We start from the raw sequence: 56035 nt of genomic DNA on the forward strand, positions 1-56035 counted from the left end.
GGCGGCAATAGCGCGGTGGTCCCACCTGACCCCATGCCGAACTCAGAAGTGAAACGCCGTAGCGCCGATGGTAGTGTGGGGTCTCCCCATGCGAGAGTAGGACACTGCCAGGCATCAAACAAAGCCGAAAGCCCTGAACTGACGTTCAGGGCTTTTTGCTGTGCGTGAAACGTAAAAAAGCGCAGCTACGCTGCGCCTTTCAACCACTCGACAATAAAGTCGGCGATGCTTTCCGGTTGATTGAGATCCAACTGCTTAGCCGAAATGGATAGCGGTCGATCGCTGGCTACCGCGACGACAAACTGATCCAGCATGTCTTCCAACGGCCTGCCGATCTCGGCCCGATAAAGCAGGATCTTGCTGACCGGCTCATGTTTGAACCCTTCCACCAGAATCAAGTCGACCTTATCGGCGTCAAAGCGCCCAGCCAGATAGCGCAGATCCAAAGGTTGTTGCTCCGGCGTTTCGGTCATTAATGCCCAGCGACGATCGCTGGCGACCAGCGTTTGCTCGGCGCCTGCTTTACGCAGCTCATAGCTGTCTTTACCAGGCGTATCCACATCCATGTCGTGATGCGTATGTTTGATCAGTCCAATCCTTACATGGCGTTGTTTCAGCAACGGGATCAGCTGCTTGAGCAGGGTCGTTTTCCCCGTTCCGCTGTAGGCGCCGATGGCCAGCAAGGGAGGCAATGAACGATTCATTTTTTGAGCTCTCGCGTTTGTTGCCAATTCAGGCTGTCAGCCGGCGTATTCAGGTTATGAAATGCCGCTTGCTGCCCGCTGAACACTACGCGTTGTGCGCCAATTTGATGCAAGAACAGCATCAGCTTGCGTTCACCGCGCGCCAGATAGTCGGCCAGCTGCGGCGCTATTTGGCTATGCAGTAACGCCAGCGTAGGGTGATCTCGTTCACCATCGCTGGCAAAGGCCGCCTGCGCCGCGCCTTTTTGCTGCCATAGCTGAGCGACTAAGTCGGCGGGAAAGTCGGGGACATCACAAGGGACGAAGACCACCCATTCGCTGGGAGCCTGTTTGAGCCCGGCCAGCATGCCGGCCAGCGGCCCGGCGAAATCGGGCGTCAGATCGCCAATCACCGGCAAACCGCTCGCCTGGTAACGTGCCTGATTGCGATTGGCGCTGATGGCGACGGAAGCCACCTGCGGGCGTAACCGAGCCAATACGTGTTGATAGAGTGCGATCCCGCCAATCGACACCAGGCCTTTGTCTTCACCGCCCATGCGCGTGGCCCGTCCGCCGGCCAAAATGACGCCGCTGATTTCTTTATGCATCTCGTTTATCCCGCCTTGTCGATGCGCTGATTGTAGCGCTAAAGCCGGCGCGACATCAGGATTTACCTTTATTGACAAGCCGGTTCTTTCACTGCGTGGGTAAGCCTGTTACTTTGTGAGTTTATTCATGCTATTGGACGATATTGAGATGAAAACGCATCGCGTAAACGAGTTGATCGAGCTGTTGCACCCGGCCTGGCAGGAAGAGCCCGATCTCAATTTGATGCAGTTTTTGCAAAAGCTGGCGAAGGAAGCGGGTTTCCAGGGCGAGTTGTCCGAGTTGAGCGACGATATTCTTATTTACCATCTGAAAATGCGCGGCAGCGCCGGCACGGATCAGATCCCGGGCCTGAAGAAAGATTACGAAGAAGATTTTAAAACGGCGTTGCTGCGTGCTCGCGGCGTTATCAAGGATTGATCCTCGTGCGGTGCGAGAAAGCATAGCGCGTGAAATGCGCCATTAATGCTACTATTTCTCATTCCCGGCACCGTGCTGTCAGCGATCAAACGAACGTTATGAATAACTCAGCTTTTAATTTCGACACCCTGTCGCCCGATTTGATCATGGACGCGCTAGAAGGGATTGGCCTGCGCGTCGATTCCGGCCTGACGGCGCTGAACAGCTATGAGAACCGCGTCTATCAGTTTATGGACGAAGATCGTCGACGCTACGTGGTGAAGTTTTACCGCCCGGAGCGCTGGAGCGCCGCACAAATCGGTGAGGAACATCAGTTCGCTCTGGATCTGGCCGGCGCGGAGATCCCGGCGGTGGCGCCGCTGGCGCTGCAAGGCGCTACGCTGCATACGCACGGCGGTTTTTTCTTTGCCCTGTTCCCCAGCGTGGGGGGCCGGCAATACGAGATAGACAATCTGGATCAGTTGGAATGGGTAGGCCGTTTTCTGGGGCGTATCCATCAGGTCGGCGGCGAGCGTTTGTTTGCCGAGCGTCCAACCATGGGGATTGAAGAGTATCTTGTTGCCCCGCGTCAGGCGCTGGCCGATTGCGAGCTGTTGCCGGCGGCTCAGCGTGATGCCTTTCTGCAGGCGACGGATAACCTGATTGCGGCGATCAAGCCACACTGGAATCTGAACTGGCAGCCGCGGCGTTTGCACGGCGATTGCCATCCGGGCAATATTCTGTGGCGCGATGGCCCGCTGTTCGTCGATCTTGATGACGCGCGCAACGGCCCGGCAGTGCAGGATCTGTGGATGTTGCTGCACGGCGAACGTCGCGATCAACTGATGCAGCTGGATGTCTTGCTGGAGGCGTATAGCGAATTTGCCGAGTTCGATCAGCGCGAGCTGGCGTTAATTGAACCACTGCGGGCGATGCGTATGGTGTATTACCTGGCCTGGGTCGCTCGCCGTTGGCAGGATCCGGCCTTCCCTAAGAGTTTTCCGTGGATGGCGGAGTCTGATTTCTGGTTATCTCAGACTGCGGCGTTTAATGAACAGGTTAAGCTGTTGCAGGAGCCTCCTCTGCAGCTGACGCCAATGTATTGAAGCTTTAACACAATGGAGAGTTTAGTCTTATGAAAAAAATATGGTTGGCGCTCGTTGGCATGGTGATGGCATTCAGCGCCTCGGCGGCACAGTTTAGCGATGGCACTCAGTACGTGACCCTGGACAAGCCGGTGACCGGTGAGCCGCAGGTGTTGGAGTTCTTTTCCTTTTACTGCCCACACTGCTACCAGTTTGAGCAGGTCTATCACGTGTCCGAGAACGTGAAAAAAGCGTTGCCTGCCGGCACCAAAATGACCAAGTACCACGTGGAGTTTCTGGGGCCGTTGGGCAAACAGCTGACTCAGGCATGGGCGGTCGCGATGGCGCTGGGCGTGGAAGACAAAGTAAGCCCGCTGATGTTCGAAGCGGTGCAGAAAACCCAGACCGTGCAAACGCCGGACGATATCCGTAACGTCTTCGTGAAAGCGGGCGTAACCGCCGCAGATTATGACGCGGCCTGGAACAGCTTCGTGGTGAAATCTCTGGTGGTTCAACAGGAGAAAGCCGCAGAAGATCTGCAGCTGCGCGGCGTGCCGGCGGTATTCGTCAACGGCAAATACATGGTTAAAAACGATGGCCTGGACACCAGCTCGATGGACGCTTACGTGAAGCAGTTCGCCGATGTGGTTAAATTCCTCAGCCAGCAGAAATAAGCCTGATTCAACATGAAAAACGCCGGCATCGCCGGCGTTTTTTTATCCGTATTGCCGCTTCAATTTATCCAGCAACCGGTCTTTTTCCTGCCACAGCGTATTCAGCCACAGCTGGAAGCGCCGCTTGAACTGTTTATCGTTGAAATAATCACCGTGCAGGGTTTCATCGATCGGTAGCGTCTCTATTCTCACCACGATACGCGTCAGGCGGCCGCACAGCATATCCAGAAAGGGCCGCTGGTTATTTTCCGGATAAAGCAGGGTGACGTTCAACACTTTGTCGAACTGATTGCCCAGCGCGCTAAGGGTAAACGCGATGCCGGCGGCTTTGGGTGCCAGCAAATTGCGATAAGGTGAATTGCTTTTAATTTTCTTGGCTTCGGTGAAGCGTGAACCTTCGACGAAATTGACGATGGTGGTTGGGCGCTGGCGGAATTTTTCGCAGGAACGGCGCGTCGTTTCGATATCCTTGCCGCGTTTTTCCGGGTGCTTGAGCAAATAGGCGCGGGAGTAACGCTTCATAAATGGCATGTCCAGCGCCCAGCAGGCCAGGCCGACAAACGGCACCCAGGCGAGCTGCTGTTTGAGGAAATACTTATTCATTGGAATATGATTTCTGAACAGCACGCATAACACGACAATGTCTGACCAACTTTCGTGGTTGCTGATCAGCAGATACCAGTTTTTGCGATCCAACCCTTCCAGCCCTTCAATATCCCAACGCAATTGCCCGTTAATGCGCAATAACAGCGCCAGCCCTTGGCACCAACACCACATCATGAAATCGGCGAAAGCCGAGATATATCGCCAAACGGCGGGAATGGGCACCACGAGTTTCACGATGCCGGCCAGCGTGATGGGGATGGAGCATAACACCGTCACCAGAATGGTAAGTATGACGGAAATGATAAAGATAACAGGCGTTAACAATCTTGGCATGATTATGGGCTGACGGTTGGTGGGAACATCGTTGCATGCCAAAGCGCATGAACAAAAACGCATTTTAACAGAAATCGCCGGGGTAAAGCGCCGCTTAAAATCACTGTTTTTCGTCTCATCGGATAACCATTTGCTGAGTTTTCGTGCAACTTGTCCAGCTTGTGCTATGGTAATTGAGGCGCCGAATTTGATTAATAGTGCGATTAAAATCCGGCGAAAGTTATATCCACAAATCCAATAAAAGCCAATAATTAAGCGTCGCCGGAATTCGTTCTTTTAACGCGGTGATTTAAATAGGAATTTTATTCGCCGTTATAACGATAATCGCAGCGTTATAATTCGGTCTCTTTTCTATGCACAAAGTTATCCACAGGTAAGATCTTGCGGATCCTCGCGCACAATCACATCATTTTCGTCCGCAATGCACGCTAAGGTTCGTCTCCGGCGGCTAGCTATGGCATGCTTACCCCTATGTCCGATCACGATAAAGAAACGCTATGGCCCAGATTGCAGAAAACCCACTAATCCTGGTTGACGGTTCCTCTTACCTCTACCGCGCTTATCACGCCTTCCCGCCGCTGACCAATTCGGCGGGCGAGCCGACCGGCGCGATGTACGGCGTGCTGAATATGCTGCGCAGTCTGCTGTTGCAGTATCAACCGAGCCACGTTGCCGTGGTGTTTGATGCCAAAGGGAAGACCTTCCGCGATGATCTGTTCGCTGAATACAAGTCGCACCGGCCGCCGATGCCGGACGATCTGCGCGCGCAGATCGAGCCGCTGCACAATATGGTCAAGGCGATGGGCCTGCCGCTGTTGGTGACGCCCGGCGTAGAGGCGGATGACGTCATCGGTACGCTGGCGCTGGAGGCCGAAAAGGCCGGCCACGCGGTGCTGATCAGCACCGGCGACAAAGACATGGCGCAGCTGGTGACGCCGAACGTCACCCTGATCAACACCATGAACAACGCGATCCTCGGCCCGCAGGAAGTGTGCGACAAATACGGCATTCCGCCGGAGCTGATCATCGACTTCCTGGCGCTGATGGGCGATTCATCGGACAACATTCCCGGCGTGCCGGGCGTGGGCGAGAAAACCGCCCAGGCGTTGCTGCAGGGTATCGGCGGGCTGGATGCGCTGTACGGCAATCTGGAGAACATCGCCACGCTGAGCTTCCGCGGCGCCAAAACCATGGCGGCCAAGCTGGAACAGAATAAAGAGGTCGCGTACCTCTCCTATAAGCTGGCGACGATCAAAACCGACGTCGAGCTGGATCTGACCTGTGCGGACCTGACGGTCTCCGCGCCGGATGTCGACACGCTGCAACAGCTGTTCAAACAGTACGAGTTCAAACGCTGGCTGGCGGACGTAGAAGCCGGCGTCTGGTTGGAAAACAAGAAAGGCGCGGGCGCGAAAGCTGCCGGCGCCGCCAAACCAGCCGTAGCCGCGGAAGCGCCGAAAGCGCTGGCGGAGGCCAAGCTGTCTCAGGACGGTTATGTCACCATCCTGGACGAAGCGACCTTTACCGACTGGCTGGCGCGGTTGAAAAAGGCCGACGTCTTTGCCTTCGATACCGAAACCGACGGCCTGGATACCCTGACCGCCAATCTGATCGGTCTGTCCTTTGCGATCGCGCCGGGCGAAGCGGCTTATTTGCCGGTGGCGCACGATTATCTGGATGCGCCGGCGCAGCTGGATCGCGCTTACGTGCTGGAGGCGCTCAAGCCGCTGCTGGAAGACGAGAAAGCGCTCAAGGTCGGGCAAAATCTGAAGTTCGATATGAGCCTGCTGGCGCGTTACGGCATTGAGATGCGCGGCATCGCCTACGACACCATGCTGGAGTCCTATGTGCTGGACAGCGTCGGCGGCCGTCATGATATGGACAGCTTGGCCGATCGTTATCTTGGCCACAAAACCATCACTTTCGAAGAGATCGCCGGCAAGGGCAAGAACCAGCTGACGTTCAATCAGATCGCGCTTGAGCAGGCGGCGCCATACGCTGCCGAAGACGCCGATGTCACGCTGCAGCTGCATCTGGCGATGTGGCCGCAGCTGAAACAGAGCGCGGAACTGCTGACGGTGTTCAACGAGATTGAAATGCCGCTGCTGCCGGTGCTGTCGCATATCGAACGCACCGGGGTGCTGATCGATCCGGCCATTTTATCGGCCCACTCCCAGGAGCTGGCCAAGCGTCTGGCTGAGCTGGAGGCGCAGGCCCACGAGCTGGCGGAAGAGCCGTTCAACCTGGCGTCGACCAAGCAGCTGCAGGCTATCTTGTACGAAAAACAAAAGCTGCCGGTGCTGAAGAAAACCCCGGGCGGGGCGCCATCCACCAACGAAGAGGTGCTGGCCGAGCTGGCGCTCGACTACCCGCTGCCGAAGGTGATTCTGGAATACCGCGGTTTGGCGAAGCTGAAGACCACCTATACCGACAAGCTGCCGCTGATGATCAATCCGGTCAGCGGGCGGGTGCATACCTCGTATCATCAGGCGGTGACCGCCACCGGCCGCCTCTCCTCGAGCGATCCGAACCTGCAGAACATCCCGGTGCGCAATGAAGAAGGGCGGCGCATTCGCCAGGCCTTTATTGCGCCGGAAGGCTACCGCATTGTCGCGGCCGACTACTCGCAGATCGAGCTGCGCATCATGGCGCATCTGTCTCAGGATGAAGGGCTGCTGAAGGCCTTCGCCGAAGGGAAAGACATTCACCGCGCCACGGCGTCGGAAGTTTTCGGCGTGCCGTTGGATAAAGTGACCGGCGAGCAGCGCCGCAGCGCCAAGGCGATTAACTTTGGTTTGATTTACGGCATGAGCGCCTTCGGCCTGGCGCGTCAGCTGGGGATCCCGCGTGGGGAAGCCCAGCGCTATATGGATCTCTACTTCGAACGTTACCCGGGCGTGCTGGATTACATGGAGCGCACCCGTCAGCAGGCTTCCGAGCAGGGCTATGTCAGCACGCTGGACGGCCGCCGTCTGTATCTGCCGGACGTCCGCTCCAGCAATGCCATGCGCCGCAAGGCGGCCGAGCGCGCCGCCATCAACGCCCCGATGCAGGGCACGGCGGCCGATATCATCAAGCGTGCGATGATCGAGGTCGACGCCTGGCTGCAGGGGCAGGAGAAGCCGTTGGTGCGCGCGATCATGCAGGTGCACGATGAATTGGTGTTCGAGGTGCACGAGTCGGTGATCGATGAAGCCAGCCAACGTATCCGCCAACTGATGGAAGGCAGCATGACGCTGGCGGTGCCGCTGAAGGTCGATGTGGGCGTCGGCATGAACTGGGATGAGGCGCACTGATCGCCGGGTTATCGCCGTATGCGCTAACTGGCGAGAAGCTAAGCACTTTTCGTAATTAAGCTACAAGATGCGGCGATAGTTTCCCCAACTTCGCCGTTCTTGCGTCTCAAATTGTGTAAGTAAACTACAAAAAATTCTTTTGCCCTGCGAAAAAATGATGTAGAGTTACAGGCGTAGGGTACAGAGGTAAGATGTTCTATCTTTCAGACCTTTTACTTCACGTAATCGGATTTGGCTGAATATTTAGCCGCCCCAGTCAGTATTGACTGGGGCGTTTTTTATTGTAAAAACAGCAGTAAACCATACGTTTTTCCTATCGCTCAGCCCCGACTTTCATTTCAACTTCCGCTCCCTCAATCCGCGTAATTCGGCGAAACAAGCCCGTTTTGGCGATAAGTCTTTATGATGGCTTTATTTCAAAAATGTAATTAGATAACGAAAAATCCCGCCTGCGTCCGATCTGCGGGCATAAAAAAGCCGATGCGGCGGGGCATCGGCTCAAACGTGCGATCTGGGCTTATTCGCCGATGTCCTCTTCCGGCAGCACTTCCGGCGGGATCTCGTTAAACCAGGTGTCCAGCTTCTGGCGCAGCTTGTCGACGCCGATCTTTTTCAGCGATGAGAAGGCTTCGACCTGGATATCCCCCATAAACGGCAGCACCGCTTCACGCACCATGTTGAGCTGCGCCTTGCGTGCGCCGGAGGCCAGCTTGTCGGCCTTGGTCAGCAACACCAGTACCGGCGTGCCGACGTCGACCGCCCACTGGATCATCTGTTGGTCGAGATCTTTCAGCGGATGGCGGATATCCATCAGCACCACCAGCCCTTTCAGGCTGTTGCGCATCTGCAGGTATTCGCCCAGCGCGCGTTGCCATTTGCGCTTCATTTCTTCCGGCACTTCGGCGTAGCCATAACCCGGCAGGTCGACCAGACGAATGCCGTCTTCCACTTCGAAGAGGTTAATCAGCTGGGTGCGCCCCGGCGTCTTACTGGTGCGCGCCAGGCTTTTTTGGTTGGTCAGCGTATTCAGAGCGCTGGATTTACCGGCGTTGGAACGGCCGGCAAAGGCGACTTCAATTCCTGCATCCCCCGGAAGATGGCGAATATCGGGTGCGCTGGTGACGAAATGGGTCACATGATAGTTGTAGTTCTTGCTGGTCAAAATTTTTCGTCTCCGTGAGGATGGCTAACTGGTTGGCGATTATAACTGCATCAGCGGTAAAAATGGCGTGTTTCTCCGTTTTTAAGCGGCGGGGCGCGATAAAACGACGGTTAAGCTGCTCGTACGTTGTGAGACATTTGCCATTCAAATCGCGGGTAATGTCGCTTTATTCGAAAGTGATATTTCTATTTCTTTTTTAAAAACAATGTGTTGTTTTTTCGTTGTGTGGAAATGTCAGTCAAATCGGCCTCCGGTGCCTTGAGCCTTCGCAACAATAACGTAAAGTACTCGTTAACGCAGGGTTGCGCAGGATTAGGGAACATCCGGGAAGGATGACAAATCTCAGGGAATGCACAGGGCGTGCAATGAGTGCCAGGATGAACGCAAAAGGAAGTGACCCTTTCGCACCGGAATAGGCGGCAGGCACATCGGATGGTGAAGTATCGGCAGTTTGGATGCCCGCAGGAAGCGCGCTCGGGAAGAGCGGATGCGAATGGATTGCGCCACGGACGATTTTCCTTTCAGGATGAAGGACGTAGTGGCAGGGAATGCGGTTATAGCAGAAGGAAAAACCGGGATGTTGCATGTACGCAAGGAGCGCGTAACAGGAATACCCTTCGCAAGAAGGTGCGAAATAGGCGGCAGGTTTAACCTGCCGCCTTTTTTCTTTGTCCGCTTTCTGCTAGATTCCGCCGCAATTCTATACTGAATCTACATACCTAAGAGCACACGCTATGAACCAGCCATCAAAAGCACCTCGCGGCAGCGCGGCGAAGTCAAAAACGAAAAAGAAAAGCCGTATGGAGCTCGATCAGGAAGCGCGTGAGCGCAAACGCCTGAAAAAACGCCGCGGTCACGCTTCCGGTTCACGCACTCAGGTCGAGTCCGGCAGCCAGAAAAACAAATCGGCGACGGAAGCCAAAGATCCGCGTATCGGCAGTAAAGTGCCAGTTGCGCTGGTGGTCGACGAAACCAAAGTGAAGGCCAAACCGCAGCCGAAGCCAAAGGCTGAAGCAAAACCGCGCCTGTCGCCGGAAGAAGAGCTGGCGAAGCTGGAAAATGACGAACGTCTGAACGCGCTGCTGGATCGCATCGACGATGGCGAAACGCTGAACGCGCAAGAGCAGGCGTATGTCGACAAGACGCTGGATCGCATCGATGTGCTGATGGACGTGCTGGGCATCGAGCTGGGCGATGAAGACGACGAGGAAGAAGAAGAGAAGCAGGAAGATATTCTGAAGCTGCTGAAAGGCGGCAACCCGAAGGACGCTTTTTAACGCGCCATGTGGCTGATCCCGACAATAGCCCTACTCTTGATGTGTTATCTGCTGTGGTTATTCGGTAAACTATGGCGGCTGTCTAAGCGCAAAGCGCGTTTTCGCAGCGCTTCCGTGGCCAGACAGCGCAGACAACCGCCTCTCTCCCGGCCCGGTAGAAAAAGATATCGGAAGGAGTGAGCATGTCAGAGCAGACGATTGTCTGGGATTTGGCCCTGATCCAAAAATATAACTACTCAGGGCCGCGTTATACCTCATACCCCACGGCGCTGGAGTTTAACCAGCGCTACGACGAAGCGGCGTTTCAACGCGCCGCGGCGCGCTACCCTGAGCGCCCGCTGTCGCTGTACGTGCATATCCCTTTCTGCCATAAGCTGTGCTACTTCTGCGGCTGCAACAAACTGGTGACGCGTCAGACGCACAAGGCCGATGAATACCTGAATGTCCTGGCGCAAGAGATCGCCAGCCGTGCGCCACTGTTCGCCGGCCGCAAGGTCGGTCAGATGCATTGGGGCGGCGGTACGCCAACCTATCTGGACAAAGCGCAAATCAGCCGGCTGGTGGCGCTGCTGCGCGAACATTTTGATTTTCTGCCCGATGCGGAGATGTCGATCGAAGTCGATCCGCGCGAGATAGCGCTGGATGTGCTCGATCATTTACGCGCCGAAGGCTTTAACCGCCTGAGCATGGGGGTGCAGGATTTCAACAAGCAGGTGCAGGCGTTGGTCAACCGCGAGCAGGATGAAGCCTTTATCTTCGCCCTGATCGAGCGGGCCAAAGTGTTGGGCTTTCGCTCGACCAATATCGATCTGATCTACGGCCTGCCGAAACAGACGCCGGAAAGCTTCGCCTTCACGCTGCAGCGGGTGGCTGAACTGAATCCCGATCGCCTCAGCGTGTTCAACTACGCGCATATGCCGAATTTATTCGCCGCCCAGCGCAAAATCAAAGACGCCGATCTGCCCAGCGCGCAGCAGAAGCTGGATATCCTGCAGCAGAGCATCGCGTTCCTGACTGACGCCGGCTATCAGTTTATCGGCATGGATCACTTTGCACGCCCGGACGATGAGCTGGCGATTGCGCAACGCGAAGGCAAACTGCACCGCAATTTCCAGGGCTACACCACCCAGGGCGACAGCGATCTGCTGGGGTTGGGGGTGTCGGCCATCAGCATGCTCGGCGACAGCTATGCGCAGAACCAGAAAGAGCTGAAGCGTTACTATGAGAGCGTACCGGCGCAGGGCAACGCCCTGTGGCGCGGGTTGGCGCTGACGGACGACGATTGCCTGCGGCGCGATCTGATCAAAACGTTGATCTGCAACTTCCGGTTGGCGTATCAGCCACTTGAACGGCAATACGGCATCGATTTCACCGCTTACTTCGCCGAAGACCTGCAGCTGCTGGCGCCGTTTGAACGTGATGGGCTGGTGGAGCGCGACGAGCAAGGCATTCGCGTCACGCCGCGCGGGCGCTTGCTGATCCGCAATATCTGCATGTGCTTCGACCGCTATCTGCGGCAACAGGCGCGCAGCCAGCAGTTCTCTCGGGTGATCTGAGGATGAAAAAACAGCCGCTGATGCGGCTGTTTTTTTAACTGAAGAAGTTAATCAGCGCGGCACACAACACCGCGGCGACCGCCGCCTGCGGGGTGTGGCTGGCGGCGGAGCCCAGCTCCGCGCCCTGAGAAATGAACACGATGAATGAGTCCAGCATCGTCAACCTCCAGAGTGTGCGACACGATCATACTGCGCCCGCACCGGCTGTAAAGTCTGCGGTTGGCGTTTTTTTGTGCGCTGGGCTGCGTTTTTTATCATCAACCTCAGCGCCTATTCCATGCCCAGTTCTTTGAGCTTGCGGGTCAGGGTATTGCGGCCCCAGCCCAGCAGGCGTGCGGCTTCCTGTTTGTGCCCCTGGGTGTGACGCAAGGCGGTGGTGAGCAGTGTGCGCTCCATCTCCGGCTGGGCTTCCGACAGCAGATTTTGATGACCGGAACGCAGCGCGCGATCGGCCCACTGCGCCAGCAGCGTGGCCCAGCTGTCCGGCAGGCTGTGGCTGGGGCTCTCCGGCGCGGCGGTTTCGAACAGTTCGCTCGGCAGATCCTGAATCAGCACCTCTTGTCCGGCGGCCATCACCGTCAGCCAGCGGCAGGTATTCTCCAGCTGGCGCACGTTGCCCGGCCAGGGCAGGCGGGTCAGCGCGGTTTCGGTTTCCGGATGCAGGTTCTTGGCCTCTACGCCCAGCTCCTTGGCGGCGATCTGCAGGAAGTGGCGCGCCAGCCGCGGGATGTCTTCCCGACGCTCGCGCAGCGGCGGCAGGTGTACGCGGATCACGTTCAGGCGGTGGAACAGATCCTCGCGGAACTTGCCTTCCTGTACCCGTAATTCCAGGTTCTGGTGCGTGGCGGCGATGATGCGCACGTCGACCTTCACCGGCGCATAGCCGCCGACCCGGTAGAACTGGCCGTCCGCCAGCACCCGCAGCAGGCGCGTTTGTACGTCGAGCGGCATATCGCCGATCTCGTCGAGGAACAGCGTGCCGCCGTCGGCCTGTTCAAAGCGCCCCTGACGGATTTGGTTCGCGCCGGTGAAGGCGCCTTTCTCGTGGCCGAACAGCTCGGACTCGATCAGATCCTTGGGAATAGCGGCCATGTTCAGGGCGATGAACGGCGACTTGGCGCGCGGGCTGTGGCGGTGCAGCGCATGCGCCACCAGCTCTTTGCCGGTGCCGGATTCGCCGTTGATCAGCACGCTGATCGACGAACGCGACAGCCGGCCGATGATGCGAAACACGTCCTGCATCGCCGGCGCTTCGCCGATGATGTCCGCCGCCGGATCGCTGGCCGGCTGGCTGCGCACCGGCTGCTGCTGCTCTTGATAATGGCTGATGGCGCGTTCGACCAGCGCCACCGCTTCGTCGATGTCGAACGGTTTCGGCAGGTAGTCGAAGGCCCCTTGCTGATAGGCGCTGACGGCCGCGTCCAAATCCGAATGCGCGGTCATGATGATCACCGGCAGCATCGGATGGCGCTGTTTGATCTGCTTGAGCAGCGCCAGACCATCGATACCCGGCATACGGATATCGGACAGCAACACGTCGGGAGTTTGCGTGGCCAAGGCTTCCAGCACGTCATTGCCGCCTTCGAAGGTGGCGCAGCTCATGCCCGCGCCGGTGAGCGCGCGCTCAAGCACCCAGCGGATGGAGCTATCGTCATCGACGATCCAGACTATCCCTCGTTGCATTGCAAACCTCACTGACGAATGGGCAGGTAGACCGAGAATTCGGTATGACCTGGCCAACTGTTGAACTCAATTTTTCCGCAATGCTGATCGATCAGATTGCGGGCGATGGATAATCCCAGGCCGGTACCGCCTTCACGGCCGCTGACCATCGGGTAGAACAGCGTGTCCTGCAGCTGCGCCGGCACGCCGGGGCCGTCGTCTTCGACATCGATACGCGCCGCCAGGCGATAGCGGGTGCCGTGCAACGTTATCTGAAACGCGGTGCGGGTGCGCAGCGTAATGGTGCCGCCCGCCTCGCCCAAGGCCTGCAGCGCATTGCGGGTGATGTTCAGCAGCACCTGTTCTATCTGATCCGGGTCGTGGGCCATTTCCGGCAGGCTGGGATCGTAGTCGCGCACCAGCGTGACGTTATCCGGCATTTCCAGCGACACCAGCTGGCAGACGCGCTCCGCGACCTGATGGATGCTCTGGGTGATGTGCTGACCGGGGCGCTGCGGCCCGAGCAGACGATCCACCAGATTGCGCAGCCGATCGGCCTGTTCAATGATCACCTTGGTGTATTCGGTCAGCGCCGGATCGGGCAGCGCTTTGGCCAGCAGCTGCGCTGCGCCGCGCAGGCCGCCCAGCGGGTTTTTAATCTCGTGCGCCAAACCGCGTACCAGATCGCGGGCGGCCACCTGTTGGGCATGCTGCAGCTGTTCCTGGCTCAGGCGGCGCTGATTGTCCATCGGCGCCAGCTCGACCAGGATATAGCCTTCCGGCAGCGCCTGAGCGGTCAGGGAAAGAATATGCGCGCGGCCATCGACCACCAGGGTCACTTCGTTGTCGGTGAAGCCCTGACCGGCGCGCAGGCTTTCACGCATCAGAGAGACGTTCAGCGAAAAATAGCCGAGCAGATCGGGCAGCGGCGTGCCGAACAGCTTGCGGGAGCTTTGCGCCAGCAGCTGCTGTGCCGCAGGGTTGGCGTAGTGAACCGCCAGTGAGTCATCCAACAGCAGGATGCTGTTGATGAGTGAATTGAGGATCTGCCCAGCATCGGGCAGCTTGCCAGTTGCCATACAGCAGACTCCTGCACCTTTTTAGTGCATCTATCCTACTCCATCCGGGATCGGCGCGGTATGGAATAGTTTTGCAGAAAATACGGTGGAGAAAAAAACCCATCCGAAGATGGGCTGAAAGTTTCCACGGCAACAAAAAAGCGATAACAAAAATTGTGGGCGCCGTCCGCCTTTGCAGACGGCGCGGGTAGGGCTTAGACGCTGTAGTACAGTTCGAACTCGACCGGGTGTGGCGTCATGCGAACGCGGTCCATTTCTTCTTTGCGCAGTTCGATGTAGGCATCGATCGCATCGTCGGTGAATACGCCGCCGCGGGTCAGGAACTCGCGGTCTTCGTTCAGCGCGGCCATCGCTTCGTCCAGCGAGCCGGCCACTTTTGGGATCTCGGCTTCTTCTTCCGGCGGCAGGTCGTACAGGTTTTTGTCCATGGCGTCGCCAGGGTGGATCTTGTTGATGATGCCGTCCAGGCCGGCCATCAGCAGTGCGGCGAAGCACAGGTATGGGTTAGCCGCCGGATCCGGGAAGCGGGCTTCGATGCGGCGCGCTTTCGGGCTGGCGACCACCGGGATACGGATGGACGCAGAGCGGTTACGGGCGGAGTAGGCCAGCATCACCGGCGCTTCGTAGCCCGGCACCAGACGTTTGTACGAGTTGGTGGTCGGGTTTGCCAACGCGTTGATCGCCTTGGCGTGCTTGATGATGCCGCCGATGTAGAACAGCGCGGTTTCAGACAGGCCGCCGTATTTGTCGCCGGCGAACAGGTTGGTGCCGTTCTTGGACAGCGACATGTGGCAGTGCATGCCGGAACCGTTGTCGCCGAACATAGGCTTCGGCATGAAGGTCGCGGTTTTGCCGAAGGCGTGCGCCACGTTGTGCACCACGTATTTGTAGATCTGAATTTCGTCGGCTTTCTTGGTCATGGTGTTGAAGCGGGTTGCCACTTCGTTCTGACCGGCGGTTGCCACTTCGTGGTGGTGCGCTTCAACTACCAGGCCCATCTCTTCCATGGTCAGACACATGGTGGAACGCAGATCCTGCGAAGAGTCGACCGGTGGAACCGGGAAGTAACCGCCTTTCACTGCCGGACGGTGGCCTTTGTTGCCGCCGTCGTATTTTGTGCCGGAGTTCCAGGCGCCTTCGATGTCGTCGATGGCCACGTGGGAACCACGGATGCTGCTGCCGAAGCGGATGTCGTCGAACAGGAAGAACTCAGGCTCTGGCCCGAACAGGACGGTGTCCGCGATGCCGGAGGAGCGCAGGAAGTCTTCGGCGCGTTTGGAGATGGAGCGCGGGTCGCGATCGTAGCCTTGCATTGTGCCCGGCTCGAGAATGTCGCAGCGAATGATCAGCGTAGGTTCTTCGAAGAACGGATCCAGAACCGCCGTGCTGGCATCCGGCATCAGTACCATGTCAGATTCGTTGATGCCCTTCCAACCACCGATAGAGGAGCCGTCAAACATTTTGCCTTCTTCGAAGAAGTCGGCGTTTACCTGATGAGCCGGGATAGTCACGTGCTGTTCCTTACCCTTGGTGTCAGTGAAACGCAGGTCTACGAATTTCACTTCATGCTCATTCAGCATCGTCAAAACGTGTTCAGCGGACATACTTAACTCTCCCGGTTTATCATTGTCGTCGTCGTGGAACGAATCTGTGGAACTGGCTTTTTTTCGCCTTGAAAAGACTAAAGCGAAAAGCGTGCCAACTTTTTAAAAAGGCTTTCATCGCCTTTCTGTGCGGGTTTTACCCAGACACAGTATGCACCATCAGTGATAATTTGCACTGTTATGGTGCAATGAGGGTGGGGGTGGGCACTGAAATGGTGCAAAAGTGCAACGATTGCGGCTTTTTGCACCGTGAAAGGGATCACAAACTGACCGGTACGCGGTTGTTTATAGGAGATGGTTGTGATCTTGTTTAGTCCCTCGCTTAATACGTGTACAATAGCGCGCTATTTCTAATGCCCGAGGCAAAGCTGTGATCGAAAATTTGCGTAACATCGCCATTATTGCCCACGTTGACCATGGTAAAACCACCCTGGTTGACAAGCTGCTGCAACAATCCGGTACTTTCGGAGAGCGTGCGGAAGCCACCGAACGCGTAATGGACTCCAACGATTTGGAGAAAGAGCGTGGGATTACCATCCTCGCAAAAAACACCGCCATTAATTGGAATGGTTACCGCATCAACATCGTGGATACCCCAGGACACGCCGACTTCGGCGGTGAGGTAGAGCGCGTGATGTCGATGGTTGACTCGGTGCTGCTGGTTGTGGATGCAATGGATGGCCCTATGCCGCAAACCCGCTTCGTGACCAAAAAGGCGTTCGCCAACGGTCTGAAGCCGATCGTGGTAATCAACAAGGTTGACCGCCCTGGCGCGCGCCCTGACTGGGTTGTGGATCAGGTGTTCGACCTGTTCGTGAACCTCGACGCGACCGACGAGCAGCTCGACTTCCCGATCATCTACGCTTCTGCGCTGAACGGCATCGCCGGCGTCGACCACACCGACATGGCGGAAGACATGACCCCGCTGTATCAGGCGATCGTCGACCACGTGTCTGCGCCGCAGGTTGAGCTGGAAGCGCCATTCCAGATGCAGATCTCCCAGTTGGACTACAACAACTACCTGGGCGTTATCGGCATCGGCCGCATCAAGCGCGGTAAAGTGAAGCCGAACCAGCAGGTCACCATCATCGACAGCGAAGGTAAAACTCGCAACGGTAAAGTGGGTAAAGTGCTGGGTCACCTGGGTCTGGAGCGTATCGACAGCACCCTGGCGGAAGCGGGCGACATCATCGCCATCACCGGCCTGGGCGAGCTGAACATCTCCGACACCATCTGCGACACCAACGCCGTAGAAGCGCTGCCGGCGCTGTCCGTCGACGAACCGACCGTAACCATGTTCTTCAACGTCAACACCTCGCCGTTCTGCGGTAAAGAAGGTAAGTACGTGACGTCGCGTCAGATCCTTGACCGTCTGAACAAAGAGCTGGTGCACAACGTGGCGCTGCGCGTTGAAGAAACCGACGATGCGGACGCCTTCCGCGTATCCGGTCGTGGCGAGCTGCACCTGTCGGTACTGATCGAAAACATGCGCCGTGAAGGTTTCGAGCTGGCGGTTTCCCGTCCGAAAGTTATCTTCCGCGAAATCGATGGCCGTAAGCAGGAGCCATTCGAGAACGTGACGCTGGATATCGAAGAACAGCATCAGGGTTCCGTGATGCAGGCGATGGGTGAGCGTAAAGCCGACCTGAAAAACATGGATCCGGACGGTAAGGGCCGCGTGCGTCTCGACTACGTGATCCCAAGCCGCGGTCTGATCGGCTTCCGTAACGAATTCATGACCATGACTTCGGGTACCGGTCTGCTGTACTCCACCTTCAGCCACTACGACGACGTGCGTCCGGGCGAAGTGGGCCAGCGTCAGAACGGCGTGCTGATCTCCAACGGCCAGGGCAAAGCGGTCGCGTTCGCGCTGTTCGGCCTGCAGGATCGCGGCAAGCTGTTCCTGGGCCACGGTGCGGAAGTGTATGAAGGCCAGATCATCGGTATTCACTCACGTTCCAACGACCTGACCGTAAACTGCCTGACCGGTAAGAAGCTGACCAACATGCGTGCTTCCGGTACCGATGAAGCGACTACCCTGGTTCCGGCCATCAAAATGACCCTGGAGCAAGCTCTGGAGTTCATCGATGACGACGAACTGGTAGAAGTGACGCCAACCTCGATCCGTATCCGTAAGCGTCACCTGACGGAAAACGATCGTAAGCGTGCCAGCCGCGGTCCAAAAGACGCTTAATCGCTGATTGAGTGTCTCATGCTTAGGGCGCGGCTCTCGCGCCCTGAGTTTTTTCCTCTGTTGTTCCCCGTTTGTGCGGCGCGCTATGCGCTTTTCCGTTCGCTCCCTGTTCAGCTGTTCCTTTTCCCGCTACAGTGAAATCTCACCGGCCCATCAGGAGAGGACTATGCTGTATATCTTTGATTTAGGTAATGTGATCGTCGATATCGATTTCAAGCGTGTGCTGGGCGTGTGGAGCAATTTGAGCGGCACGCCGTTGGCGGTGTTGTCCGATCGTTTCACCATGGGTGAGGTGTTCCAGCAGCATGAGCGCGGTGAAATCAGCGATGAAGACTTCGTCGGCAAACTGTGCGATGAAATGGGCATCGCGCTCAGCTTTGAGCAGTTCGCCACCGGTTGGCAGGCGGTATTCGTCGCGCTGCGCCCGGAGGTGATCGACATCATGCAGCGCCTGCGCAACGAAGGTCACCGGGTGGTGGTGCTGTCGAACACCAACCGTCTGCACTGCAATTACTGGCCGCAGCACTATCCTGAAGTGGCCGCCGCCGCCGATCATCTCTATTTGTCGCAAGATCTCGGCATGCGCAAACCTGAAGCTGACATCTACCGGCATGTGCTGGCTGCGGAAAACACCGCCGCCGCCGACGCGGTGTTCTTTGACGATCACCCGGCGAACGTCCTCGCCGCGCAGGCGCTGGGGATCAAGACGGTGCACGTCACCGATCGCGACGTGGTGCCGGCCTATTTTGCTCAATGAGCGCAGGGCGCGTTAAGCTTAAGGCGTATCAACGGACATCAAGGAGTGACCATGTCGTTTTTCCGCCGCAAGAAGCTGCCTTCTGCGATTAAGCCAAGCGTCACCTTCGGACGGCTGCTGTACCAACGCATCGACCACGATGGCCTGACGATGTTGGCGGGCCATCTCGCCTACGTTTCCCTGCTGTCGCTGGTGCCGCTGGTCACTGTGGTGTTCGCGCTGTTCGCCGCTTTCCCGATGTTTTCCGACATCAGCGAACAGCTGAAGAGCTTCATCTTTTCCAATTTCGTGCCGGCCGCCGGCAACGTCATCCAGAACTACCTGGAACAGTTCGTCGCCAATTCCAACAAGATGACCGCCGTCGGCACCTGCGGGCTGATCGTTACCGCGTTGCTGTTGATCTCCTCTGTGGACAGCGTGCTGAACACCATCTGGCGCAGCAAGAACAAACGGCCGATCGTCTTCTCCTTCGCCGTGTACTGGATGGTGCTGACGCTGGGGCCGCTGCTGGTGGGCGCCAGCATGGCCATCAGTTCCTACCTGCTGTCGCTCAACTGGCTGGCGCAGACCGGCGTCAACGGCCTGGTGGATCAGGTGCTGCGCATCTTTCCGCTGATTTTGTCGTGCACCTCCTTCTGGCTGCTGTATTGCATCGTGCCGACGGTGCGCGTGCCGCCCAAAGACGCGCTGATTGGCGCGGTGGTGGCCGGATTGCTGTTCGAGCTGGGTAAGAAGGGATTCGCGCTGTACGTCACCATGTTCCCCTCCTATCAGCTGATTTACGGCGTGCTGGCGGTGATCCCGATTTTATTCCTGTGGGTCTACTGGAGCTGGTGTATCGTGTTACTCGGCGCGGAAATCACCGTGACCATCGGCGAATACCGTGACTACCGCCGGCAGAAGGCGGAGCAACAGGAACAAAAACCAGAAGGGCAGCAGGAATGATTGCGTTGATTCAACGGGTGTTAAACGCCAGCGTCACGGTAGGTGGCGAGACGGTAGGCAAGATTGGCCCCGGTTTGTTAGTGTTATTGGGCGTGGAGCAGGGCGATAACGAGCAAAAAGCGCAGCGCCTGTGCGAACGCGTGTTGGGATACCGCATTTTCGGCGACGAGAACGACAAGATGAACCTCAACGTCCAGCAGGCCGGGGGCAGCGTGCTGGTCGTCTCGCAGTTCACCCTGGTGGCGGACACCCAGAAGGGCATGCGGCCCAGCTTCTCGCGCGGCGCCGCGCCTTTGGTCGCCGATCGGTTGTATCAATATTTTGTTGGCCAATGCCGCGAACGCGGCGTAGAGACCCAGACCGGCGAGTTCGCCGCCGACATGCAGGTGGCGCTGGTCAACGATGGTCCGGTGACATTCTGGCTACAGGTCTAAGCATTCGGAGAACAGGCGTCTATGTATCACCTACGAGTACCCGTAACAGAGCAAGAACTGAAGGAGTATTACCAGTTTCGCTGGGAAATGCTGCGCAAGCCGCTGCACCAGCCGGTGGGTTCGGAAAAGGATGCCTATGACGCCATGGCCCATCACCAAATGGTGGTGGACGAGGCCGGTAAAATCGTCGCCATCGGGCGGCTGTACATCAATGCCGACAACGAGGCGGCGATCCGTTTTCTGGCGGTAGATCCGACGCTGCAGGATAAAGGGCTGGGGACGCTGGTGGCGATGACGCTGGAGTCGGTCGCGCGGCAGGAAGGCGTGAAGCGGGTGGTGTGCAGCGCCCGTGAAGACGCGGTGGATTTCTTCGCCAAACTGGGCTTCGTCAATCAGGGCGAGATCACCGCGCCGCAGACCACCCCGATCCGTCATTTTTTGATGATCAAACCGGTGGCGACGCTGGACGATATCCTGCATCGCCCCGACTGGTGCGGCCAATTGCAGCAGGCCTGGTATGAACACATCCCGCTGAGCGAAAAGATGGGCGTGCGCATCAGCCAATACACCGGCCAGCGCTTCGTCACCACCATGCCGGAGATCGGCAATCAGAATCCGCACCATACGCTGTTTGCCGGCAGCCTGTTCTCACTGGCGACGCTGACCGCCTGGGGGCTGATTTGGCTGCTGCTGCGCGAGCGCCATCTGGGCGGCACCATCATTCTGGCGGACGCGCACATTCGCTACAGCAAACCGATTACCGGCAGGCCGCGGGCGGTGGCGGATCTCGGCTCGCTGAGCGGCGATTTGGCGCGTCTGGCGCGCGGCCGCCGCGCGCGCGTACACGCCGAAGTGCATCTGTTCGGTGACGAGGACAAGGGCGCAGTGTTCGAAGGCACCTATATGGTGTTGCCGGCCGAGCCGGATGTGCCGTTGGATCAGGGCGGCTCTGAAGCGCTGGAGGAGTAAGGCGGCGGCCCTGCCCTGAGGGCGGGCCGCGCAGTGCACTACGGCAGTTGTTGGTTCACCGCTTGGCCGTCGCCGGCGGTGGCCTGCAGATTGCCTTTCAATGAGGCCTTGAACGGCCCGTCGCTGTTCAGCAGCCCTTTCAACTGTAGCTCGAGGTTGCCGTCTCCCGTCAGCGGCACCGGCTGCCATCCCCATTGCTGCAAGGTGTTGATCGGTACCGAACGGCCGTGCAGCGTCAGCTGGAACGGCTTGCCCGGCAGCTGATCGACGGTCGCTTTGGCCTCAAGCAACCCATTGGGCATAAAGGCGCTGAGCTCGGTGACGGCGATCTGGTTGGCGTCGGCGTTCAGCGCCAGCGAAGGGCGCCGCACGTCGATTTTGTTGAAGGTGGCTTCGCTGCCGTTCAGGTTCAGCGAACCGGACCAAATGCCCCACTGGTGGTCGCGCGCCAGCAGCAGGTTGCTGCCGTAACCGTCCAGCGCGGTGATCTGGAACGGGAATGCCGGGTTGATATCGATAATCAGATTGCGGTTGGTGGTCAGCTTGGTGACGTACACCTCCGCCAGCCAGTCCGGCAGCGGTTTCAGCCACAGCTCGCGCCAGTCGATAGGCAGGGTGTACTCCAGCGCTGCCATGGCCACTTCATCCAGCTGCAGGCGTTTGCCGGCGCGCAGCCAGTTGCCGGAGGTGCGTAGCAGCCCGCCTTCCCAGCGGGTGGTGAACTGCTGAATGGCGATGCCGGCGGAAGAGAGCCGCAGGGTGGCGATCGGATCGATCAGGTGGAAACCGCCGTTGACCACGTCGCCGGCGTTGAAGTTGAGCGAGCCGTCTTCACTGCGCCAGTCGCCTTTTTCGACGCTGACGTTTTGCAGCGACAGGTCGAGATCGTTAACCGCCCACGCCTTGCCTTCCAGGCGCGCATCGATCAGATCGAAACGCTTGAGGGTGACCGGCGGCAGAGCGGTGAAGCGCCGCATGAATTCCGCCAATGTCATCGGGGTCTGCATGCGCACGCCGCTCAGCCGCAGGCGATCCACCTGCCAGCTGCCGTCGGTGGCGCGGCTGGCCACGCCGGTCAGGTCGCCCTGCGCCAGATCGGCGCCGAAGTTGTTCAACAGCAACTGGCCCTGTTTTTGCTCCCCCTGCACCAACACCTTCGAGGCGGGGATGCCGTTCAGCGTCATCGAACCGGCGCTGAACTGGAACTGGTTGTTGTCCCCCAGCAGATGGCCGGCCAGCGGGCGCCACGGCGTGATGCCAGCATTGACCTGCTGCGCGTTGAGCTGCCACTCGCTATCGTTGGACTGCAGCGCCATGTTGCTCAGTTGCAGCACGTCGGCCTGTACGGGCAGCGCAGCAGCCTGTGGCTGCACGTTCAGCGTGCCGTCGCGCAGCGTGACGCTGTAAAAATAGCGCGGTTCGGTGATTTGGCGCAGGCTGAGGCCGAGATCGACGCGTTTGGCGACCAGCGCCTGTGGTTGGCCGCTGCGCGCCAGCTGCACGTCTTCCAGACCGATCTGGCCCGGCTGATTCCACGAGTGGGTGATTTTTCCTATCGACAGGCGGTATTCGCTGTTGTCGCTGATCCAGGCGCTCAGACGGCCTGCCGCCCAGCGGGTTTGCCCCACCAGATACAGCACCACCACCGCCAGCACGATCAGCAGCAGCAACGTCAGCAACAGCTTTCCGATAAATTTCATCGTCTACATCCGCATCGGTCAAAAAAGATACCCTGTTTATGCCGCAATTGGCCGGGCATCTCAAGGGCAATGGTCTGATAGGCAATAAAAAAACGGCCGCAAGCGGCCGTTTGAACGCCAATGGGCGGGTTACTTTTTCTCGTGTTCCTGCGGGAACACCAGGTTCAGCACGATGGCGGTAATGCCGCCGGCGGCGATACCGGAAGAGAGCAGGGTTTTCAGCCAGTCCGGCGCGAACTGCAGGATCAGCGGCTGCTGGGAGACGCCCATGCCGACGGCCAGCGACAGCGCCATGATCATGATGGCGCGCCGGTTCAGGCGTTCGCGCGACACGATGCGCACGCCGGAGGCGGCGATGGTGCCGAACATCACGATGGTCGCGCCGCCCAGTACCGGCTCGGGGATGTGCTGCACGAAGCCGGCCACCGCCGGGAACAGCCCCAGCGCGATCAGCATCAGCGCCACCACGAAGCCGACGTAGCGGCTGGCGACGCCGGTCAGCTGGATCACACCGTTGTTCTGGCCGAAGCAGGAGTTGGGGAAGGTGTTGAACACCGCCGACAGCATCGAGTTCAGGCCGTTGGCCAGTACGCCCCCCTTCAGACGCTTCATGTACAGCGGCCCGCTGACCGGCTGTTCGGAGACGTCAGAGGTGGCGGTGATGTCGCCGATGGTTTCCAGCGAGGTGACCATAAAGATCAGCATCAGCGGCAGCAACAGGTTCCAGTCGAAGCCCAGGCCGTAATAGAGCGGCGTTGGAATGGTAATCGACGCCGTCGGCGCCGCCGGAGCGTCGGCGGGCAGCATGTCCATCGCCCAGGCCAGCAGGTAGCCGACCGCCATGGCGATCACCAGCGAAGCGACGCGCAGGTAAGGGTTGCGCTGGCGGTTCAGCAGGATGATGACCGCCAGCACCGCGCCGGCCAGCAGCAGGTTTTTCGGCGAGCCGAAGCTGTGATCGTTCATCGCGGCATAGCCGCCGCCGATCGAGGTCAGGCCGACCTGAATCAGCGACAGGCCGATGATCATCACCACGATGCCGGAAACCAGCGGGGTGATGATGCGGCGCGCCAGATGCAGCACGCGCGACAGCAAAATTTCGGTGCAGGAGGCGACCATCAGGGTGCCGAACAGCGCGGCCATCATGGTCGGCACGTCGGCGCCGCCGTTTTTCAGCGCCAGGCCGCCCATGATCAATGGCGAAACGAAGTTGAAGCTGGTGCCCTGAATCGACAGCAGCCCGGAGCCCACCGGCCCCCAGGTTTTGATTTGCAGAATGGAAGCCAGACCGGAAGCGAACAGCGACATGCTGATGATGTGTTGGGTATCCTGCGCCGGCAGACCCAGCGCCTGGCAGATCAGCAGCGCCGGAGTGATCACCGCAACGAACATCGCCAACAGGTGCTGGCCGGCGGCAAACAGCGTTTGCGGCAGCGGCGGGCGGTCTTCGAGGCGATAAATCAGTTCGCTGGCGCGGGGTTCAGAGGCGGTTTGGCGTGCGGCATCAAGCTCGGAGGATGACATGCTCATGGTGTGGCGTTTCCAGATACGGCAAAGCAGGCATTTTAATGCGCCGCCCCGCAAAAGCAAACGGTTGCGCCTAAATATTATGTTGCCGACTTTCCCGTTTATGTCGCATTTTCATTCATTTTTTCTTGTCATCTCAGCGTTTTTTACTTCTAATCCTGCACTCATCAAGTTTAAAAACTACGTGGTTTTCTATAACTTATTATTTTTATTTGGATCTTTTCCCTTACATGGAGTACCTGGATGTTTCATCTTGATACTTATGGCACGTTAGTCGCGGCGACGCTGGTTTTGCTCCTTGGGGGCAAGTGCGTCAGAAGTATTCCTCTGCTGCGAAAATATACCATTCCCGCTCCCGTCGCCGGCGGTTTGCTGGTGGCCCTCCTGCTGTTAGTCCTGAAAAAATTCGCCAACTGGGAAATCAGCTTTGACATGTCGTTGAAGGATCCGCTGATGCTGGCCTTCTTCGCCACTATCGGCCTGAACGCCAACCTGGCGCGGTTGCGCGCCGGCGGCAAAGCGCTGATGGTATTCCTGTTCGTGGTGTTGGGGCTGCTGCTGGTGCAGAACGCCATCGGCATCGGCATGGCGAAAATGCTGGGGCTGGATCCGTTGATGGGCCTGATCGCCGGTTCGATCACCCTGTCGGGCGGCCACGGCACCGGGGCGGCCTGGAGCAAGCTGTTCATCGAGCGCTACGGCTTTGAAAACGCGACGGAAGTCGCCATGGCCTGCGCCACCTTCGGCCTGGTGCTGGGCGGCCTGATCGGCGGCCCGGTGGCGCGCTATCTGGTTAAACACTCCTCTACGCCGGAAGGCACACCGGAAGACAGCGTGCAGCCGAGCGGCTTCGAGAAGCCGGAAAGCGGCCGCCTGATCACCTCGCTGGTGATGATTGAAACCATCGCCATGATCGCCATTTGTTTGAGCCTGGGGCAGCTGATTGCCGGTCTGCTGAGCGGTACGGTGTTTGAACTGCCTAACTTCGTTTGCGTGCTGTTCGTCGGGGTGATCCTCAGCAACACGCTGGCCTTCACCGGTTTCTATACCGTGTTCGAGCGGGCGGTATCGGTGCTGGGCAACGTCAGCCTGTCGCTGTTCCTGGCGATGGCGTTGATGAGCCTGCGCCTGTGGGAGCTGGCTTCGCTGGCGCTGCCGATGCTGGCGATCCTGGCCGTACAGACGCTGGTGATGGCGCTGTACGCGATCTTCGTCACCTACCGGGTAATGGGCAAGAACTACGATGCGGCGGTGCTGGCCGCCGGCCACTGCGGCTTCGGCATGGGCGCCACGCCGACGGCGATCGCCAACATGCAAGCGATCACCGATCGCTTCGGCCCGTCGCACCTGGCATTTCTGGTGGTGCCGATGGTGGGGGCGTTCTTTATCGATATCGCCAACGCCATCGTCATCAAGCTGTATCTGCTGTTGCCGGTGTTCCCGGTGGTGGGATGATATCGCGAGTCATCATGAGAAGGGCGCCTGCGGCGCCCTTTTTTATGCGTTGGAGTAGCGCGCCTTCTCTGGCAGCCAGCGTTCGATCAGCGCCTGGGCGTGTTCCGGGTAGTGCTGATGGAGATGGCGAGCGACGCGCTGCACTTCGGGGATCATCGCCTGGTCGCGCAACAGGTCCGCCACCTTGAATTCGGCGCTGCCGGTTTGGCGGGTGCCCAGCAGCTCGCCCGGGCCGCGGATCTCCAGATCGCGCTGCGCGATGACGAAGCCGTCGTTGCTGTCGCGCAGCACCTGCAGGCGCGTTTGCGCGGTTTTACTCAGCGGCGTTTTGTACAGCAGCACGCAGTGTGAAGCCACCGCGCCGCGCCCTACGCGGCCGCGCAGCTGGTGCAGCTGCGCCAGGCCCAGCCGTTCCGGGTTTTCGATGATCATCAGGCTGGCGTTCGGCACGTCGACGCCGACCTCGATCACCGTGGTGGCGACCAACAGCTGCAGCTCGCCCTGTTTAAACGCCTGCATCACCGCCTGCTTTTCCTGCGCTTTCATGCGGCCGTGCACCAGCGCCACCTTCAGCTCCGGCAGCGCGGCTTTCAATTCTTCCCAGGTGGCTTCCGCCGCCTGCGCTTCCAGCAGCTCGGACTCTTCGATCAGCGTACACACCCAGTAAGCCTGCCGTCCTTCTTCCAGACAGGCGCTTTTCACCCGTTGAATGATGTCGGCGCGGCGGGTATCGGGAATGGCGACGGTGGTCACCGGCGTGCGACCCGGCGGTAGCTCGTCGATAACCGAGGTATCGAGATCGGCATAGGCAGTCATCGCCAGCGTGCGCGGGATTGGCGTGGCGGTCATGATCAGCTGATGGGCGTGGAAGCCCTGTTCTTCGCCTTTCTCCCACAGCGCCAGCCGCTGATGTACCCCGAAGCGGTGCTGCTCATCAATGATCACCAACGCCAGGCCGTTGAACTGAACCTGCTCCTGGAAGATGGCGTGGGTGCCGACCACCATCGACACCTGGCCGCTGGCGATGGCTTCCTGCTGCGCGATGCGCGCCTTGCCTTTCTGTTTGCCCGCCAGCCAGCCGACCTCCAGCCCCAGCGGCTCGAACCACTGGCGGAAGTTGTTGGCATGCTGTTCGGCCAGCAGCTCGGTCGGCGCCATCAGCGCCACCTGCTTACCGTGCGCGATGGCGCGCAGCGCCGCCAGCGCCGCCACCAGCGTTTTGCCGGAGCCGACGTCGCCCTGCACCAGCCGCATCATCGGGAAGTCTTTTTGCATATCGGCTTCGATGTCGGCCACCACGCGCGTTTGCGCGCCGGTTGGCGAGAACGGCAACTGGGCGAGAAAACGGTTTTTCAGCCGATCGTCCGGCAGCAGCGGCTGCGCCTGATAACTCTGCGCGCCGGCGCGCACCGCCAGCATGCTGAGGTTATGCGCCAGCAACTCTTCGAGGATCAGACGCTTTTGCGCCGGGTGTTTGCCCAGCTCCAGATCCGCCAGCTGGATGTCCGGCGGCGGGCGATGCAGGGTGTGCAGCGCCTGCGGCAGGCTCATCAGGCCGCCGCTCAACTCCGGCGGCAGCAGTTCGGCGATGGCGCAGGTATCCAGCAGCTCCAACGCCTGATCGGTCAGCTTGCGCAGCGTGGCTTGCCGCACCCCTTCGGTGGTGGGGTAGACCGGCGTCAGCGACTCCTGCAGCTCAACCTCGCTGGCTTCGCCCTGAATGCGGTATTCCGGATGGATGATCTCCGCGCCGTGGTTGCCGCGTTTGATCTCGCCGTAGGCGGTCACGCGGCGGCCGGTGGCCAGGCTGTTCTTCATCGCGGCGTTGAAGTTGAAGAACCGCATGGTGAGGATGCCGGTACCGTCGCTGATCTGGCAGGTCAGCATGCGGCGGCGGCCGAAGCTGATGTCGCTGCGCAGCACTTCCCCTTCTACCGTGGCGTAGATGCCCGGCAGCAGATCGTTGATCGGGTAGAGGCGGGTGCGGTCTTCGTAGCGCAGCGGCAGGTGCAGCAGCAGATCCTGAATGGTCTCGAGGCCAAGCTTGGCCAGTTTGCCCGCCTGGCTGGCGCCAACCCCGGAAAGCGTGGTGAGTGGGACAGCATCCAGCAGGCGGCCTTTCATTTGCGCACCGTCGCCTGCATGGCCGCCCACCATTCGGCGCTGGCGATCACCTGGCCCTGCTCGTCAATCTGCGGGCGTGGCAGCCCTTTGCGCTTGGCCACGTTGGCCAGCACCGGGTAGCCACCTTCGAACAGCAGACGCTGCTGCTCTTCTTCATCCAGCATGCTGTTGTCGCGGCGATACAGGCCGGCGTTCTGCCGCTGGCGCTGCGCTTCATACAGGATCAGTGCCGAAGCCACGGAGACGTTGAGCGATTGCACCATGCCGATCATCGGAATGACGATGTCTTGATCGGCGAGTGCCAGCGCTTCTTCGGTGATGCCGGTTTTTTCCTGGCCGAGCAGCACGCAGGTTGGCCGGGTGTAGTCCACCTCGCGGAAATCGACCGCGCGCGCAGACAGGTTGGTGGCCAGAATTTGCATGCCCTGCGCTTTCAGGTGGCCGACCGCGTCGCCGATGGTGCGATGGGTCTTGACGCTGACCCAGCTGTTGCTGCCGGCGGCGGAGGAAACCAGGGTGCGCATGCGGGTGGTGGGCCACACGGCGTGGACCTGATGCACGCCGACGGCGTCGGCGGTGCGGATAATGGCGGAGACGTTATGCGGTTTGTGCACTTGCTCCAGGCAGACCGTCAAATCCGGCTGCCGGGTCGCGAGCATTTCACAAATCCGCGCATAGCGTTCAGGACTCATAAGCGCTAGTTTCGGTTGCGGTTAACTTTGATCACATCCGGCATGATACGGATTTTACGCATAATGTTTGCCAAATGGATGCGATCGCGGGTGGTCAAGCGGATAAAGGCGCTATAAACCCGACCGTCTTTCTCTTCGGTGTTCAGGCTCTGAATATTGGATTCGGCCGCGTTGATCGCCGCCGTCAGGTTGGCCAGCGCGCCCTGGTGGTTAAACATATCCACCTTGATCTCGGCGATGAACTCCTGCTCGGTCTCTTTATCCCACTCGACCGCCATGAACTTCTCAGGCTCTTTCTGATAGCCGCGAATATTGCGGCAGGATTCATGGTGGATCACCAGCCCTTTGCCCGGGCTGACGTGAGCGATAATCGGGTCGCCCGGAATCGGACGGCAGCACTTGGCGAAGGTGATCAACACGCCGTCGGCGCCCTTGATGGCCAGGTTGCGCACGCCGGAGGTGGTACCCAGGCTGGACTGATCGCCCTGCAGGTTCTTCGCCACCACTACGCTCATGGCGTTGCCGAGGCCGATTTCCGCCAGCAGATCGTCCAGCGTCGCCAGCTTCATGCGATCCAGCTCGTGCTGAATGTTTTCCTGCGGGATTTCGGCCAGCTTGCGGCTGCCGCCCAACGCATGGTTGAGCAGACGGCGGCCGAGGCCGACGGAGTCGTCGCGCTTGAGGTTCTTCAGCATCTGGCGAATCTTGGCGCGCGCTTTCGAGCTGACCACGAAGTTCAGCCAGGCGGCGTTGGGCCGTGCGCCCGGCGCGGTGATGATCTCGACGGTCTGGCCGCTGGTCAGCGACTGCGACAGCGGGTATGGCTGACGATCGACGCGCGCGCCGACGCAGGCATGGCCGATATCGGTATGCACCGCATAGGCGAAGTCGACCGGCGTGGCACCGGCGGGCAGCTCGACGATGCGGCCTTCCGGGGTGAAAACGTAAATCTCATCCGGGAACAGATCGGATTTAACGCTCTCGATAAATTCAAACGAACTGCCGGCGCTTTGCTGCAGTTCCAGCAGGCTTTGCATCCAGCGTTGGGCGCGGATCTGCGCCGTGGTGCCGGTTTCGCCCTGTTCTCTTTCCTTGTAAGCCCAGTGCGCGGCCACCCCCATCTCAGCCATCTGATCCATGTCTTCGGTGCGGATTTGCACTTCGACCGGCACGCCGTGCGGGCCAATCAGCGAGGTATGGAGCGATTGGTAGCCGTTGGCCTTGGGAATGGCGATGTAATCTTTGACCCGCCCCGGGCGCGGTTTATACAGGCTGTGCACCTGGCCGAGCACGCGGTAGCAGGTATCGACCTCTTTTACGATCACCCGGAACGCGTAGATATCCATGATGGAATGGAAACGCTGTTCTTTCAGGTGCATCTTGAGGTAGATGGAGTAGAGGTGTTTTTCCCGCCCGCTGACACGGCAGGCGATGCCGGCCTCGGTCAGCCGCCCTTCGATCTCGGAGAGGATTTTTTGAATCATCTCTTTGCGGTTGCCGCGCGCGGCTTTCACCACTTCCTTGATCACGCGATAACGGTTCGGGTACAGCGCCTCGAAGCCCAGCTCTTCCAGCTCGGTTTTCAGGTGATGAATACCCAGACGGTGGGCGAGGGGGCTGTAGATTTCCAGGGTTTCACGCGCGATGCGCCGGCGTTTGTCGGGGCGCAGCGAACCGAGGGTGCGCATGTTGTGCGTACGGTCGGCCAGCTTGATCAGCACGACGCGGATATCCTGCACCATCGCCATGATCATCTTGCGGAAGTTTTCCGCCTGCGCTTCTTTCTTGTCCTGGAACTTCAGCTTGTCGAGCTTGGAGACGCCCTCAACCAGTTCGGCGACGCTCTTGCCGAACAGCTGTTCCATATCTTGATAGGTGGCTGGGGTGTCTTCGATGACGTCGTGCAGCAACGCCGCCATCAGCGTCTCGTGATCGAGACGCATTTCCGCCAGGATGCAGGCCACGGCGACCGGGTGAGTAATGTAAGGCTCACCGCTGGAGCGTGTCTGGCCCTCGTGCGCGTCGCGCGCGACGAGGTATGCCTGTTTGAGGCGCTTAATCTGCTCCTCGGGCAGGTAACGTTGAATCAGCAGATTCAGGCTTTCAAACAGGTACAAGGCGGACTCGCAGTCTAATTAACGACGACCTTCAGCAATCGCGGTAACCGCTTGAATCTCTGCGGCTTCCTGCTCTTGCTGTTCCTGGCGCTCACGCACGTCGAGGATCTGGCTGGTGATCAGGCCTTCTTCGATTTCGCGCAGGGCGATAACGGTGTACTTGTCGTTCTCTTCCGGAACCAGTGCATCTTTGCCGCCGGTCTGGATCTGACGCGCCCGACGAGCAGCGACCAACACCAGGTCAAAACGGTTACCAATTTTCTCTACAGCGTCTTGAACAGTTACGCGTGCCATATTTGTGCTACTCCACAGGTGACGAAAAGACTGGGCATGATACTGAAACTGCCTTCAGTCTGCCAATAGTTTGCTGATTAAAGCGTCATGCCGCAGTAACTGGCGGCCCAAACGCAGGCGTTCTGCGCGAATGATGGTCTTCAGATCGGACAGCGCCAGATCGAAATCATCGTTCACGATCAGGTAATCGTACTCCGCGTAATGCGTCATTTCCGCCACGGCCTGAGCCATGCGCTTGGCGATCACCTCTTCGGAATCCTGCCCGCGCCCGCGCAGGCGGCGGCCCAGTTCTTCCTTCGACGGCGGCAGAATGAAGATGCTGCGCGCCTGCGGCATTTTGGCGCGGATTTGCTGCGCGCCCTGCCAGTCGATATCCAGAAACACATCCACGCCGGTCGACAAGACTTGTTCGATGGCGGCGCGCGAGGTGCCGTAATAGTTGCCGAACACTTCGGCGTGCTCAAGAAACGCGTCCTGCTCAATCATCCGGCGGAATTCGTCTTTCGAGACGAAGAAATAGTGCTCGCCGTGATTTTCACCCGGGCGACTGTCGCGCGTGGTGTGCGAAACCGAAACCTGCGTGTCGTACAGCGGTTGCGTCTTTAACAAAGCCTGAATCAGACTTGATTTACCTGCGCCACTGGGAGCAGAGACAATATAAAGCGTGCCTTGAGCCATGATGATGTTCGTTGATAACGGTTGATATGCCAAAAACAGCGGATGTGTATTTTCTCCGCACAGTATACACGGCTAACGCGCCGGGTGCAGCGTTAGCTCGCATTTTGCCCGCGGCTTTGCGTGGAAAAAGCGCCGAAAGGGCGAATTTACGCGCTGAAGGGCGACATTTTTGCAGTTTTGGCCTCGGCGGCGGCGCGTTGCCGCCCCGAGATCAGTGATCCGGATGCTGGTAGTTGAACACCGGTAGGCCGAGGCGGAAGCGCAGGGCGATAAGACGCGCGCTCAGGCCGGCGACCAAGGTGAGGATCACCACCAGATTGTGCGGCAGGCTGAGGTGCTGCAGGCCGATATACAGCCAGGCGGCGCTGAAGGAGATGCCGGCGTAGATCTCCTTCTGGAAAACCAGCGGGATGCGGTTGCAGAACATATCGCGCAGCACCCCGCCGAACACGCCGGTGATCACCGCGGCGATGGCGGCGATAATCGCACTGTGCCCCATATCCAGGGCCACCTGCGCGCCGATGATGGAGAAGACGATCAGGCCGACGGCGTCGAGCACCAGGAACAGGCGGCGCAGATGGCGCATCAGAGGAGCCACCCAGGTGGTGACGATCGCCGCTATCGCGACGATGACGATGTATTCCGGGTGTTTGACCCAGCCCAACGGAAAATGCCCGAGCAACATATCGCGCACCGACCCGCCGCCGATTGCGGTGACAGAGGAGATGATGATCACGCCGAACATATCCATTTGGCGGCGGCCGGCCGCCAGCGCGCCGGTCATGGCTTCGGCGGTGATGCCGATGATATAAAGGATGCTCAGTAACATAAGGGGTTCACAGCGTAATTGCGTCAGAATGATGGCCGGCAGGGTAATCGCCGCTGAGGACGCGCGCCACTGAGTTTTTTTCACCGATGGCGTTTCGGATTAATATAGCTAATCCAAACTCCATTTTTATTGCCGATAAACAGCCTTTTTTAACATCTGAATGTTAATGAAAGCATTAGAAATTTCGCGCTAATTTCCATCGCTGACTATGACTTTTGCAGCGAATCCTTCAACCGAAAAATCGAGACTGCAGATGAAAAACTCCCCGAGACTGGCCGCCGGCGCCATGGTGGCCGCCCTGCTGCTGAGTGGCTGCGTGGCGCCAGGCCACCAGGCTGTTTCCCCCGCCCCGGCTTGCCGCACCGGCGATCCGCTGGTGCAGACAACGCTCTACTTCGGCCTGAACCGGCCGGCGGGGCCGGCGATCACCACCGCCGAGTGGCAAACCTTCGTCGATAGCCAGGTGACGCCGCGTTTTAAAGACGGGCTGACGGTGTTTGATGCCAAAGGGCAGTGGCTGGGTCACGACGGCAAGCTGGCGCGCGAGAACAGCAAGGCGCTGCTGTTGATCCATGCGCCGGGCAAAGAGAGCGAGGCGAATATCGAGGCGCTGCGCAGCGGCTATAAGCAGCAGTTTGCGCAGGATTCGGTAATGCGGGTGGATGCGCCGGTGTGCGTGGCGTTTTAAAGCGAACTCCCGGCCCTGCGGCCGGGAGTGGGGATTACAGCACCAGGCCGGCGATGGCCGCCGACAACAGGCTCACCAGCGTCGAGCCGTAAACCAGCTTCAGGCCAAAACGGGAAACCACGTTGCCTTGCTGCTCGTTCAGCCCCTTAATGGCGCCGGCGACGATGCCGATGGAGGCGAAGTTGGCGAACGACACCAGGAACACCGACAGAATGCCCAGCCCGCGCGGCGACAGCTCCGCCGCGATTTTCTTCAGCTCAATCATCGCCACGAATTCGTTGGCCACCAGTTTGGTCGCCATGATGCTGCCCGCCTTCAGGGCCTCTTCCGCCGGGATGCCGATCAGCCAGGCCAGCGGATAGAACACGTAGCCGAGGATCTGCTGGAAGCTGATGCCGAGCACCGCCGAGAACAGCGCATTGACGGCGGAGATCAGCGCGATAAAGCCGATCAGCATCGCCGCGATGATCATCGCAATTTTGAAGCCGGCCAGAATGTACTCGCCCAACATTTCGAAGAAGCTCTGATCTTCGTGCAGCTTGTTCAGCTTCAGCTCCGGCTCGTCTTCGACCTGATACGGGTTGATGATCGACAGGATGATGAAGGTGCTGAACATATTAAGGATCAACGCCGCCACCACGTACTGCGCGTCGATCATCGACATGTAGGCGCCGACGATGGAGAGCGATACCGTCGACATGGCGGTCGCGGCCATGGTGTACATGCGGCGCGGCGAGATGTCGCCGATGATGCCCTTGTAGGCGATGAAGTTCTCCGACTGCCCCAGCACCAGCGTGCTGACGGCGTTGAACGATTCCAGCTTGCCCATGCCGTTGACCTTGGACAGCAGGGTGCCCACCAGGCGGATGATCAGCGGCAGGATGCGGAAATGCTGCAAAATGCCGATCAGGGCGGAAATAAAGATGATAGGGCACAAAACGCCGAGGAAGATAAACGCCAGGCCATCTTTGCTCATGCCGCCGAACACGAACTCCGACCCTTGTGCGGCGTAGGCGAGCAGGGTGTCGAAGAAGCCGGCGACGTGTTTGATCACACTGAGCCCGCTGGCGGAGTGCAGGAAGAAATAGGCCAGCGCGCCTTCGATCACCAGCAGCTGGATGATATAGCGCAGGCGGATTTTCTTGCGATTATTGCTGACCAGCAGCGCCAGGGCGATGATCACCACCAGGGCCATAATAAATTGCAGAATTTGTGGCATAAACGGTCCGTACGGTTCACGGGCAGGAAAAAAACACATTTAGCCACAGCATCGCCGTCCTTTCATTACCTTGCGTGATAATTAGAACAAAATACTTATGGCGTGCGGGATATCTTGCCGATTGTCATCCGCACGCGCTGCTCGGCAGTTTTTCATAAGCCCCCGACGTTCCTTAGTGAGCTGTCTTCCATGATGCCTGCCGGCTCGCAGCCTGATGCAACCACCGTCCCGCACGTTCAGGCGCCTGGAATCTGGCTCGCAATGGGCGATTTTTCCCGGCGCAAAGCGTGGTTTTCTCGGCTGAGGAAGAGAAACATGTTTGGGCAAGGCGCCGCGACCGGCGCGCATTTTATCGAACAAGGAGGCGAACGATGAATACCGGCATGTTGCTCAGGGCGCTGGCCAACGGCGTTAATCCCGACACCGGCGAGCTGTTGAGACCGGCTTCAGCGGCCTGCGCGCCGGAGGCTATCCGCCTGCTGTTCGCGTTGGCCGACGAGTTTGACGGTGAATCCGAACTGCAGAAAAAAGCCAGGCTGACGCCGGAAGAAAAGCGGCAGAAGAATCTGGCCGAGGGCCGGCCGGCCAATGCTTACTTCCCCTGGCCGGAAGAAGAAAAACTGCGGCTGCGCGAGAGCCATGCGGCCGGGGCGACGCTGGAGGCGCTGAGCGATGAGTTCGAGCGTTCAACCTGGAGCATTGCGGTGCAACTGCAGAAAATGGGGTTGATCGGTGAGGAACAGGCGGCCGCCTATCGCTGATCTATAGCCATAAAAAAGCCCGCGTGGCGCGGGCTTGATGGCGTGCGGAGCGGATCACTCGATGTTCTGGATCTGCTCGCGCATTTGCTCGATCAACACCTTCAGCTCGATGGCGGAGGCGGTGACGTCGGCATTGATTGACTTGGAGGCCAGGGTGTTCGATTCGCGGTTGAATTCCTGCATCATAAAGTCGAGGCGGCGGCCGACGGCTTCTTTCTTCTTCAGGATGTTGTGCGTCTCTTTCACGTGCGCTTCCAGGCGGTCCAGCTCTTCGGCGACGTCGATGCGCTGCGCCATCAGCACCAGCTCTTGCTCCAGGCGAGTGTTTTCCAGCTGCACCTGCGCCTCTTCCAGCTTGCTGACCAGGCGCTCGCGCTGCCATTGCAGGATGTTCGGCATCTGGGCGCGCACTTTGACCACTTCGGCGCTGACGCCGTCGAGGCGCTGTTCGATCAGCGTTTTCAGCGCGGCGCCTTCGCTTTCGCGTGCGACGATAAAGTCATCCAGCGCGCCGTCCAGCGCCTTCATCAGCTCGGCGCTGATGGCGTCCAGATCCTGCTCCTGCGCGGACATCACGCCCGGCCAGCGCAGCACGTCGATCGGGTTGATTTCCCCTTCGTCGCTCTGCATTTTCACCCAGTTGGCGGCTTCGACCAGCTGTTTGGCCAGTTTTTCGTTCAGGATCAGCGAGCTTTGCGCGCTTGGATCCAGTTCGAAACGCAGGTTGCATTCGACTTTGCCGCGGGTCAGGCGGCCACGGATACGTTCACGGATCACCGGCTCCAGGCTGCGGAATTGCTCCGGCAGGCGGATGTAGGTTTCTAAGTAGCGCTGGTTAACGGAACGCAGCTCCCAGGCTGCGCTGCCCCATTCACCCTTGATTTCACGCCGGGCGTAGGCGGTCATGCTGCGGATCATTGATGCGTACCCGTAATAGGAAAAGATGGGGCGATTATAGCGTCGCGGCTGCGGGCAGGATAGGCATTACGTCACGAAGCCCGTATAATGCGCAGCCAATAGTTGATTTGAAGCCGGAGAGAGCCCATGCGTCCTGCAGGCAGAGCACCACAGCAAGTTCGCCCCCTGACACTGACACGTCACTATACCAAACACGCTGAAGGTTCAGTGCTGGTTGAGTTTGGCGATACCAAAGTCTTGTGCACCGCCACGGTAGAAGAGGGCGTTCCGCGCTTCCTGAAAGGCCAGGGGCAAGGTTGGATCACCGCCGAGTACGGCATGCTGCCGCGCTCCACCCACAGCCGCAACGCCCGTGAAGCCGCCAAAGGCAAACAGGGTGGCCGCACGCTGGAGATCCAGCGCCTGATCGCCCGTTCGCTGCGCGCCGCGGTGGATCTGAAAAAGCTCGGTGAATTCACCATCACTCTCGACTGCGACGTACTGCAGGCCGACGGCGGTACCCGCACCGCTTCCATCTCCGGCGCCTGCGTGGCGCTGGCCGATGCGCTGAACACCCTGGTGGCCAACGGTAAGCTGAAAGCCAATCCGATGAAGGGCATGGTGGCGGCGGTTTCCGTCGGCATCGTCAACGGCGAAGCGCTGTGCGATCTGGAGTATGTGGAAGATTCCGCGGCGGAAACCGACATGAACGTGGTGATGATGGAAGACGGCCGCATGATTGAAGTGCAGGGCACCGCCGAAGGCGAGCCGTTCAGCCACGATGAGCTGTTGGCGCTATTGGCGCTGGCCCGAGGAGGCATCGAAACCATCTTCCAGGCGCAGAAAGCGGCGCTGGCGGACTGATTTTTCAAGGCGACTGAGAAGTCGCCTTTTTTATGCCCGCCGATCGGGCGGCAGTAATGATAAGACCCAAGCAGATTCAGACGAGGAGAAGCAGTAATGAAAGCCTATCAGCGCCAGTTTATCGAGTTCGCGCTTAACAAGCAGGTATTGAAATTCGGCGAGTTCACCCTGAAATCCGGCCGCACCAGCCCGTATTTCTTCAACGCCGGCCTGTTTAATACCGGGCGCGATCTTGCGCTGTTGGGGCGCTTCTATGCCGAAGCCCTGATGGATTCCGGCATCGATTTCGATCTGCTGTTTGGCCCGGCCTATAAAGGCATTCCTATCGCCACCACCACGGCGGTTGCGCTGGCGGAACACCATGAGCGCGACGTGCCTTACTGCTTTAACCGCAAGGAAGCCAAGACCCACGGCGAGGGCGGTTCGCTGGTGGGCAGCCCGCTGCAGGGCCGCGTGATGCTGGTGGACGATGTGATCACCGCCGGTACCGCGATCCGTGAGTCGATGGAAATCATCGGCGCCAGCGGCGCTTCGTTGGCGGGCGTGCTGATCTCCCTCGACCGCCAGGAACGCGGCCGAGCGGACATCTCCGCCATTCAGGAAGTGGAACGCGACTACCACTGCAAGGTGATTTCGATCGTCACGCTGAAGGATCTGATCGCCTATCTGGAAGAGAAACCGGAAATGGCGGACCACCTGGCGGCGGTGCGCGCTTACCGCGAGCAGTACGGGATATAAGTAAAACGCCGGGCATGCCCGGCGTTATCTTTATTGCAGCTGTGCTGCCAGGAGCGGCCAGCGGGCGTCGAATTCCTGCGTTGGGCGATAGCGGAATTCCGAACGCACATAGCGCGACAACATGCCTTCGCAGAAGGCCAGCAGCTGGCTGGCCAACAGCGTTTCATCGACGATGAAGCCTTTGCCTTCGCGCAATTTGCGCTCTTTCAACACCTGACGCAGCTGCGCCTCGATGCGTTCGAACAGCTGGTTGATGCGGCCCTGCAGGCGATCCTGTTCAAACATTAGCGCGTGGCCGGTCATGATGCGCGTCAGCCCCGGGTTGCGTTCCGCAAAGCCCAGAATCAGCAGTAAAATCAGGCGCAGACGATTAAACGTCTCTTTCTCGTCCTGCAAGATCAGGTTGATGCGGGTGATCAGGCTGTCTTCGATAAACTCGATCAGACTGTCGAACATCCGTGTCTTGCTGGGGAAATGCCGGTACAGCGCAGCTTCAGAAACACCCACGTTCGCGGCGAGCTTGGCGGTGGTAATGCGCTGGCTGCCGTCGCTGGATTCCAGCATCTGGGCTAACGCCTGCAATATTTCCTCGCGCCGATTCCTTTTCGTATTTTCTTTTTCTGCCATGTCTGATTAGACCCTTGCTAAAACTTAACTGACGGAAACCCGGGCACCGGCCGCTGCAGAGCAGGCTCTGTGCGGCTTATGTGATAGCTTTTTTACGATGCTGGGGTCAGCGGCCTTAACGGCCTTTTTCCGCGCTGCCTGGTGTGCGCTGCAATTGTCGCGGTAAAACCTTGCCGCAGAGACATCCTTCTCCCCGGAAAGGCAAGGTTCAGGCGACGTTTCCCTGCCGGCCATCGTGCATTGGGTGGCGCTTAGTGGCGCCCCGAGTGGCCGAAGCCGCCTTCGCCGCGCTCGCTGCTGTCGAACTCTTCCACCAGGTTGAACTCGGCCTGCACCACCGGCACGAAGACCATCTGCGCGATGCGTTCGCCCGGTTCGATAGTGAATGACTTCTGGCCGCGGTTCCAGACCGATACCATCAGCTGGCCTTGATAATCGGAGTCGATCAGGCCGACCAGATTGCCCAGCACGACGCCGTGCTTATGGCCCAGGCCTGAGCGCGGCAGGATCACCGCCGCCAGGCCGGCGTCGGCGATATGGATCGCGAGACCGGTAGGCAGCAGCGTGGTTTCACCCGGCGCCAGCTCCACCGCGCTGTCCAGGCAGGCGCGCAGGTCGAGACCGGCGGAGCCCGGAGTGGCGTAGGTCGGTAGCGGGAAATCCTGACCGATGCGCGGGTCGAGGATCTTAACGTCGATTTTTTTCATCATAACGGCTGACTATCTCGTCTATTAAACGTTGGCCAAGGAGTGCCTTGTCGCTCAGCGCCAGGCGTTTATCTCCATCCTGCCAAAAAAGGTGCAGGGCATTGGTGTCGCTGTTGAACCCGTGCTCTGCGAGCGATACATCGTTAGCGCAAATCAAATCCAGCTTCTTACGCGCCAGTTTTTGCCGCGCGTATTCTTCCACATTCTGGGTTTCGGCGGCAAACCCCACGACAAACGGTCGATTTTTGGTCATCGCCGCCACGCCGGCGACGATATCGGGGTTTTTTACCATCTTGAGGACGATTTCATCACCCTGTTTTTTTATTTTTTCATCGGCGATCCGCTCGGGACGGTAGTCGGCTACGGCGGCGCAGGAGATGAAAATCTGCTGCTGAGCGGCGCGCTGTTGCACCGCCTGCTCCATCTCGAGCGCGCTGGTGACGTCCACGCGTGTGACCTTCGGCGGCGTCGGCAGGCTCACCGGCCCGGCGATCAGCGTCACCTGCGCGCCGCGGGCGGCGGCGGCGCGGGCGATGGCGAAGCCCATTTTGCCGGAGCTGTGATTGCTGATGAAGCGTACCGGATCCAGCGCTTCGCGCGTCGGGCCGGCGGTGATCATAACCTGCAAATGTTGCAGATCCTGCGGGGCGGAGAAATGACCGTTCGCCAGCTCGACGATGTCCAGCGGATCCAGCATGCGACCCGGGCCGACGTCGCCGCAGGCCTGGCTGCCGCTGTCCGGCCCCCAGAGCAGCATGCCGCGCGCCTGCAGCGTTTGCAGGTTGGCCTGCGTGGCGGCGGCGCGATACATCTGCTGGTTCATGGCGGGGGCGGCGGCGATAGGGGCGTCGGTCGCCAGGCAGACGGTAGTCAGCAGATCGTTGGCCATGCCGGCGGCGACGCGCGCCAGCAGATCGGCGGTCGCCGGCGCCAGAATCACCAGATCCGCCCATTTGCCAAGTTCGATGTGGCCCATGGCGGCTTCGGCGGCGGGATCCAACAGATCGTCGGACACCGGGTGGCCGGAAACGGCCTGCAGCGTCAGCGGCGTAATGAACGCCTTGGCGGCGTGGGTCATCACCACGCGCACTTCCGCACCCCTGTCACGCAGGCGGCGCACCAGCTCTGGGCATTTGTAGGCGGCGATGCCGCCGCTGATGCCAAGCACAATATGTTTGCCGGAAAGTCCCGTCATCATCATTGTCCGATTGAAAGCCGAAAGATGCGCCATTTTAGCATATCCGCCGTTCAGGTGAGCGATTCCGCAATGGCTGCAGGGCGTTACATTGTGCTTTGCGAAACACTTCGCAATGTTATCAAACACCTGTCGAACGCGCCGGGGGGCGCATGGCATGCTGTAGCCCTTTCAGGGAGGAACACGATGAGCAACCCGACTGTGGCGTGCTGGCCGGGCGCGCTGGCGCCGCGTGAAAAGCTGTTGATGCAGGGGGCCGCGGCGCTGTCCGACGCAGAGCTGTTGGCCATTTTCTTGCGTACCGGGTTGCCCGGCGTGCACGTAATGCAGCTGGCGGAGCAGCTGCTGCGCCGATTCGGCTCGCTTTACCATCTGATGTCGGCCGATCATCAGGCGTTTTGCAGTCAAAAAGGCCTGGGCGACGCCAGCTATACGCAACTGCAGGCGATTGCCGAGCTGGCGCTTCGCTTCTTTTCCAGCCATCTCTCGCAGGAAAACGCCATGCTTAACCCGCGCGTCACCCAGCATTATCTGCAAAGCCTGCTGGCGCATCGTGAGCGAGAGGTCTTTTTGGTATTGTTTTTAGACAATCAGCATCGGGTTATTCGCCATCAGGAGATGTTTGCTGGTACCATCAGCAGCGTCGTCGTCTACCCGAGAGAAATTGTGCGTGAAGCGTTGAAGGCTAATGCCGCCGCGCTGATTCTCGCGCATAATCACCCCTCGGGTAAGGCTGAACCCAGTCATGCCGACCGTTTGATAACTGAACAGGTGGTGAAAGCCTGCCAGTTATTGGAGATCCGAGTGCTCGATCATTTGGTGATCGGTCGGGGTGAATGCGTCTCTTTTGCCGAGCGCGGATGGCTTTAAGCGATTTTTTCGCGATCCTTGTGGGATCTTTAGCTGTTCGGGACTTGAGCACTTACGCTTCAGAGCGTATACTACGCCACCTTTGAGAATCTTGGGTTTGGCGCAAGAGCCTATCTCAGCAGGTTTCTGACCTGATGTGTGGTTTCTACCTGATGACGAGAGTCTCCTCAGTATGAAGTTTGCTGAGATGGGCTCTAAAAGCCTGACGAGGCGGCCATACCCTATACGAAGCTCGAGCTGATTTGATTTTTGGAGAATAGACATGTCCCGAGTCTGCCAAGTTACTGGCAAGCGCCCGGTGAGCGGTAACAACCGTTCCCACGCAATGAACGCGACCAAACGCCGTTTTCTGCCTAACCTGCACTCACACCGTTTTTGGGTTGAGGCTGAGAAGCGCTTTGTAACTCTGCGTGTATCTGCTAAAGGTATGCGTGTTATCGATAAGAAGGGTATTGAGACGGTTCTGGCCGATCTGCGTGCCCGTGGTGAGAAGTATTAAGGAACTGAATCATGGCTAAAGGTGTTCGCGAGAAGATCAAGCTGGTTTCTTCTGCTGGTACTGGTCACTTCTATACCACCACGAAGAACAAGCGTACTAAGCCGGAAAAATTGGAACTGAAGAAATTCGATCCAGTTGTCCGTCAGCACGTAGTATACAAAGAAGCTAAAATTAAATAATTTTAGTGGATTAATGAAAAACCCGGCCTTGGCCGGGTTTTTTTGTTTTATAAAGGGTAGAAAACATCGGAGGGGAAGCCAGATGCCTGAATTACCGGAAGTTGAGACGAGCAGACGCGGTATAGAGCCTTATCTTGTCGGCCACAGCATTCAGTATGCGGTGGTGCGCAACGCGCGCCTGCGCTGGCCGGTTTCCGAGCAGATCCTGACGCTGAGCGATCGGCCGGTGCTCAGCGTGCAGCGTCGGGCCAAATACCTGCTGATTGAGCTGGAGCGCGGTTGGATTATCGTGCATCTGGGCATGTCGGGCAGCCTGCGCATGCTGCGTGAGGAAAACGAAGACGAAGCCGGCAAACACGACCACGTCGATTTGGTGATCAACAACGGTATGATCCTGCGCTATACCGATCCGCGCCGCTTCGGCGCCTGGCTGTGGTGCGAAGACCTGGCGACCAGCAGCGTGTTGGCGCATCTGGGGCCAGAACCGCTGAGTGAGGCGTTCAACGGTGACTACCTGTATGAAAAATCACGTAATAAGCGCACGCTGATCAAACCGTGGCTGATGGATAATAAGCTGGTGGTCGGGGTCGGTAACATTTACGCCAGTGAATCGCTGTTCAGCGCCGGGATCCTGCCCGATCGTCCGGCGGGATCCTTGACCAAAGCCGAAGCGGCGCTGTTGGCGAAGACCATCAAGGCGGTGTTGCAACGCTCCATCGAGCAGGGCGGCACCACATTGCGCGACTTTTTGCAGTCGGACGGGAAACCGGGGTACTTCGCGCAGGAGCTGCAGGTTTACGGACGGGCGGGAGAACCGTGCCGCACATGCGGCACGCCGATTGAATCCGCCAAGCACGGGCAGCGCAGCACCTTCTTTTGCCGACGCTGCCAGCGCTGAGCATCACGCGGCGGCGAGCTTCGCCATCAGCGCCTGAGTGACCACATCGGGCAGGAAAGGCGCGATATCGCCGCCGTGGCGGGCGACCTCCTTCACCAGTGAGGAGGAGATGAACGACCACTCTTCGGAAGGCATCAGGAACACGCTTTCCAGCGTCGGCATCAAATGGCGGTTCATGTTCGCCAGCTGCAGTTCGTACTCAAAGTCAGACACCGCCCGCAGGCCGCGCACCAGGATATTGGCATTCTGGTGAGCGGCGAAATGCGCCATCAGCTCGCTGAAGCCCAGTACCTCCACATTGTCCAGATGCGAGGTGACCTGCGTCGCCAGCGCCACGCGCTCATCCAGGCTGAACAGCGGCTTTTTGCTCGGGCTGGCGGCGATGGCCAGAATCACGTGATCGAACATCAGCGACGCGCGCGTCACTAAATCCAGGTGGCCGTTGGTCATGGGATCGAAGGTCCCGGGATAGATGGCTTTGCTGGTCATGATTCACTTCTCTGAGTAGTTGCGGCCCAATGCCCATAATGCGGCATATTTATTGAAGGTATATTGCGCGTTGACCACCGCTAACAGCAACCCCTGTTTACCGTCGAGGAAGCCGGCCCGCAGCAGCCAGGTTTTGACGAAGGCGCCGAGCGTGTGGGTCAGGATGGACAGATAGCCGCAACGCTTGCCGGCCCGGTGGCGCTGTGTGGCCCACTCTTCGGCATAGCGCAGCTGTTTGCGCTGAAAGGCGAAGAAGTCGCGGCAGGTCAGGTGCAGCATATCGCCGCTGAGGGGGATCACTTTGGCGTCGCCGATGTTCAGCGACTCGTGCACCAGATCGTCGTTATAGCGATAGCGTGAATTGGCGTACAGGCGGTTGACGCGGTCGGGATACCAGCCGCTGTGGCGCATGAAGCGGCCAAGGAACAGGTTGCGCCGCGCGCAGCTGTAAACGGCGCCGTCGTCAGGCGCGTTCAACACCCGCTCGATGGATTGCCGCAGTTCGGGGGTGACGCGTTCGTCGGCGTCGATCATCAATACGTAGTCATGGCTGGCGTAGCTTTGCGCCAGCTGGCGCTGCTTGCCGAATCCTTGCCAGTCGGTGTGCGTGAAGACTTTGGCGCCCAGACTTTCGGCGACGGCGACGCTGTTGTCCTCGCTGCCGGAGTCCAGCACGATGATTTCATCGGCCCAGGCGACAGAGCGCAGGCAGTCCGGCAACAGCCCGGCTTCGTTTTTGGCGATCATCACCACCGACAGGCTTTTGCGGCTGCTCATTCAGTGACTCCGGGGCGGCAGGTGCGGTTCCAGCAGCTGCAGCAGGCGCTGCAACGCTCCCTGATTCTGATACAACACTTCCACCGCATGGCGGCCGTAGTAACGGCGGTAGTCTTCGTCGGTCAACAGGGTTTCCACTTCCTTTACCAGCGAATCCACGTCGGTCACGGTGATCAGGCCTTCGGCCTGCGAAAGCTTGGCGCAGATGTCTTTAAAGTTGAAGGTATGCGGGCCCATCAGCACCGGGATGGCGTGGGCGGCGGCTTCCAGCGGGTTATGCCCGCCACGTTCCACCAGGCTGCCGCCGACAAAGGCCAGATCGGCGATGCCGTACAGCAGCATGAGTTCGCCCATGGTATCGCCGATCACCACCTGGGTGCTGCCGGACGGGATTTCGCCGCTGCTGCGCAGGGTGTAGCTGAAGCCGGCCTTCTGTACCAGTTCCTTGGCGGTCGGGAAGCGTTCCGGGTGACGCGGCACCAGGATCAGCAGCAGGTCGGGGTGTTTTTCCAGCAGCTTGCGGTGCGCTTCGAGCAGGATGGTTTCTTCGCCTTCATGGGTGCTGGTGGCGATCCACACCGGGCGGCGCGGCGCCCATTGGCGGCGCAGCGTAACGGCGCGGGCGGCCAGTTCCGGGGTGACGGAGATATCGAATTTCAGGCTGCCGGTAACGGCCAGCTGTGAGCGTTTCAGGCCCAGTTCGATAAAACGATCGCCGTCTTCCTGGTTCTGTGCGGCGATCAGCGTAATGCGGCGCAGCATATCGCGCATGAATCCGCCAATTTTCTTATAGCCGGCGGCGGATCGCGCCGACAGGCGCGCATTGGCGATCACCAGGGGGATTTGCCGCTGATGCAGTGCGTTGATCAGGTTAGGCCATAGCTCGGTTTCCATGATGATCACCAGCTTGGGATTCACCTGGTCGAGGAAGCGGTTCATGGAACCGGGCAGATCGTAGGGCAGATAGACATGATGCACGTCTTTGCCGAAAGCGGACTGGACGCGTTCTGAACCTGTCGGGGTCATTGTGGTCACAGTTATCGGCAACGCGGGGTAACGATGGCGCAGCGCCCGCACCAGCGGGATGGCCGCCAACGTTTCGCCGACGGAGACGGAATGCAGCATAATGCCGCCCGGCACGACTTTCCCGGCGCAGAAGCCATAGCGTTCCGCCCAGCGTTTACGGTAGGCTGGAGCTTTGCGGCTGCGCAGCAGTAAGCGGAGCCAGATCAGGGGTTGGATGAGGTAGAGTAGTACCTGATATAAACGCAGCAACATTCTATCAATTTCATTTATATGGGTTATTCGGAATAGTACCATAACTGGAAGGGAAAGGCGCTAATTTGGTAACCTTGGGTGTCAGTTTCAGACAACCGGCGAGCGATTTCGCCGATAGGCTCGGAATGAAGAATATTTTAATTATTCGCCGCGACAACATCGGCGATCTTGTTTGCACCACGCCTCTGATTGAAGGGGTGAAAATTGCCTATCCAGACGCAAAAGTTTATCTGCTGATCAATAAAGTCAGCCAGGACGTTGTTAAAAACAACCCTCATCTCGAGAAAGTCTTTGTCTATAAAAAGGCCAAGCACAAGGCGAAAAATGAAACGACGTTGGGCGTTTATTTCGAACGTCTGATGATCTTCCTGAAGCTGCGAAAAATAAAGTTCGATGCGGTCATTCTGGCCAACCCGGTGCCTTGCAAATACAGCCTGCGTTTAGCGAAAATGGCCGGCGCCACCCATATCATCGGCGCCGATTTGGGCACGAAAGATATTCAGCGCCCGTTCCGCAAGGACGATTTCCGCGGTCTACATCAGGTCGAACACACCTACAGCTATTTATCGGCGATAACCGATCAAACCATTCCGATCCCGCCGGTACGGGTATTCCTGACGCCGGAAGAGCGGCAGCTGGCGGCGCAGCGGCTGCAGGAACGCCTGCCATCGGTCGAACGGGTTTGCGCCGTGCATATCAGCAGCCGTAGCCCGAAAAGGCGCTGGCCGGTTGAACGCTATGCCGAAATCATCAACCGCCTGACCGCCGATCCCCGCACCGGCGTGCTGATCTTCTGGTCGCCGCAGGGCACGCTGGCGCCGGACGACATCGGCGATCAGCAGCGCGCAGAACAGCTGTTGGCGCTGTGCCAAAACGAACGCGTCGCGTTTTATCCGACGGCCTCGGTGCGCGAGCTGTTGGGCGGGTTCGATTTATGCGATCGGGTGCTGTGCAGCGACGGCGGGCAGATGCATCTTGCCGCCGCGCTGAATAAGGATATGGTGGTGTTCTTTGGCGATACCGATAAAACGTCCTGGCATCCATGGACCGGCCGTCATCATATTTTGCAGAGTGAGTCGGGGCACTGTGAAGATGTTTCTGTCGATGAGGTTTGGCAGAAAATGCAGGCGCTAAGCTAGCGAAGAAAATAAGGCAGGTATCACCTGCCTTATTTATTACTTTATTATTTTTCTTTCAGCTCAATATATTGACGGCAAATAGGCTCCAGCCCATAGCTCAGCAATTGCTGTTGATTTATCTGCGGCGGATTGGCGTAAATTTCCGCCATTTTTTCTGCCAGCGACGCTTCGTTTAATTCCGCCAACGCGTTAGCCATGCCGGTTTTTTCCAGAATTTCCGCAGGGCCGCCCGGACAGCGGGTGCTGACCACCGGCGTGCCGCACAACAGCGATTCTACCAGCACATTGCCAAACCCTTCGCTATCGGAGCTGAGCACCAACAGCGAGGCATGACGGATAAACGGATAGGGATTGGCCTGGAAGCCGAGGAACAGCACGCGCTCTGCGATACCCAAGTCTGCCGCCAGACGCTTGACCTCGGCGACGCGGGCGTCATCCCCGGTGCCGATCAAAGCCAGCGGCGCCTGAATGCCAGATTGCGCATAGGCTTTCAGCAGGCGGTCATGCCGCTTGGTGGCGTGAAAGCGGCCGACGTGCACCAGATAGTCCTGACCGGCCAGTTCGCAAGGCGCCGCTGCCTGTTGCCGGATGGCGTCGATGTCGAACGGGTTATTGATGACCGCCAGCCGACGCGGGCGGATCGGCAAATTCTGCTGCAGATCGCCACCGACCGCCTGTGAAACGGCGACGATATTTCTCCCCTGGTAAACGTTGGCGATTTTACGTTGCTTGAGCCAGCGATCCAGGCCTTTGCGGTGGCCGAGGTAGGAGGTGGAGAGAATGCCGTGAATGCAGAACCACAGGCGATCCGAAGCCAGCCGCTTACTGCGGCTGACGATGCGATCGGTTTTGTGCAGGTTGGAGAACACCAGATCGAACGCGCCGTGTTGGCGCTCGTGTTCGGCTATCGCCCGATCCAGCGCGGCGGCGCGGCGCGACAGCTCGGTCAGCTTGCGCCAGGGGGCACGGCTGCGATCGGCCACCACCTGATAATCAATGCCTGACGGGATAGGGTAATTGCAGACGTCACGCAGCGAGATCAGACTGACGTCATGCCCCTGTTGCTGCATGCCCTGACACAGGGTCAGCACCACTTTTTCCGCGCCGCCTCCCGGCAGGCCATCGATGATCATCAGAATACGCATAGCTAATCCAGTAACCGGTTATAGAGGGAAATGAGCTGTTCGGAGAGATGCGCCGGCGTAGCCGTCATAATGCGCAATCTTGCCGCTTCGCCCATGGAGGATCCCAGCGCCTGGCGCGGCAGCGCCCGAATGGCTTCTGTGATGGCCGGCACGTCGAGCGCGTCTGTCACAAAGCCGTTCTGGCCCGGGGTGATAAACTCGGCGCCGCCGCAGGTGGTGCTGGTGACAACCGGCAGGCCGCAGGACATCGCTTCCAGAATCACATTCGGGAACGGATCGTACAGCGTCGGCAGCAGCAGCGCATCCGCGGCCTGATAGAACGGCAGAGTCTGCTTCTGCACGCCCATAAAGTGAATGCGATCGCCGCAGCCCAGCGACTGCGCCAGCGCCCGGTAACGCTTTTCGGCTTTGTCTTTACCGATCACCAAGAGGTGGCTGTCGGTCGCCGCCACGGCGCGGATGGCGGCGGCCAGCCCTTTGCGCTCGAAACCGGAGCCGACGAAGATCAGGCAGTGCGCCTGTTGCGGGATCTGATATTGTTCACGCAGGCGTCGGCGCTGGGCCTCGTCGGCGGGCGGGAACTTTTGATTGTCGATGGCGTTATAGATCACCGTGATTTTGTCGGCGGGCACGCCAAAGTCGGCGATGATTTCCCGTTTGATCATTTCGGCGTTGCAGATGACGGCTTTCAGCTCCGGTGCGGCGTACATGGCGCGCTCGGCGCACATCACATAGCGGTGATAACGGTTGGAAAACAGCCACTTGCGGCGCCACTCGGGCAGCAGCCGCGCGCGTTGCAGCAGCCAGCGGCGGTGTACGCCGTCGCCGGCGCGGTAGATATCGCAGCCGGGAATGCGCTCATGGCTTTGCACCAGATCGAAGCGCTCTTTCTGCCACAGCGCCCTGGCCGCCACGGCGAAGCCCCGTTCGCGACTGATGCGGCCGAGTTTCAACGGGTTACACAGGTGAATATGCCAGTTTGGATTGGCGTCACCCTGCCATTCGCGAGTGATGACGTTCAGATCGAGATCCTGTTGCTCCAGCGCCTCCAGGGCGCGGGAAACGAAACGTTCGGCTCCGCCGTCCGGGCGGTATTTTTGGCGAACGATCGCCAAACGAAATGCTTTCATGCCAGCGTGCTCCGCGCGGCTGCAATCACCGCGTCTGTAGGAATGAGGTCGAGATACCGTTCATCGGTGCCGGTATCGATGGCGTCCGGGTCGGGCAGTTCGCCAAAGTCGCCGGCCCAGATCACGGCGCCGGTAGCCTGCCATGGCCGCCAGAAAGTCAGCTTGGAAGGGCCGAATAACGCCACGCACGGCGTTTGCAGCGCGGCGGCCATATGCATCGGCACCGAATCCACGCCGATAAACAGCTTGGCGTGGTCAATCAGGGCGGCCAGTTGGCGCAGCGTCAGCTGGCCGGCCAACGAGATTACGCCCTGCGGCGGGCAGAGCGCCAAAATGCGCTCGACCATGGCTTTTTCTCTGGCGTCGGGGCCGGAGGTGATCACCAACTGGTGGCCGTCGGCCTGCAAGGCGGTGAGGGTGGCGGCCATTTTCTCTTCGCTCCAGCATTTGAAGAACCAGCGCGAGGTGGGCTGCACCACAATATAACTGCCGGCGGCGCCCTGTTTCTGCAACAGTTGCTCACAGGTCTGCCAATCCTGCGGATCATAACTCATGGTGACATGTTCATTGAGCGCAAGCAGGTTCAGCGGCGCCAGCAACGAGAGATTTTGTTCGACGGTATGCAAGTGGGCGTGATTGTCTACCGGCACCAGCTGCGTGTGGCAGTGGCGCCACAGGAAGCCGCGGCGTTTGGGGAAATCGAAGCCCAAACGGATGCGCGCGCCGGTCAGGCGCGTGATGATGGCGCTGCGCCACTGATCGGCCAGATTGACCACCAGATCGTAGCGCTGCGCCTTCAGGCGGCGCAGCAGCGCCAGCTCATGTCCGAGGTGAGCGCGGGTACCCTGTTTTTTCCATTGGCGATCGATGGCGAACAGGGTCGACAGTTCCGGATTACTGGCCAGCATCTCCTGCGTTTCCTGATACAGCAGCACATCGATCCGGGCCTGCGGGTAGTTTTGCCGCAGGCTGCTGATGACCGGCGTGACCAGCAGCATATCGCCGTGGTGGCGCAGTTTTATGATCAGAATACGCTGTACGGATGGGGCGGAAGTTAGGGCTGGCGCGTCGTTCATCATGAGTCGCTTTCTGGGAAACCAATCTTTGATTCTAAATGACCCGATCGCATGTGGCTACTGTTGCTCGGTTTTCTTGCCGAGCCGCAAAAAAATCGCCGGAGCAGGGACGAATGCGCTTCAACGTTGTCCAAACCAGGCAGCAAAGTCGTTTGCCCTGGCGAAACGGCCTGCGTAACATAGCGTATTCTGTTGATATCAGGTTCGATATTCATGACTAAACCGGCGTTTCTCATCACCATTGATACCGAAGGCGATAATCTGTGGCAAAACCACGATCGCATCGCGACCGAAAACACGCGTTTCTTGCCGCGCTTTCAGGCGCTGTGCGAGAAATATGCCTTCAAGCCGGTTTATCTCACCAACTATGAAATGGCGATGGATCCGGCTTACGTCGAGTTCGCGCGTGACGTGATCGCCCGCGGCGCCGGTGAAGTCGGCATGCATCTGCACGCCTGGAACAGCCCGCCGCTGACGCCGCTCACCGATGACGACTGGCGCCACAAGCCTTATTTGATCGAGTATCCCGCCGATCAGATACGCGCCAAGGTCGACCACATGACCAAACTGCTGGAGGACGCCTTCCAGACCAAAATGCTCAGCCATCGCGCCGGCCGTTGGGCGTTCAACGAATACTATGCCTCACTGCTGCTGGAATACGGCTATCAGGTGGATTGTTCGGTTACGCCGCGGGTCAACTGGCAGTTTTCGCCGGGCAACCCGCAGGGCAACGGCGGTACCGATTACAGCCGGTTCCCGTCGCACGCCTATTTCATCGATCCGCAGAACATCGCCAAGCCGGGTGCTTCGTCGCTGCTGGAAGTGCCGATGAGCATCCAGTACAAGCATTCGGCGCTGATGAATGCGTTCAAGCAGGGCTATGATCGGCTGCGCGGCAAGCGGCGTTCGCCGTCCGTCAACTGGCTGCGGCCGAGTGGCGGCAACGTGGCCAAGATGATCAGCGTGGCAGAGACGTCGTTGGCGCAGGGGCATGACTACGTCGAGTTTATGCTGCACTCCTCCGAGTTTATGCCGGGCGGCAGCCCGACGTTCAAAACCGAGCAGGATATCGAAGTGCTGTACCGCGATCTGGAGCAGCTGTTTGACTGGCTGCAGCAGCGCACGGTGGGCATGACGCTGGCCGAGTATTATCAACTTAAAGCGAGCTAAGCACGCACATGTCGAAGAAATGGAAAATTAAGGTTGCCGACTGGTTTTTGCGGCGCTATACGGCGAAGTACGGCCGTTTTCAGGACAAGGCGACGTTCGACGGCGCCCAGCAGTTTGACAATATCGTCATCTACTCCACCACGGCATTGGGCGACTTCATGTTCAACACGCCGGCATTGAGGGCGATGAGGGAACGCTATCCCAACGCGCACATCACGCTGGTGGTGCACAAGAAAAACCGCGAACTGGTGGAAAACGGCCGCTATTACGATCGCGTGGTGTATTGGGACAGCAAGATCAAGACGATACGCCCATTGCTGAAATCGCTGCGCGAATATCAGCCGGATTTGGCGCTGATCCTGCACTCTCACCTGCCTTATGACATCATCAGCGCCGTCATGGCGGGGGCAAAGTACATCATCAGGGATAACTACAGCTCGGGTATTTGCGGGCTGGAACCTTGGTTAACCAACTATATCTTCCATTATTACGGCCATTTCGTGCGCCGCAAACTGGAGCTGATTTCCATTTTGGGCTGCCGTAGCGACGATCCGACGATGGAAATTCCCGTGGACTATCAGCGCGGCGTCAAAAGCAGCGACCATCCCACCATCGGTTTTCAACTGGGGGCATCGACGGAGTCGCGTTGCTGGCCGGTGTCGCACTATGCGCGCCTGGCCGATGAGCTGGTGGCGAAGCACCCCAATGTGCGCATCGTGCTGATTGGCGCACCGCTTGACGACGGCAAGGCCCAGCAGTTTATGAGCCTGATCGGCCCGCAAACGCAGGCCTGCGTGGATAATCAGATCGGTAAAACGGGGCTGCAAGGCTTGCTGACGTTGCTCGACAGTTTCCATGTTCTGGTCACCGGCGACACCGGGCCGCTGCATCTGGCGGTGGCGTTGAAGGTGAAAACCATCAGCCTGTTCGTGACCGCCGATTCACGCTCCACCGGGCCGATTCAGGATCCTGAACTGCACCGCATCATTCAGGTGTCGCGCACCGGCTATACGATGCCGCTGGAGGCGGAAAGCCCGATGGGGGTCATTCAGCCGCAGCGGATTTATGACGAACTGGTCGCGCACGTGCCTTTAGCGCGCTAGAGGTGCGGCGACGCATCGGCCGCCAGGCCGATGCGGTTAGCGTGGTTTGCGCCCGCGCAGCTTCGAAAGAAAGGTATCCACTCGCGCATAGCGCATCTGGCGGACTTTTTTGCCCGGCACGTCGCTGTTGCGGCAGACAGCGGCGGCGCGGCGCAGAATTTGCAGCGTTGCCGGCGCGTAATGATAATAACCGTACACCGCCTTCGACATGCTTTTCACCTCGGAAAAGCAGTTGGCCAGCATCAGGGCGGCCAACCGGCGCAGCGGCTCATCCCCAGGATGCTGCGCCACAAAGCGCAGCATCTTCTCCATGGCGAACAGCAAATCTTCAATATCTTTGGGTTTGATATTGCGGGTGATGCCCTGGCTGTTATCCCGGTAGAAATAGAGTTCGCAGTCAAGATGGGCGATGCGGCGAGTTTTGAAATACTGAAAAGGCGTGAAAATCACGTCTTCATAACGCCTGCCGTCTTCGAACGTTTCCCCTGCCAGCAGCGTGCGCTTATATACCCGGCTCCAGAGATGCCACATCGAGCGTGCGAACAGCGGTTGCAGGCTGCCCAGCCCCAACGAGGAAAAGTCGTAGGCTGCGGGCTGCGTCGCGCGGTTCTCGGGTTTCGGCGGTTGTTCGGTGAACTTCTGATAATTAAAATCGATCAGGTCATATTCATCGGCGATCAGCAGGGGCCGCAGGATCGCCAGATAGTCGTCGCTCAGCAGATCGTCGCCGTCGAGAAAGGTGACGTAGCGGCCGGCGGCATGCTGCAGGCCGACATTGCGGGCGTGCGCAATGCCGCCGTTGGCCTGTGAAATAAAAGCCACGTGCGGATGCTGCCGCTGCGCCAGATACCGGCTGACCAGCGCCCCTGACGCATCGGTAGAGCCATCGTCGATGATGACCACCTCAATCTCATCAGAAATCTGCGTAAATAACGAATCCAGCGCAGCGATGACGAACGCTTCGTTATTGTAAAACGGCACGATAACGCTGAGCAGCGGTGGCTGATGAGTTTTCACGCGGTCTGCTCCTGGGCGGAAGGCGGTTTCGCCACGGAGAGCACGGCGGCGATCAGCGCCAGACAGAACATGACGGTGCCTTCCGTGCTGAAGAAGATGACGTCGCTAAGACCGTAAACGAACAGGCTGGCGCTCACGCTCAGCAACAGCGCGTTGCGCTGCGGCCGGAATGAAGAGAAGAACAGGCCGACATACAGCGCCAGCAACAGCAACGCCCCCCAGACCCCCTTGAGCGAATAGGTTTCCAGCAGCTCGTTATGCAGATGCACGTTGATGTAAGGCATGACGCCAGACAGGCGAGGTTGCTGCGCGACGATGGCGCGGATCTCTTCACCGCGCTGCTCGGCGGATTGACCCCAAGGAGCTTGTGAGCCGGTGCGCCATGCCAGCGTTTGCATCGACAGTCGGGAAATGATCGAGTTTTCAGTCTGTGGCTGATCCATCAGACGCATGTCGGTCTCAAAGGCCTGAATGCGTTCTTCTATCTGCGGTTTGAACACCAGGCCGCAGGCTACGAGCAGCAGCGGTACCGAGGCCACCAACGCGAGCTTGTGTTTCCTGGAAACCAGATGCTTGGTCGCCAGCAGCGACAGACAAATCGCCACCGGGTAAACCAGCATCGCCGCGCGGGTGCCGGTCAGCACCAGCGCAGAGAAGGAAAGCAGGAACGCCGCAATGTACAGCACCAGGCGGTAGCGGGTGCGCAGCATCAGGATGGCTTGCATCATCACCAGATCGATGGCGGTCATCAGATAGGCAGCGACCGTGGCGCGATCGAAGTTAAGCTCCACGCGAGGAATATCCAGCCGCAATCCCTGATAGAGGGAATAGCCGTTGATCGCCAGGCCGGTAACGAGGGCCACGACGATCAGCAGGCGCTGCACGCACAGCCGCTCATTGAGCGCAATCAGCAAGATGAAAGCGGTTGCGAGCTGCAGTTTGCCGGTCGACATATAAGAGCGATAAATGTTGATGTACTCACCCGGCTGTTTGAAGTGATGCATCCACAGGATGGTGCCCATGCCGACGCAGAACATCAGCGCGGGCAACAGCAGATTTTTAACGTTGCTGAAGTAGTAGCGCGGATACAGGCAAACGGCGATAAAGGCGATGTAGCTGGAAACGTAAAACAGATTGCGTCCGGTCGCGGAACCGAAAGGAATGGTGCAAAAAGCGATGGCGCATCCCAGATAAATCAAATAACTGAAGGCAGGGTGCGGCGTTTTTTGTTTTAGCATCGGGCGTGTTTTCCGGCTCACGTGTTGATTAAACGATGAAGGATCGCAGCGTGTCGTCAAACTCAGCTTTGAACTGAGCATAGTTGAAATGTTCAGCAGGATAGCGCTGCGCGTTTCGGCTCAACGTCTGGTAGGTTTCGCCCGCCAGCAATGTCTCAACGGCATCCGCACAGTCGATATGCGACAACAGCTTGGGCGACACCAGGCTGTCGGTTAACGGATCGTAGACTTTATGCGGGAAGTCGACCTCGATATCGGTGAGCTGCCGGTGTTGTTCGATGGTGACCGACGGAACCAGGCCAATGCCGCAGACGCCGTCTTTCACCGCTTCCGGCTGGCCGTCAACCTGCGGGAAGATGACCGGCACGCCGAAATAGAGCGATTCCATGCAGGACAAGCCGAACGGCTCGGTGATCGGCGTGCTCATGTAAATGTGCGTGCGATTGAAGAAGCCGGCGACGTCATCCTGGTAACCGCTGAAGGTGACGCGATCGCCGAGCTGGAGCCGGGCCGCCAGTGCCTCGAACGCCGCGCGATCCGGCCCTTTGCCGGCCACTTCCAGCGTGACGTCATGCCCGCGTCGCAGCAGTTCCTGCATCATCAATAATGAAACGCTGATGCCTTTCAGGCTGACCAGACGCGAGGCGGTGCCGATTCTGATCGGCTGTGACAGCGTTTTCGGCGTGTTGTCGATCCCCGCCGGCGTCTTGATGCGGTTGATCACCACGTGGTTTGGGCAAGGCAGATTAAAGCGCAGCTCCATCACCCGCTTCGAGGCGTGTGAGGCGGAAATCACGCCGTCCAGCATGGCGAAGAAACGCAGCGTCTTTTGATTTTTCGGGTAGCGCCAGGAGCAGCCGTGATCGTAGTAAACCAGCTTGCCGCGCTTGGGTTTGGCCGCCAGCCCCGGCACCAGGTCCCAGACGATCACCACGTCGGCGTTGGCCCGCTCGATTTTCCACTTCAACAGAAATTTTCGCAGGAACTGCGGGCAGCGCAGCGGCAGCGCATTGATCAGGCGGTTGGCGAAGGTGACGGGCTGGTGCGCCGGCAACTGGCGGCGGATCTCCTCGCCGATGTCGCCGCTGATGCACAGGACCTGGTTGCTGCCGTCGGTGGTATCGTTGATGTACTGCAGGAACAGGCGCTCGACGCCGCCCATTTTACCCAGGTTGATAATGTGCAGTTTTTTCATGCTATAACCTTTTGCAACGCCTGCCATGCCGTATCGGCGTCGATTGTCGCCATGCTTTTTTCCGGCGAAATCAGAGAGTGCTGATTTTGCCCGTAGCCGCCGATCAGGCCGGGATCGGTCGGCCCAAACAGCGTGATGTTCGGTTTGTCGAGCGCGGCGGTCAAATGGCTGAGCCCGGTGTCGACCGAGACCACGCCCCTGGCGCCCGCCAGCACGTCAGCCACCTGCTGCAGGCTGAGCTTCGGCAGCACCTCGACATGTGGGAAACCTTCCGCCAACCGCAGCGCGCGCTGATGTTCATGCTCCGCCCCCCAGGGCAGTTTGATCTTCAGCCCGCTGTCGACCGTCAGCGCGATCAGCTCGCGCCAGTTCTGCTCCGGCCAATGCTTGTCGTCGCGG

Annotated in this window: 55 protein-coding genes and 1 rRNA gene (1 of these 56 cut by a window edge); 25 read left to right on the top strand and 31 right to left on the bottom strand. The window is 59.0% G+C overall.

Annotated features, from left to right (window positions below; all coding sequences use genetic code 11):
* Positions 1–113: ribosomal RNA gene (rrf, locus tag ACJ8PE_RS22910) — 5S ribosomal RNA — on the top strand; the annotation flags it as partial.
* A 72-nt stretch (positions 114–185) separates the two neighbouring features.
* On the opposite strand, the gene mobB is transcribed toward rrf, so the two are convergent.
* Positions 186–704 carry a molybdopterin-guanine dinucleotide biosynthesis protein MobB gene (mobB, locus tag ACJ8PE_RS22915; RefSeq protein WP_197793811.1) on the bottom strand — a complete coding sequence of 173 codons (519 nt, stop codon included), beginning with the start codon at positions 702–704 and terminating at the stop codon, positions 186–188.
* Positions 701–1291 carry a molybdenum cofactor guanylyltransferase MobA gene (gene mobA / locus ACJ8PE_RS22920; protein WP_122004616.1) on the bottom strand — a complete coding sequence of 197 codons (591 nt, stop codon included), beginning with the start codon at positions 1289–1291 and terminating at the stop codon, positions 701–703. The genes mobB and mobA overlap by 4 nt, the downstream gene beginning before the upstream one ends.
* Before the next feature lie 148 nt (positions 1292–1439).
* Here mobA and ACJ8PE_RS22925 point away from each other — a divergent pair, with 148 nt between their 5' ends.
* From ACJ8PE_RS22925 to dsbA, 3 genes are all read left to right on the top strand, one after another.
* Positions 1440–1709 carry a YihD family protein gene (locus ACJ8PE_RS22925; protein WP_197793812.1) on the top strand — a complete coding sequence of 90 codons (270 nt, stop codon included), beginning with the start codon at positions 1440–1442 and terminating at the stop codon, positions 1707–1709.
* 98 nt (positions 1710–1807) lie between these two features.
* Positions 1808–2794, top strand: a complete 987-nt coding sequence (locus ACJ8PE_RS22930; RefSeq protein ID WP_404769148.1) for a serine/threonine protein kinase — start codon at positions 1808–1810, stop codon at positions 2792–2794.
* A 29-nt stretch (positions 2795–2823) separates the two neighbouring features.
* A complete protein-coding gene (gene dsbA, locus ACJ8PE_RS22935; RefSeq protein ID WP_025304721.1) occupies positions 2824–3447 on the top strand; it encodes a thiol:disulfide interchange protein DsbA in 624 nt (207 codons plus the stop codon).
* A 42-nt stretch (positions 3448–3489) separates the two neighbouring features.
* Here the strand turns inward: dsbA and ACJ8PE_RS22940 are convergent, their stop codons facing one another.
* Positions 3490–4386, bottom strand: a complete 897-nt coding sequence (locus tag ACJ8PE_RS22940) for an acyltransferase (protein WP_033645170.1) — start codon at positions 4384–4386, stop codon at positions 3490–3492.
* Positions 4387–4883: 497 nt separating this feature from the next.
* On the opposite strand from ACJ8PE_RS22940, the gene polA reads away from it, so the two are divergent.
* Together polA and ACJ8PE_RS22950 are read left to right on the top strand one after the other, a co-directional pair.
* The gene (gene polA / locus ACJ8PE_RS22945) at positions 4884–7682 is read left to right on the top strand and encodes a DNA polymerase I (RefSeq protein WP_442536890.1); all 2799 of its coding nucleotides are present in this window, start codon (positions 4884–4886) and stop codon (positions 7680–7682) included.
* 191 nt (positions 7683–7873) lie between these two features.
* Complete coding sequence (locus ACJ8PE_RS22950) at positions 7874–7921, top strand: spot 42 RNA, inhibition of DNA synthesis (RefSeq protein WP_071892919.1); 48 nt, start codon at positions 7874–7876, stop codon at positions 7919–7921.
* Positions 7922–8199: 278 nt separating this feature from the next.
* Here ACJ8PE_RS22950 and yihA read toward each other — a convergent pair whose 3' ends face one another.
* On the bottom strand, positions 8200–8844 hold the full coding sequence (gene yihA, locus ACJ8PE_RS22955; protein WP_004931258.1) for a ribosome biogenesis GTP-binding protein YihA/YsxC: 645 nt from the start codon (positions 8842–8844) through the stop codon (positions 8200–8202).
* 734 nt (positions 8845–9578) lie between these two features.
* Here yihA and yihI point away from each other — a divergent pair.
* The gene (gene yihI, locus ACJ8PE_RS22960; protein WP_197762155.1) at positions 9579–10121 is read left to right on the top strand and encodes a Der GTPase-activating protein YihI; all 543 of its coding nucleotides are present in this window, start codon (positions 9579–9581) and stop codon (positions 10119–10121) included.
* 182 nt (positions 10122–10303) lie between these two features.
* Entirely contained in the window at positions 10304–11677 is a 1374-nt protein-coding gene (gene hemN / locus ACJ8PE_RS22965; RefSeq protein ID WP_033645172.1) for an oxygen-independent coproporphyrinogen III oxidase, read from the top strand.
* Between the two features lie 34 nt (positions 11678–11711).
* Here the strand turns inward: hemN and ACJ8PE_RS22970 are convergent, their stop codons facing one another.
* The 4 genes from ACJ8PE_RS22970 to glnA form a co-directional block, all read right to left on the bottom strand.
* The gene (locus tag ACJ8PE_RS22970) at positions 11712–11834 is read right to left on the bottom strand and encodes a YshB family small membrane protein (RefSeq protein ID WP_015379453.1); all 123 of its coding nucleotides are present in this window, start codon (positions 11832–11834) and stop codon (positions 11712–11714) included.
* Positions 11835–11947: 113 nt separating this feature from the next.
* Complete coding sequence (glnG, locus tag ACJ8PE_RS22975; protein ID WP_033652266.1) at positions 11948–13360, bottom strand: nitrogen regulation protein NR(I); 1413 nt, start codon at positions 13358–13360, stop codon at positions 11948–11950.
* Between the two features lie 8 nt (positions 13361–13368).
* A complete protein-coding gene (gene glnL / locus ACJ8PE_RS22980; protein WP_004931246.1) occupies positions 13369–14418 on the bottom strand; it encodes a nitrogen regulation protein NR(II) in 1050 nt (349 codons plus the stop codon).
* A gap of 194 nt (positions 14419–14612) precedes the next feature.
* Positions 14613–16022, bottom strand: coding sequence for a glutamate--ammonia ligase (gene glnA / locus ACJ8PE_RS22985; protein ID WP_025304715.1), 1410 nt, complete (start codon positions 16020–16022; stop codon positions 14613–14615).
* 370 nt (positions 16023–16392) lie between these two features.
* Here glnA and typA point away from each other — a divergent pair, with 370 nt between their 5' ends.
* The 5 genes from typA (at position 16393) to fabY (ending at position 21321) form a co-directional block, all read left to right on the top strand.
* Positions 16393–18216, top strand: coding sequence for a ribosome-dependent GTPase TypA (gene typA / locus ACJ8PE_RS22990; protein ID WP_004931243.1), 1824 nt, complete (start codon positions 16393–16395; stop codon positions 18214–18216).
* Between the two features lie 166 nt (positions 18217–18382).
* Positions 18383–18973, top strand: coding sequence for a glucose-1-phosphatase (yihX, locus tag ACJ8PE_RS22995; protein WP_197793814.1), 591 nt, complete (start codon positions 18383–18385; stop codon positions 18971–18973).
* Between the two features lie 51 nt (positions 18974–19024).
* Entirely contained in the window at positions 19025–19918 is an 894-nt protein-coding gene (locus ACJ8PE_RS23000; RefSeq protein WP_033652264.1) for a virulence factor BrkB family protein, read from the top strand.
* Positions 19915–20352 carry a D-aminoacyl-tRNA deacylase gene (dtd, locus tag ACJ8PE_RS23005; protein WP_182074411.1) on the top strand — a complete coding sequence of 146 codons (438 nt, stop codon included), beginning with the start codon at positions 19915–19917 and terminating at the stop codon, positions 20350–20352. Before ACJ8PE_RS23000 ends, dtd begins: the two co-directional genes overlap by 4 nt.
* Before the next feature lie 21 nt (positions 20353–20373).
* A complete protein-coding gene (fabY, locus tag ACJ8PE_RS23010; RefSeq protein ID WP_004931235.1) occupies positions 20374–21321 on the top strand; it encodes a fatty acid biosynthesis protein FabY in 948 nt (315 codons plus the stop codon).
* A 38-nt stretch (positions 21322–21359) separates the two neighbouring features.
* Here the strand turns inward: fabY and ACJ8PE_RS23015 are convergent, their stop codons facing one another.
* A complete protein-coding gene (locus ACJ8PE_RS23015) occupies positions 21360–23021 on the bottom strand; it encodes an AsmA family protein (protein ID WP_033652263.1) in 1662 nt (553 codons plus the stop codon).
* A 129-nt stretch (positions 23022–23150) separates the two neighbouring features.
* Complete coding sequence (locus ACJ8PE_RS23020; protein ID WP_122016970.1) at positions 23151–24551, bottom strand: nucleobase:cation symporter-2 family protein; 1401 nt, start codon at positions 24549–24551, stop codon at positions 23151–23153.
* Positions 24552–24791: 240 nt separating this feature from the next.
* On the opposite strand from ACJ8PE_RS23020, the gene gltS reads away from it, so the two are divergent.
* A complete protein-coding gene (gltS, locus tag ACJ8PE_RS23025; RefSeq protein WP_197793816.1) occupies positions 24792–26003 on the top strand; it encodes a sodium/glutamate symporter in 1212 nt (403 codons plus the stop codon).
* Between the two features lie 42 nt (positions 26004–26045).
* On the opposite strand, the gene recG is transcribed toward gltS, so the two are convergent.
* The 6 genes from recG to ACJ8PE_RS23055 all read right to left on the bottom strand — a co-directional run bounded on the left by recG (position 26046) and on the right by ACJ8PE_RS23055 (position 32737).
* A complete protein-coding gene (recG, locus tag ACJ8PE_RS23030; RefSeq protein WP_197762160.1) occupies positions 26046–28127 on the bottom strand; it encodes an ATP-dependent DNA helicase RecG in 2082 nt (693 codons plus the stop codon).
* Positions 28124–28819, bottom strand: coding sequence for a tRNA (guanosine(18)-2'-O)-methyltransferase TrmH (trmH, locus tag ACJ8PE_RS23035; RefSeq protein WP_044030134.1), 696 nt, complete (start codon positions 28817–28819; stop codon positions 28124–28126). The genes recG and trmH overlap by 4 nt, the downstream gene beginning before the upstream one ends.
* A 5-nt stretch (positions 28820–28824) precedes the next feature.
* Positions 28825–30936, bottom strand: coding sequence for a bifunctional GTP diphosphokinase/guanosine-3',5'-bis pyrophosphate 3'-pyrophosphohydrolase (gene spoT / locus ACJ8PE_RS23040; protein ID WP_015379445.1), 2112 nt, complete (start codon positions 30934–30936; stop codon positions 28825–28827).
* 18 nt (positions 30937–30954) lie between these two features.
* Positions 30955–31230 (bottom strand): DNA-directed RNA polymerase subunit omega, encoded by a 276-nt coding sequence (gene rpoZ / locus ACJ8PE_RS23045; RefSeq protein WP_004931221.1) that lies wholly within the window; start codon positions 31228–31230, stop codon positions 30955–30957.
* A gap of 54 nt (positions 31231–31284) precedes the next feature.
* Positions 31285–31908 (bottom strand): guanylate kinase, encoded by a 624-nt coding sequence (gene gmk, locus ACJ8PE_RS23050; RefSeq protein ID WP_033636481.1) that lies wholly within the window; start codon positions 31906–31908, stop codon positions 31285–31287.
* 211 nt (positions 31909–32119) lie between these two features.
* Positions 32120–32737 (bottom strand): trimeric intracellular cation channel family protein, encoded by a 618-nt coding sequence (locus tag ACJ8PE_RS23055; protein ID WP_197762162.1) that lies wholly within the window; start codon positions 32735–32737, stop codon positions 32120–32122.
* 253 nt (positions 32738–32990) lie between these two features.
* On the opposite strand from ACJ8PE_RS23055, the gene ACJ8PE_RS23060 reads away from it, so the two are divergent.
* On the top strand, positions 32991–33425 hold the full coding sequence (locus ACJ8PE_RS23060; protein ID WP_197762165.1) for a DUF3574 domain-containing protein: 435 nt from the start codon (positions 32991–32993) through the stop codon (positions 33423–33425).
* A 34-nt stretch (positions 33426–33459) separates the two neighbouring features.
* Here the strand turns inward: ACJ8PE_RS23060 and ACJ8PE_RS23065 are convergent, their stop codons facing one another.
* Positions 33460–34644, bottom strand: coding sequence for a NupC/NupG family nucleoside CNT transporter (locus ACJ8PE_RS23065; protein WP_004931212.1), 1185 nt, complete (start codon positions 34642–34644; stop codon positions 33460–33462).
* 371 nt (positions 34645–35015) lie between these two features.
* Here ACJ8PE_RS23065 and ACJ8PE_RS23070 point away from each other — a divergent pair, with 371 nt between their 5' ends.
* Positions 35016–35405: a hypothetical protein gene (locus ACJ8PE_RS23070; protein ID WP_033645180.1), complete on the top strand. Its 390-nt coding sequence runs from the start codon at positions 35016–35018 to the stop codon at positions 35403–35405.
* A 54-nt stretch (positions 35406–35459) separates the two neighbouring features.
* Here the strand turns inward: ACJ8PE_RS23070 and ACJ8PE_RS23075 are convergent, their stop codons facing one another.
* Entirely contained in the window at positions 35460–36323 is an 864-nt protein-coding gene (locus ACJ8PE_RS23075) for a YicC/YloC family endoribonuclease (protein ID WP_033652259.1), read from the bottom strand.
* A gap of 126 nt (positions 36324–36449) precedes the next feature.
* On the opposite strand from ACJ8PE_RS23075, the gene rph reads away from it, so the two are divergent.
* Entirely contained in the window at positions 36450–37166 is a 717-nt protein-coding gene (gene rph, locus ACJ8PE_RS23080; protein ID WP_025160305.1) for a ribonuclease PH, read from the top strand.
* Positions 37167–37262: 96 nt separating this feature from the next.
* Positions 37263–37904, top strand: a complete 642-nt coding sequence (gene pyrE, locus ACJ8PE_RS23085; RefSeq protein ID WP_042785593.1) for an orotate phosphoribosyltransferase — start codon at positions 37263–37265, stop codon at positions 37902–37904.
* 30 nt (positions 37905–37934) lie between these two features.
* On the opposite strand, the gene slmA is transcribed toward pyrE, so the two are convergent.
* The 3 genes from slmA to coaBC form a co-directional block, all read right to left on the bottom strand.
* On the bottom strand, positions 37935–38531 hold the full coding sequence (gene slmA, locus ACJ8PE_RS23090; protein ID WP_025304700.1) for a nucleoid occlusion factor SlmA: 597 nt from the start codon (positions 38529–38531) through the stop codon (positions 37935–37937).
* Positions 38532–38782: 251 nt separating this feature from the next.
* A complete protein-coding gene (gene dut / locus ACJ8PE_RS23095; RefSeq protein WP_033652257.1) occupies positions 38783–39241 on the bottom strand; it encodes a dUTP diphosphatase in 459 nt (152 codons plus the stop codon).
* Entirely contained in the window at positions 39219–40436 is a 1218-nt protein-coding gene (gene coaBC / locus ACJ8PE_RS23100) for a bifunctional phosphopantothenoylcysteine decarboxylase/phosphopantothenate--cysteine ligase CoaBC (protein ID WP_168177212.1), read from the bottom strand. Before coaBC ends, dut begins: the two co-directional genes overlap by 23 nt.
* A 183-nt stretch (positions 40437–40619) precedes the next feature.
* Between coaBC and radC the strand changes: the two genes are divergently transcribed.
* The 4 genes from radC (at position 40620) to mutM (ending at position 42879) form a co-directional block, all read left to right on the top strand.
* Complete coding sequence (gene radC / locus ACJ8PE_RS23105) at positions 40620–41303, top strand: RadC family protein (protein ID WP_016929682.1); 684 nt, start codon at positions 40620–40622, stop codon at positions 41301–41303.
* A 262-nt stretch (positions 41304–41565) separates the two neighbouring features.
* Entirely contained in the window at positions 41566–41802 is a 237-nt protein-coding gene (gene rpmB / locus ACJ8PE_RS23110; protein ID WP_004931195.1) for a 50S ribosomal protein L28, read from the top strand.
* A gap of 11 nt (positions 41803–41813) precedes the next feature.
* Positions 41814–41981, top strand: a complete 168-nt coding sequence (gene rpmG / locus ACJ8PE_RS23115) for a 50S ribosomal protein L33 (protein WP_002442576.1) — start codon at positions 41814–41816, stop codon at positions 41979–41981.
* Positions 41982–42063: 82 nt separating this feature from the next.
* Positions 42064–42879 (top strand): bifunctional DNA-formamidopyrimidine glycosylase/DNA-(apurinic or apyrimidinic site) lyase, encoded by an 816-nt coding sequence (gene mutM / locus ACJ8PE_RS23120; RefSeq protein WP_197796975.1) that lies wholly within the window; start codon positions 42064–42066, stop codon positions 42877–42879.
* 3 nt (positions 42880–42882) lie between these two features.
* On the opposite strand, the gene coaD is transcribed toward mutM, so the two are convergent.
* From coaD to waaA, 3 genes are read right to left on the bottom strand one after another with little or no spacing between them, the layout of a single operon-like run.
* Positions 42883–43368 (bottom strand): pantetheine-phosphate adenylyltransferase, encoded by a 486-nt coding sequence (gene coaD, locus ACJ8PE_RS23125; protein WP_033645183.1) that lies wholly within the window; start codon positions 43366–43368, stop codon positions 42883–42885.
* A 3-nt stretch (positions 43369–43371) separates the two neighbouring features.
* On the bottom strand, positions 43372–44145 hold the full coding sequence (locus tag ACJ8PE_RS23130) for a glycosyltransferase family 2 protein (protein ID WP_197793781.1): 774 nt from the start codon (positions 44143–44145) through the stop codon (positions 43372–43374).
* Positions 44146–45423, bottom strand: a complete 1278-nt coding sequence (waaA, locus tag ACJ8PE_RS23135; protein ID WP_019452200.1) for a lipid IV(A) 3-deoxy-D-manno-octulosonic acid transferase — start codon at positions 45421–45423, stop codon at positions 44146–44148.
* A 125-nt stretch (positions 45424–45548) separates the two neighbouring features.
* Between waaA and ACJ8PE_RS23140 the strand changes: the two genes are divergently transcribed.
* On the top strand, positions 45549–46562 hold the full coding sequence (locus ACJ8PE_RS23140) for a glycosyltransferase family 9 protein (RefSeq protein WP_197793780.1): 1014 nt from the start codon (positions 45549–45551) through the stop codon (positions 46560–46562).
* 44 nt (positions 46563–46606) lie between these two features.
* On the opposite strand, the gene ACJ8PE_RS23145 is transcribed toward ACJ8PE_RS23140, so the two are convergent.
* From ACJ8PE_RS23145 to rfaQ, 3 genes are read right to left on the bottom strand one after another with little or no spacing between them, the layout of a single operon-like run.
* Positions 46607–47707: a glycosyltransferase gene (locus tag ACJ8PE_RS23145; protein ID WP_197793779.1), complete on the bottom strand. Its 1101-nt coding sequence runs from the start codon at positions 47705–47707 to the stop codon at positions 46607–46609.
* A gap of 2 nt (positions 47708–47709) precedes the next feature.
* The gene (locus tag ACJ8PE_RS23150; protein WP_042785587.1) at positions 47710–48837 is read right to left on the bottom strand and encodes a glycosyltransferase family 4 protein; all 1128 of its coding nucleotides are present in this window, start codon (positions 48835–48837) and stop codon (positions 47710–47712) included.
* Positions 48834–49916 (bottom strand): putative lipopolysaccharide heptosyltransferase III, encoded by a 1083-nt coding sequence (gene rfaQ / locus ACJ8PE_RS23155; RefSeq protein WP_197793778.1) that lies wholly within the window; start codon positions 49914–49916, stop codon positions 48834–48836. Before rfaQ ends, ACJ8PE_RS23150 begins: the two co-directional genes overlap by 4 nt.
* 210 nt (positions 49917–50126) lie before the next feature.
* On the opposite strand from rfaQ, the gene ACJ8PE_RS23160 reads away from it, so the two are divergent.
* Positions 50127–51083 (top strand): polysaccharide deacetylase family protein, encoded by a 957-nt coding sequence (locus ACJ8PE_RS23160; protein WP_197797992.1) that lies wholly within the window; start codon positions 50127–50129, stop codon positions 51081–51083.
* Positions 51084–51091: 8 nt separating this feature from the next.
* On the top strand, positions 51092–52186 hold the full coding sequence (locus tag ACJ8PE_RS23165) for a glycosyltransferase family 9 protein (RefSeq protein ID WP_197761868.1): 1095 nt from the start codon (positions 51092–51094) through the stop codon (positions 52184–52186).
* A 36-nt stretch (positions 52187–52222) separates the two neighbouring features.
* On the opposite strand, the gene ACJ8PE_RS23170 is transcribed toward ACJ8PE_RS23165, so the two are convergent.
* The 4 genes in view from ACJ8PE_RS23170 to rfaC are tightly spaced (at most 28 nt apart) and all read right to left on the bottom strand, a layout consistent with a single transcriptional unit that may run on beyond the window.
* Complete coding sequence (locus ACJ8PE_RS23170; RefSeq protein ID WP_149542944.1) at positions 52223–53203, bottom strand: glycosyltransferase; 981 nt, start codon at positions 53201–53203, stop codon at positions 52223–52225.
* The gene (locus ACJ8PE_RS23175) at positions 53200–54441 is read right to left on the bottom strand and encodes an O-antigen ligase family protein (RefSeq protein ID WP_060660131.1); all 1242 of its coding nucleotides are present in this window, start codon (positions 54439–54441) and stop codon (positions 53200–53202) included. The genes ACJ8PE_RS23170 and ACJ8PE_RS23175 overlap by 4 nt, the downstream gene beginning before the upstream one ends.
* A gap of 28 nt (positions 54442–54469) precedes the next feature.
* Complete coding sequence (locus tag ACJ8PE_RS23180; RefSeq protein WP_122016977.1) at positions 54470–55636, bottom strand: glycosyltransferase; 1167 nt, start codon at positions 55634–55636, stop codon at positions 54470–54472.
* Positions 55633–56035 carry the end of a lipopolysaccharide heptosyltransferase RfaC gene (gene rfaC / locus ACJ8PE_RS23185; protein WP_197761865.1) on the bottom strand. 563 nt of this gene lie beyond the right edge of the window, so 403 of the gene's 966 nt are visible here — the last part of the coding sequence; its start codon lies beyond the right edge, outside the window; its stop codon occupies positions 55633–55635. The genes ACJ8PE_RS23180 and rfaC overlap by 4 nt, the downstream gene beginning before the upstream one ends.

The sequence above is a fragment of the Serratia sp. CY74737 genome, from assembly GCF_052166775.1.
Taxonomy (GTDB): domain Bacteria; phylum Pseudomonadota; class Gammaproteobacteria; order Enterobacterales; family Enterobacteriaceae; genus Serratia; species Serratia ureilytica.

Bases quoted from the DNA above. Each gene is read 5' to 3' on its own strand.
- pyrE (WP_042785593.1), top strand. From the start codon at position 37,263: ATGAAAGCCTATCAGCGCCAGTTTATCGAGTTCGCGCTTAACAAGCAG.
- ACJ8PE_RS23175 (WP_060660131.1), bottom strand. From the start codon at position 54,441: ATGCTAAAACAAAAAACGCCGCACCCTGCCTTCAGTTATTTGATTTAT.
- ACJ8PE_RS23065 (WP_004931212.1), bottom strand. From the start codon at position 34,644: ATGCCACAAATTCTGCAATTTATTATGGCCCTGGTGGTGATCATCGCC.
- recG (WP_197762160.1), bottom strand. From the start codon at position 28,127: ATGAAAGGCCGCCTGCTGGATGCTGTCCCACTCACCACGCTTTCCGGG.
- mobA (WP_122004616.1), bottom strand. From the start codon at position 1,291: ATGCATAAAGAAATCAGCGGCGTCATTTTGGCCGGCGGACGGGCCACG.
- glnG (WP_033652266.1), bottom strand. From the start codon at position 13,360: ATGCAACGAGGGATAGTCTGGATCGTCGATGACGATAGCTCCATCCGC.
- waaA (WP_019452200.1), bottom strand. From the start codon at position 45,423: ATGTTGCTGCGTTTATATCAGGTACTACTCTACCTCATCCAACCCCTG.
- slmA (WP_025304700.1), bottom strand. From the start codon at position 38,531: ATGGCAGAAAAAGAAAATACGAAAAGGAATCGGCGCGAGGAAATATTG.
- coaBC (WP_168177212.1), bottom strand. From the start codon at position 40,436: ATGATGACGGGACTTTCCGGCAAACATATTGTGCTTGGCATCAGCGGC.
- dsbA (WP_025304721.1), top strand. From the start codon at position 2,824: ATGAAAAAAATATGGTTGGCGCTCGTTGGCATGGTGATGGCATTCAGC.
- ACJ8PE_RS23020 (WP_122016970.1), bottom strand. From the start codon at position 24,551: ATGAGCATGTCATCCTCCGAGCTTGATGCCGCACGCCAAACCGCCTCT.
- gmk (WP_033636481.1), bottom strand. From the start codon at position 31,908: ATGGCTCAAGGCACGCTTTATATTGTCTCTGCTCCCAGTGGCGCAGGT.
- ACJ8PE_RS23055 (WP_197762162.1), bottom strand. From the start codon at position 32,737: ATGTTACTGAGCATCCTTTATATCATCGGCATCACCGCCGAAGCCATG.
- ACJ8PE_RS23000 (WP_033652264.1), top strand. From the start codon at position 19,025: ATGTCGTTTTTCCGCCGCAAGAAGCTGCCTTCTGCGATTAAGCCAAGC.
- mobB (WP_197793811.1), bottom strand. From the start codon at position 704: ATGAATCGTTCATTGCCTCCCTTGCTGGCCATCGGCGCCTACAGCGGA.
- polA (WP_442536890.1), top strand. From the start codon at position 4,884: ATGGCCCAGATTGCAGAAAACCCACTAATCCTGGTTGACGGTTCCTCT.
- glnL (WP_004931246.1), bottom strand. From the start codon at position 14,418: ATGGCAACTGGCAAGCTGCCCGATGCTGGGCAGATCCTCAATTCACTC.
- rfaQ (WP_197793778.1), bottom strand. From the start codon at position 49,916: ATGATGAACGACGCGCCAGCCCTAACTTCCGCCCCATCCGTACAGCGT.
- rpmG (WP_002442576.1), top strand. From the start codon at position 41,814: ATGGCTAAAGGTGTTCGCGAGAAGATCAAGCTGGTTTCTTCTGCTGGT.
- ACJ8PE_RS23130 (WP_197793781.1), bottom strand. From the start codon at position 44,145: ATGAGCAGCCGCAAAAGCCTGTCGGTGGTGATGATCGCCAAAAACGAA.
- rpoZ (WP_004931221.1), bottom strand. From the start codon at position 31,230: ATGGCACGCGTAACTGTTCAAGACGCTGTAGAGAAAATTGGTAACCGT.
- coaD (WP_033645183.1), bottom strand. From the start codon at position 43,368: ATGACCAGCAAAGCCATCTATCCCGGGACCTTCGATCCCATGACCAAC.
- rpmB (WP_004931195.1), top strand. From the start codon at position 41,566: ATGTCCCGAGTCTGCCAAGTTACTGGCAAGCGCCCGGTGAGCGGTAAC.
- hemN (WP_033645172.1), top strand. From the start codon at position 10,304: ATGTCAGAGCAGACGATTGTCTGGGATTTGGCCCTGATCCAAAAATAT.
- trmH (WP_044030134.1), bottom strand. From the start codon at position 28,819: ATGAGTCCTGAACGCTATGCGCGGATTTGTGAAATGCTCGCGACCCGG.
- yihI (WP_197762155.1), top strand. From the start codon at position 9,579: ATGAACCAGCCATCAAAAGCACCTCGCGGCAGCGCGGCGAAGTCAAAA.
- glnA (WP_025304715.1), bottom strand. From the start codon at position 16,022: ATGTCCGCTGAACACGTTTTGACGATGCTGAATGAGCATGAAGTGAAA.
- ACJ8PE_RS23075 (WP_033652259.1), bottom strand. From the start codon at position 36,323: ATGATCCGCAGCATGACCGCCTACGCCCGGCGTGAAATCAAGGGTGAA.
- ACJ8PE_RS23150 (WP_042785587.1), bottom strand. From the start codon at position 48,837: ATGAAAGCATTTCGTTTGGCGATCGTTCGCCAAAAATACCGCCCGGAC.
- ACJ8PE_RS22925 (WP_197793812.1), top strand. From the start codon at position 1,440: ATGAAAACGCATCGCGTAAACGAGTTGATCGAGCTGTTGCACCCGGCC.
- dut (WP_033652257.1), bottom strand. From the start codon at position 39,241: ATGATGAAAAAAATCGACGTTAAGATCCTCGACCCGCGCATCGGTCAG.
- ACJ8PE_RS23160 (WP_197797992.1), top strand. From the start codon at position 50,127: ATGACTAAACCGGCGTTTCTCATCACCATTGATACCGAAGGCGATAAT.
- mutM (WP_197796975.1), top strand. From the start codon at position 42,064: ATGCCTGAATTACCGGAAGTTGAGACGAGCAGACGCGGTATAGAGCCT.
- rph (WP_025160305.1), top strand. From the start codon at position 36,450: ATGCGTCCTGCAGGCAGAGCACCACAGCAAGTTCGCCCCCTGACACTG.
- ACJ8PE_RS23165 (WP_197761868.1), top strand. From the start codon at position 51,092: ATGTCGAAGAAATGGAAAATTAAGGTTGCCGACTGGTTTTTGCGGCGC.
- ACJ8PE_RS23180 (WP_122016977.1), bottom strand. From the start codon at position 55,636: ATGAAAAAACTGCACATTATCAACCTGGGTAAAATGGGCGGCGTCGAG.
- ACJ8PE_RS22940 (WP_033645170.1), bottom strand. From the start codon at position 4,386: ATGCCAAGATTGTTAACGCCTGTTATCTTTATCATTTCCGTCATACTT.
- ACJ8PE_RS23060 (WP_197762165.1), top strand. From the start codon at position 32,991: ATGAAAAACTCCCCGAGACTGGCCGCCGGCGCCATGGTGGCCGCCCTG.
- ACJ8PE_RS23140 (WP_197793780.1), top strand. From the start codon at position 45,549: ATGAAGAATATTTTAATTATTCGCCGCGACAACATCGGCGATCTTGTT.
- radC (WP_016929682.1), top strand. From the start codon at position 40,620: ATGAGCAACCCGACTGTGGCGTGCTGGCCGGGCGCGCTGGCGCCGCGT.
- gltS (WP_197793816.1), top strand. From the start codon at position 24,792: ATGTTTCATCTTGATACTTATGGCACGTTAGTCGCGGCGACGCTGGTT.
- yihX (WP_197793814.1), top strand. From the start codon at position 18,383: ATGCTGTATATCTTTGATTTAGGTAATGTGATCGTCGATATCGATTTC.
- ACJ8PE_RS23145 (WP_197793779.1), bottom strand. From the start codon at position 47,707: ATGCGTATTCTGATGATCATCGATGGCCTGCCGGGAGGCGGCGCGGAA.
- ACJ8PE_RS22930 (WP_404769148.1), top strand. From the start codon at position 1,808: ATGAATAACTCAGCTTTTAATTTCGACACCCTGTCGCCCGATTTGATC.
- dtd (WP_182074411.1), top strand. From the start codon at position 19,915: ATGATTGCGTTGATTCAACGGGTGTTAAACGCCAGCGTCACGGTAGGT.
- ACJ8PE_RS22970 (WP_015379453.1), bottom strand. From the start codon at position 11,834: ATGCTGGACTCATTCATCGTGTTCATTTCTCAGGGCGCGGAGCTGGGC.
- ACJ8PE_RS23070 (WP_033645180.1), top strand. From the start codon at position 35,016: ATGAATACCGGCATGTTGCTCAGGGCGCTGGCCAACGGCGTTAATCCC.
- ACJ8PE_RS23015 (WP_033652263.1), bottom strand. From the start codon at position 23,021: ATGAAATTTATCGGAAAGCTGTTGCTGACGTTGCTGCTGCTGATCGTG.
- fabY (WP_004931235.1), top strand. From the start codon at position 20,374: ATGTATCACCTACGAGTACCCGTAACAGAGCAAGAACTGAAGGAGTAT.